53 protein-coding genes (2 of these 53 only partly in view) are annotated in these 57,671 nt (G+C 38.5%); 33 read left to right on the top strand and 20 right to left on the bottom strand.

Going from position 1 to position 57,671, the window contains the following annotated elements; genetic code table 11:
- From LZF87_RS08450 to LZF87_RS08440, 3 genes are all read left to right on the top strand, one after another.
- Positions 1-76 carry the 3' end of a 3-hydroxyacyl-CoA dehydrogenase/enoyl-CoA hydratase family protein gene (locus LZF87_RS08450; RefSeq protein ID WP_244338475.1) on the top strand. It extends 2,315 nt beyond the left edge of the window, so only the last 76 of its 2,391 coding nucleotides appear in the window; its start codon lies beyond the left edge, outside the window; its stop codon occupies positions 74-76.
- Positions 77-168: 92 nt separating this feature from the next.
- Positions 169-1,350, top strand: coding sequence for an acetyl-CoA C-acyltransferase (locus LZF87_RS08445; protein ID WP_244338473.1), 1,182 nt, complete (start codon positions 169-171; stop codon positions 1,348-1,350).
- 151 nt (positions 1,351-1,501) lie between these two features.
- The gene (locus LZF87_RS08440; protein WP_244343808.1) at positions 1,502-3,298 is read left to right on the top strand and encodes an acyl-CoA dehydrogenase family protein; all 1,797 of its coding nucleotides are present in this window, start codon (positions 1,502-1,504) and stop codon (positions 3,296-3,298) included.
- Positions 3,299-3,521: 223 nt separating this feature from the next.
- Here the strand turns inward: LZF87_RS08440 and LZF87_RS08435 are convergent, their stop codons facing one another.
- A complete protein-coding gene (locus LZF87_RS08435; protein WP_244338471.1) occupies positions 3,522-3,872 on the bottom strand; it encodes a 4Fe-4S binding protein in 351 nt (116 codons plus the stop codon).
- A 68-nt stretch (positions 3,873-3,940) separates the two neighbouring features.
- On the opposite strand from LZF87_RS08435, the gene LZF87_RS08430 reads away from it, so the two are divergent.
- From LZF87_RS08430 to LZF87_RS08400, 7 genes are all read left to right on the top strand, one after another.
- Positions 3,941-4,999, top strand: a complete 1,059-nt coding sequence (locus tag LZF87_RS08430) for an acyl-CoA reductase (RefSeq protein WP_244338469.1) — start codon at positions 3,941-3,943, stop codon at positions 4,997-4,999.
- 101 nt (positions 5,000-5,100) lie between these two features.
- Positions 5,101-5,502: an LNS2 domain-containing protein gene (locus LZF87_RS08425; RefSeq protein WP_244338467.1), complete on the top strand. Its 402-nt coding sequence runs from the start codon at positions 5,101-5,103 to the stop codon at positions 5,500-5,502.
- Between the two features lie 3 nt (positions 5,503-5,505).
- Positions 5,506-6,579, top strand: a complete 1,074-nt coding sequence (gene serC, locus LZF87_RS08420) for a 3-phosphoserine/phosphohydroxythreonine transaminase (protein ID WP_244338465.1) — start codon at positions 5,506-5,508, stop codon at positions 6,577-6,579.
- A gap of 116 nt (positions 6,580-6,695) precedes the next feature.
- Positions 6,696-7,652 (top strand): D-2-hydroxyacid dehydrogenase, encoded by a 957-nt coding sequence (locus LZF87_RS08415; RefSeq protein WP_244338463.1) that lies wholly within the window; start codon positions 6,696-6,698, stop codon positions 7,650-7,652.
- 58 nt (positions 7,653-7,710) lie between these two features.
- Positions 7,711-8,262, top strand: a complete 552-nt coding sequence (locus LZF87_RS08410; protein ID WP_244338461.1) for a hypothetical protein — start codon at positions 7,711-7,713, stop codon at positions 8,260-8,262.
- A gap of 103 nt (positions 8,263-8,365) precedes the next feature.
- The gene (locus LZF87_RS08405) at positions 8,366-8,833 is read left to right on the top strand and encodes a DUF6146 family protein (RefSeq protein ID WP_244338459.1); all 468 of its coding nucleotides are present in this window, start codon (positions 8,366-8,368) and stop codon (positions 8,831-8,833) included.
- Between the two features lie 28 nt (positions 8,834-8,861).
- The gene (locus LZF87_RS08400) at positions 8,862-9,191 is read left to right on the top strand and encodes a DUF6787 family protein (RefSeq protein WP_244338457.1); all 330 of its coding nucleotides are present in this window, start codon (positions 8,862-8,864) and stop codon (positions 9,189-9,191) included.
- Positions 9,192-9,203: 12 nt separating this feature from the next.
- On the opposite strand, the gene LZF87_RS08395 is transcribed toward LZF87_RS08400, so the two are convergent.
- On the bottom strand, positions 9,204-9,503 hold the full coding sequence (locus LZF87_RS08395) for a hypothetical protein (RefSeq protein WP_244338455.1): 300 nt from the start codon (positions 9,501-9,503) through the stop codon (positions 9,204-9,206).
- A 97-nt stretch (positions 9,504-9,600) separates the two neighbouring features.
- A complete protein-coding gene (msrA, locus tag LZF87_RS08390; protein ID WP_244343807.1) occupies positions 9,601-10,143 on the bottom strand; it encodes a peptide-methionine (S)-S-oxide reductase MsrA in 543 nt (180 codons plus the stop codon).
- Between the two features lie 251 nt (positions 10,144-10,394).
- Between msrA and LZF87_RS08385 the strand changes: the two genes are divergently transcribed.
- From LZF87_RS08385 to LZF87_RS08355, 7 genes are all read left to right on the top strand, one after another.
- Positions 10,395-11,078 (top strand): ABC transporter ATP-binding protein, encoded by a 684-nt coding sequence (locus LZF87_RS08385; protein WP_244343806.1) that lies wholly within the window; start codon positions 10,395-10,397, stop codon positions 11,076-11,078.
- Positions 11,079-11,155: 77 nt separating this feature from the next.
- Entirely contained in the window at positions 11,156-11,920 is a 765-nt protein-coding gene (locus tag LZF87_RS08380) for a TIGR02757 family protein (RefSeq protein ID WP_244338453.1), read from the top strand.
- Between the two features lie 116 nt (positions 11,921-12,036).
- Entirely contained in the window at positions 12,037-13,383 is a 1,347-nt protein-coding gene (locus LZF87_RS08375; RefSeq protein ID WP_244338451.1) for a DEAD/DEAH box helicase, read from the top strand.
- A gap of 140 nt (positions 13,384-13,523) precedes the next feature.
- On the top strand, positions 13,524-15,452 hold the full coding sequence (locus LZF87_RS08370; protein WP_244338449.1) for a vWA domain-containing protein: 1,929 nt from the start codon (positions 13,524-13,526) through the stop codon (positions 15,450-15,452).
- Positions 15,449-16,702 (top strand): dihydroorotase, encoded by a 1,254-nt coding sequence (locus LZF87_RS08365; protein ID WP_244338447.1) that lies wholly within the window; start codon positions 15,449-15,451, stop codon positions 16,700-16,702. The genes LZF87_RS08370 and LZF87_RS08365 overlap by 4 nt, the downstream gene beginning before the upstream one ends.
- A 5-nt stretch (positions 16,703-16,707) precedes the next feature.
- On the top strand, positions 16,708-17,037 hold the full coding sequence (locus LZF87_RS08360; protein ID WP_244338445.1) for a DUF4870 domain-containing protein: 330 nt from the start codon (positions 16,708-16,710) through the stop codon (positions 17,035-17,037).
- Between the two features lies 1 nt (position 17,038).
- A complete protein-coding gene (locus tag LZF87_RS08355; protein ID WP_244338443.1) occupies positions 17,039-17,689 on the top strand; it encodes an alpha/beta hydrolase in 651 nt (216 codons plus the stop codon).
- Between the two features lie 24 nt (positions 17,690-17,713).
- Here the strand turns inward: LZF87_RS08355 and LZF87_RS08350 are convergent, their stop codons facing one another.
- The 3 genes from LZF87_RS08350 to LZF87_RS08340 are packed head-to-tail and all read right to left on the bottom strand — an operon-like array spanning position 17,714 to position 19,528.
- A complete protein-coding gene (locus tag LZF87_RS08350) occupies positions 17,714-18,217 on the bottom strand; it encodes a hypothetical protein (protein WP_244338441.1) in 504 nt (167 codons plus the stop codon).
- 40 nt (positions 18,218-18,257) lie between these two features.
- Complete coding sequence (locus tag LZF87_RS08345) at positions 18,258-18,761, bottom strand: hydrolase (protein ID WP_244338439.1); 504 nt, start codon at positions 18,759-18,761, stop codon at positions 18,258-18,260.
- 2 nt (positions 18,762-18,763) lie between these two features.
- Complete coding sequence (locus tag LZF87_RS08340; RefSeq protein ID WP_244338437.1) at positions 18,764-19,528, bottom strand: MBL fold metallo-hydrolase; 765 nt, start codon at positions 19,526-19,528, stop codon at positions 18,764-18,766.
- Positions 19,529-19,617: 89 nt separating this feature from the next.
- Here LZF87_RS08340 and LZF87_RS08335 point away from each other — a divergent pair, with 89 nt between their 5' ends.
- Entirely contained in the window at positions 19,618-21,090 is a 1,473-nt protein-coding gene (locus tag LZF87_RS08335) for a TonB-dependent receptor (RefSeq protein WP_244338435.1), read from the top strand.
- Positions 21,091-21,144: 54 nt separating this feature from the next.
- On the opposite strand, the gene bcp is transcribed toward LZF87_RS08335, so the two are convergent.
- Positions 21,145-21,597 carry a thioredoxin-dependent thiol peroxidase gene (gene bcp / locus LZF87_RS08330; protein WP_244338433.1) on the bottom strand — a complete coding sequence of 151 codons (453 nt, stop codon included), beginning with the start codon at positions 21,595-21,597 and terminating at the stop codon, positions 21,145-21,147.
- A gap of 34 nt (positions 21,598-21,631) precedes the next feature.
- On the opposite strand from bcp, the gene LZF87_RS08325 reads away from it, so the two are divergent.
- Positions 21,632-22,285 (top strand): endonuclease III domain-containing protein, encoded by a 654-nt coding sequence (locus LZF87_RS08325; protein ID WP_244338431.1) that lies wholly within the window; start codon positions 21,632-21,634, stop codon positions 22,283-22,285.
- A 36-nt stretch (positions 22,286-22,321) separates the two neighbouring features.
- On the opposite strand, the gene LZF87_RS08320 is transcribed toward LZF87_RS08325, so the two are convergent.
- Together LZF87_RS08320 and LZF87_RS08315 are read right to left on the bottom strand one after the other, a co-directional pair.
- Positions 22,322-22,465 carry a hypothetical protein gene (locus LZF87_RS08320; RefSeq protein WP_023572132.1) on the bottom strand — a complete coding sequence of 48 codons (144 nt, stop codon included), beginning with the start codon at positions 22,463-22,465 and terminating at the stop codon, positions 22,322-22,324.
- Positions 22,466-22,516: 51 nt separating this feature from the next.
- The gene (locus LZF87_RS08315; RefSeq protein WP_244338429.1) at positions 22,517-23,104 is read right to left on the bottom strand and encodes an RNA polymerase sigma factor; all 588 of its coding nucleotides are present in this window, start codon (positions 23,102-23,104) and stop codon (positions 22,517-22,519) included.
- 303 nt (positions 23,105-23,407) lie between these two features.
- Between LZF87_RS08315 and uvrA the strand changes: the two genes are divergently transcribed.
- Complete coding sequence (gene uvrA, locus LZF87_RS08310; protein WP_244338427.1) at positions 23,408-26,194, top strand: excinuclease ABC subunit UvrA; 2,787 nt, start codon at positions 23,408-23,410, stop codon at positions 26,192-26,194.
- Between the two features lie 30 nt (positions 26,195-26,224).
- Here uvrA and LZF87_RS08305 read toward each other — a convergent pair whose 3' ends face one another.
- Positions 26,225-27,412: a M28 family peptidase gene (locus LZF87_RS08305; RefSeq protein ID WP_244338425.1), complete on the bottom strand. Its 1,188-nt coding sequence runs from the start codon at positions 27,410-27,412 to the stop codon at positions 26,225-26,227.
- Positions 27,413-27,756: 344 nt separating this feature from the next.
- On the opposite strand from LZF87_RS08305, the gene LZF87_RS08300 reads away from it, so the two are divergent.
- Complete coding sequence (locus LZF87_RS08300) at positions 27,757-28,461, top strand: hypothetical protein (protein WP_244338423.1); 705 nt, start codon at positions 27,757-27,759, stop codon at positions 28,459-28,461.
- A gap of 67 nt (positions 28,462-28,528) precedes the next feature.
- Here LZF87_RS08300 and LZF87_RS08295 read toward each other — a convergent pair whose 3' ends face one another.
- The 4 genes from LZF87_RS08295 to LZF87_RS08280 form a co-directional block, all read right to left on the bottom strand.
- Positions 28,529-29,806 carry a glycosyltransferase family 4 protein gene (locus LZF87_RS08295; RefSeq protein WP_244338421.1) on the bottom strand — a complete coding sequence of 426 codons (1,278 nt, stop codon included), beginning with the start codon at positions 29,804-29,806 and terminating at the stop codon, positions 28,529-28,531.
- A gap of 1 nt (position 29,807) precedes the next feature.
- A complete protein-coding gene (crcB, locus tag LZF87_RS08290) occupies positions 29,808-30,179 on the bottom strand; it encodes a fluoride efflux transporter CrcB (protein WP_244338419.1) in 372 nt (123 codons plus the stop codon).
- Positions 30,180-30,196: 17 nt separating this feature from the next.
- Positions 30,197-32,626: a YfhO family protein gene (locus LZF87_RS08285; protein WP_244338417.1), complete on the bottom strand. Its 2,430-nt coding sequence runs from the start codon at positions 32,624-32,626 to the stop codon at positions 30,197-30,199.
- 102 nt (positions 32,627-32,728) lie between these two features.
- The gene (locus LZF87_RS08280; protein WP_244338415.1) at positions 32,729-32,992 is read right to left on the bottom strand and encodes a DUF4834 family protein; all 264 of its coding nucleotides are present in this window, start codon (positions 32,990-32,992) and stop codon (positions 32,729-32,731) included.
- Between the two features lie 127 nt (positions 32,993-33,119).
- On the opposite strand from LZF87_RS08280, the gene LZF87_RS08275 reads away from it, so the two are divergent.
- Both LZF87_RS08275 and LZF87_RS08270 read left to right on the top strand, forming a co-directional pair.
- Entirely contained in the window at positions 33,120-34,070 is a 951-nt protein-coding gene (locus tag LZF87_RS08275) for a transporter (protein ID WP_244338413.1), read from the top strand.
- 3 nt (positions 34,071-34,073) lie between these two features.
- Positions 34,074-35,192, top strand: a complete 1,119-nt coding sequence (locus LZF87_RS08270; RefSeq protein ID WP_244338411.1) for a GTP cyclohydrolase — start codon at positions 34,074-34,076, stop codon at positions 35,190-35,192.
- Positions 35,193-35,513: 321 nt separating this feature from the next.
- Here LZF87_RS08270 and LZF87_RS08265 read toward each other — a convergent pair whose 3' ends face one another.
- The 3 genes from LZF87_RS08265 to LZF87_RS08255 all read right to left on the bottom strand — a co-directional run bounded on the left by LZF87_RS08265 (position 35,514) and on the right by LZF87_RS08255 (position 38,524).
- Positions 35,514-36,773 (bottom strand): aminotransferase class I/II-fold pyridoxal phosphate-dependent enzyme, encoded by a 1,260-nt coding sequence (locus tag LZF87_RS08265; protein WP_244338409.1) that lies wholly within the window; start codon positions 36,771-36,773, stop codon positions 35,514-35,516.
- Positions 36,774-37,132: 359 nt separating this feature from the next.
- Positions 37,133-37,804 carry a hypothetical protein gene (locus LZF87_RS08260; protein ID WP_244338407.1) on the bottom strand — a complete coding sequence of 224 codons (672 nt, stop codon included), beginning with the start codon at positions 37,802-37,804 and terminating at the stop codon, positions 37,133-37,135.
- Between the two features lie 57 nt (positions 37,805-37,861).
- Positions 37,862-38,524 (bottom strand): hypothetical protein, encoded by a 663-nt coding sequence (locus LZF87_RS08255; RefSeq protein WP_244338405.1) that lies wholly within the window; start codon positions 38,522-38,524, stop codon positions 37,862-37,864.
- Between the two features lie 118 nt (positions 38,525-38,642).
- Here LZF87_RS08255 and LZF87_RS08250 point away from each other — a divergent pair, with 118 nt between their 5' ends.
- The 3 genes from LZF87_RS08250 to LZF87_RS08240 all read left to right on the top strand — a co-directional run bounded on the left by LZF87_RS08250 (position 38,643) and on the right by LZF87_RS08240 (position 42,062).
- Complete coding sequence (locus LZF87_RS08250; RefSeq protein WP_244343805.1) at positions 38,643-39,215, top strand: non-canonical purine NTP diphosphatase; 573 nt, start codon at positions 38,643-38,645, stop codon at positions 39,213-39,215.
- A gap of 99 nt (positions 39,216-39,314) precedes the next feature.
- Positions 39,315-41,213, top strand: coding sequence for a DEAD/DEAH box helicase (locus tag LZF87_RS08245; protein ID WP_244338403.1), 1,899 nt, complete (start codon positions 39,315-39,317; stop codon positions 41,211-41,213).
- A 78-nt stretch (positions 41,214-41,291) separates the two neighbouring features.
- Positions 41,292-42,062: a carboxypeptidase-like regulatory domain-containing protein gene (locus LZF87_RS08240; RefSeq protein ID WP_244338401.1), complete on the top strand. Its 771-nt coding sequence runs from the start codon at positions 41,292-41,294 to the stop codon at positions 42,060-42,062.
- Between the two features lie 125 nt (positions 42,063-42,187).
- Here the strand turns inward: LZF87_RS08240 and LZF87_RS08235 are convergent, their stop codons facing one another.
- Positions 42,188-42,856, bottom strand: a complete 669-nt coding sequence (locus LZF87_RS08235) for a TrmH family RNA methyltransferase (RefSeq protein ID WP_244338399.1) — start codon at positions 42,854-42,856, stop codon at positions 42,188-42,190.
- A 57-nt stretch (positions 42,857-42,913) separates the two neighbouring features.
- Here LZF87_RS08235 and LZF87_RS08230 point away from each other — a divergent pair, with 57 nt between their 5' ends.
- The 7 genes from LZF87_RS08230 to LZF87_RS08200 all read left to right on the top strand — a co-directional run bounded on the left by LZF87_RS08230 (position 42,914) and on the right by LZF87_RS08200 (position 55,371).
- Positions 42,914-43,444: an RNA polymerase sigma factor gene (locus LZF87_RS08230; RefSeq protein ID WP_244338397.1), complete on the top strand. Its 531-nt coding sequence runs from the start codon at positions 42,914-42,916 to the stop codon at positions 43,442-43,444.
- Positions 43,444-44,244, top strand: coding sequence for an anti-sigma factor (locus tag LZF87_RS08225; RefSeq protein ID WP_244338395.1), 801 nt, complete (start codon positions 43,444-43,446; stop codon positions 44,242-44,244). The genes LZF87_RS08230 and LZF87_RS08225 overlap by 1 nt, the downstream gene beginning before the upstream one ends.
- 174 nt (positions 44,245-44,418) lie before the next feature.
- A complete protein-coding gene (locus LZF87_RS08220) occupies positions 44,419-45,111 on the top strand; it encodes an SIR2 family NAD-dependent protein deacylase (RefSeq protein WP_244338393.1) in 693 nt (230 codons plus the stop codon).
- A gap of 147 nt (positions 45,112-45,258) precedes the next feature.
- Positions 45,259-46,602 (top strand): adenylosuccinate lyase, encoded by a 1,344-nt coding sequence (purB, locus tag LZF87_RS08215; protein WP_244338391.1) that lies wholly within the window; start codon positions 45,259-45,261, stop codon positions 46,600-46,602.
- A gap of 362 nt (positions 46,603-46,964) precedes the next feature.
- On the top strand, positions 46,965-47,498 hold the full coding sequence (locus LZF87_RS08210; protein ID WP_244338389.1) for a YybH family protein: 534 nt from the start codon (positions 46,965-46,967) through the stop codon (positions 47,496-47,498).
- A 141-nt stretch (positions 47,499-47,639) separates the two neighbouring features.
- The gene (locus LZF87_RS08205; RefSeq protein ID WP_244338387.1) at positions 47,640-49,892 is read left to right on the top strand and encodes a cation:proton antiporter; all 2,253 of its coding nucleotides are present in this window, start codon (positions 47,640-47,642) and stop codon (positions 49,890-49,892) included.
- Positions 49,893-50,565: 673 nt separating this feature from the next.
- Complete coding sequence (locus LZF87_RS08200) at positions 50,566-55,371, top strand: PKD-like domain-containing protein (RefSeq protein ID WP_244338385.1); 4,806 nt, start codon at positions 50,566-50,568, stop codon at positions 55,369-55,371.
- 331 nt (positions 55,372-55,702) lie between these two features.
- Here the strand turns inward: LZF87_RS08200 and guaB are convergent, their stop codons facing one another.
- Together guaB and LZF87_RS08190 are read right to left on the bottom strand one after the other, a co-directional pair.
- Positions 55,703-57,175: an IMP dehydrogenase gene (gene guaB, locus LZF87_RS08195; protein WP_244338383.1), complete on the bottom strand. Its 1,473-nt coding sequence runs from the start codon at positions 57,173-57,175 to the stop codon at positions 55,703-55,705.
- A gap of 74 nt (positions 57,176-57,249) precedes the next feature.
- Positions 57,250-57,671: the final stretch of a TonB-dependent receptor domain-containing protein gene (locus tag LZF87_RS08190; protein ID WP_413614270.1), read on the bottom strand. Its footprint extends 2,065 nt past the window's final position; only the last 422 of its 2,487 coding nucleotides appear in the window; its start codon lies off the right edge, out of view; it ends in the stop codon at positions 57,250-57,252.

The following is a 57,671-nucleotide window of genomic DNA, read 5'->3' as shown; positions in this document are numbered from 1 at the left end:
ATCACTTTGTACCGAAAGAAAAACATTGGAAAGAATCCAATTTATGTTAACCAAAGGAAAACCACTTCGCAATTAATTACGTATATTACAGTTTGGACTATTCGTATTGATTTTTAATTAAAAAGCTAAAAATCAATGCAAATGATTTAAAATTTAAAATCTAAAATAATGAAAACAGCATATATAGTAAAAGCATACAGAACCGCCGTTGGTAAAGCGCCAAAAGGAGTGTTCCGCTTTAAAAGACCTGATGAACTGGCAGCCGAAACCATCGAGCACATGATGAACGAACTGCCGGATTTCGACAAAACCCGAATCGATGATGTGATGGTTGGAAACGCCATGCCGGAAGCCGAACAAGGTTTAAACATGGCCCGATTAATCTCTTTGATGGGACTAAAAATCGATGATGTCCCGGGAGTGACCATAAACCGTTATTGTGCTTCGGGAATTGAAACAATCGGGATGGCGACTGCTAAAATCCAGGCCGGAATGGCGCACTGTATCATTGCCGGTGGTGCCGAAAGCATGAGTTATATTCCGATGGGAGGTTACAAACCCACTCCGGATTACAAAGCCGCAGCTGCCGGACATGAAGATTATTACTGGGGAATGGGACTGACAGCCGAAGCTGTCGCCAAACAATTCAATGTTTCCCGTGAAGATCAGGATGAGTTTGCATACAACTCACACCAGAAAGCCTTAAAAGCACAGGCAGAAGGTAAGTTCGACAAGCAAATCGTACCGATTACCATTGAACAGATTTATATCGACGACAATGGCAAAAAAGCAGCCAAATCTTATGTTGTTACTAAAGATGAAGGCCCGAGAGCAGATACAAATAACGATGCATTAGCGAAATTAAAACCTGTTTTTGCTGCCGAGGGTTCGGTCACAGCAGGAAACTCTTCACAAATGAGTGACGGTGCGGCATTCGTACTGGTAATGTCGGAAGAATTGGTAAAAGAATTAAACCTCGAACCGATTGCACGCTTGGTAAATTTCGCTTCTTCGGGTGTTGAGCCAAGAATTATGGGAATCGGTCCTGTAAAAGCCATTCCGAAAGCCGTAAAACAAGCCGGTATGCAATTAAAAGACATCGAATTAATCGAATTGAACGAAGCATTTGCATCGCAATCTTTAGCCGTTATCCGTGAATTGGGATTAAATCCCGATATCGTAAACGTAAATGGTGGCGCTATTGCTTTGGGTCACCCACTGGGTTGTACCGGTGCTAAACTTTCTGTTCAGTTGTTCGACGAAATGAAACGTCGTGGGAACAAATACGGAATGGTGACCATGTGTGTGGGAACTGGCCAGGGAACCGCAGGAATTTACGAGTTATTATAATAAACACTTCTCCTTTCTGTCTTTCTGACGAAGGAGGAACTTCATAAAGTAAAAACATTGTATAACGTGATTTCTCTTTCGTCGAAATGACAAGTTTGAGAAAAAAAATTTAAAAACTATGGAAGATATTCTAATACAAAACAAAAAAACCATGGAAGATATCACCAGAGGAGGTCAATTCCTTGTCAAAGAAACCAAATGTGAAACTGTTTTCACGCCGGAAGATTTCACAGAAGATCAGATTATGATGCGCGACTCAGTAAAAGAGTTTGTCGATAAAGAACTTTGGGCTCATAAAGATAAATTTGAACAAAAAAATTACGCCTATACCGAAGAGTGTATGAAGAAAGCCGGAGAACTTGGTTTTCTAAGCGTAGCCGTTCCGGAAGAATATGGCGGATTAGGTATGGGATTCTCCAATACAGTGTTGGTTTGTGATTATATCTCGGGTGCGACCGGTTCGTTCTCGACCGCTTTTGGAGCACATACCGGGATTGGTACATTGCCTATCACCTTATACGGAACCGAAGAACAGAAACAAAAATACGTTCCGAAATTAGCCACCGGAGAATGGTTTGGTTCCTACTGTCTGACAGAGCCGGATGCCGGTTCGGATGCTAATTCCGGAAAAACGAGAGCAGAACTTTCAGCCGACGGAAAAACCTATAAAATCAACGGACAGAAAATGTGGATTTCCAATGCCGGTTTCTGTCGCCTGATGATTGTTTTTGCACGTATCGAACACGATAAAAATATTACCGGATTCATCGTGGAATATGATCCTGCCAATCCAAACGGAATCACTCTTGGCGAGGAAGAACACAAATTAGGAATTCGCTCCTCTTCTACCCGTCAGGTATTTTTCAGCGATACAGTAGTTCCTGCTGAAAATATGCTGGCCGGTCGCGGAGAAGGTTTCAAAATTGCCATGAATGCTTTAAACGTTGGCCGTATCAAATTGGCTGCCGCCTGCTTAGATGCGCAACGCCGAACTATTTCCGGAGCTGTAAAATACGCTAACGAAAGAATGCAGTTTAACACGCCTATAGCCAATTTCGGGGCAATTCGTTCTAAAATTGCAGAGATGTCTGCTTCATGTTATGCCGGCGAAAGTGCAACATACCGTGCCACTGGCAGTATCGAAGAAAGAATCAATGCGCGTGAAGCTGAAGGAAATTCCCATCAGGAAGCCGAATTAAAAGGAGTTGAAGAGTTTGCCATAGAATGTTCCATCCTTAAAGTTGCTGTTTCTGAAGACTTACAAAACTGTACCGATGAAGGCATCCAGGTCTTTGGAGGTATGGGATTCTCTGAAGACACGCCTATGGAAGCTGCCTGGAGAGATTCGCGTATTGCACGTATTTATGAAGGCACCAACGAAATAAACCGTATGCTTTCCGTGGGGATGTTAATTAAAAAAGCAATGAAAGGACATGTTGATTTGCTCGGACCTGCAATGAAAGTTGCTGAGGAATTAATGGGAATCCCTTCTTTTGATATGCCGGATCATTCCGAATTGTTTGCCGAAGAAAAAGAAATGATTGGAAAGCTGAAAAAAGCCTTTTTAATGGTTGCAGGTTCTGCGGTTCAGAAATATGGTCCTGATTTAGAAGCACACCAACAACTGCTACTGGCTGCTGCTGATATGCTGATCGAAATTTACATGGCAGAAAGTACCATCCTGAGAACCGAAAAGTTAGCAAAATCAAAAGGAGCTGAAAATGTAAAAGAACAAATTGCAATGGCACAATTGTATTTATACCATGCTGTAGACATCATCACTCAAAAAGGGAAAGAAGGTATCGTCTCTTTTGCCGAAGGCGATGAACAACGAATGATGTTAATGGGATTACGCCGATTCACAAAATACACAAACATGCCAAACGTAGCGGCTTTAAGAGAAACTATCGCTGCCAAAGTTGTGGCTAAAAACGCTTACTGCTTTTAATCCGAAGGGTTAACTGACTTGAAAATTGGTTTAGTTTGTTTAAAAAACCGCTTTTTGCATTTTGCAGGGCGGTTTTTTTTTGTTTTTCATATCAATGGAATTTTGAAAATACTGGAATGTTATTCCGGTAAATTCAAATGAAAAATAGTTTAAAAAAAATCAACAAAAAAGCCTAAAAAGTCATCCAACTATTCAGGCTATTAAGTAATCTCTAAAAAGAAACTTATTCGTTATGCAAAAATGCTTGTCTGTTTAACAACGTTTCTTCGTCTTCCACATGATTATCGTCCGGCACACAACAATCTACCGGACAAACGGCAGCACATTGCGGCTCTTCATGGAATCCTTTACATTCCGTACATTTTCCTGGAACAATGAAGTAAATGTCATCCGAAATAGGCGTTTGTGGAGCGTCTGCATCCACTTCTGTTCCGTCTGGAAGTACGATTTTACCTCTTAAAGTTGTTCCGTCTTTGTATCGCCAATCGTCTGCTCCTTCATATATTGCAGTATTTGGACACTCCGGTTCACAGGCCCCGCAGTTGATACATTCGTCTGTTATTATGATTGCCATAGCGTATATTAATTATTAAGCGTAAATTTGCACAAAATTACAATCAAAACCTATCATAAACAAATTATATGGACCTTAATCAGAAAAAATCAGCTTTCATAGAATTAGGCAAATTTTTAAGCCAGTTTTCATTGGATAACTCTGCTAAAAAAGAAGGTGTTTTATACAATGATTTGTTTTTTGATAAGTTTATCGACCTGATTGCATTATCACAAAGTCACAATGGTTGGTTTACACCGGAACAGGTACATTATGCTATCGATTCATGGGCAGAAGCATTAACAGAAGAGAGCCTTAACGAATGGTTATCGCCCTATGATCTTTCAAATGTTCAGCCAAAAACTGTCGGGTTAATTCTAGCCGGCAACATTCCGCTAGTTGGTTTTCATGATTTTTTAAGCGTATTGATTTCTGGTCATAACGTATTGATAAAAACATCTTCCAACGATCAGAAGTTACTTCCTTTTTTAGCCGATTATCTCATCGCCGTAGCTCCTGAAATGGCTGACAGCATCACTTTTGTTGAAGGGAAATTGGAAAATTTTGACGCAGTAATTGCTACCGGAAGCAACAATACGGCACGTTATTTCGAGTACTATTTCAAAGATGTGCCGAGCATTATCCGTAAAAACCGAAATTCTGTCGCAGTTCTAAACGGAAAAGAATCCAAAGAAGATTTAGAAGCATTGGGAGAAGATATTTTCAGGTATTTTGGTTTAGGATGCCGAAATGTTTCCAAGCTTTTTGTCCCCAGAGGATACGATTTCAAAATGTTTTTTGAATCTATATATAAATACGGAGACATTATTCATTATGAAAAGTATGCCAACAATTACGATTACAACAAAGCAGTATTCTTAATGAGTCTTTTTAAACTTTTGGATAACGAATTTTTGACTTTAAAAGAAGATCCGGGTTATGCTTCCCCTATTTCTTCTGTCTTTTATGAATATTACGACGATTTGGAAGCCATAAAAAGCAGACTTTTAGAAGATTCTGAAAAAATCCAATGTATTGTGTCAAATAATTTGACAAATCACAGTATTTCCTTCGGAAAATCACAAAAACCAAAATTATGTGATTATGCTGATAATATCGATACCATTTCATTTTTATTAAAAATATAGCATTTTAGCCCCGAAAATGATAATAATTATCCCATTTGTGTTTTTTCATAAATAATTTCGGTTTATTTTTTAAATTTGCTTGCATTAAACACACAACTCTAATGCAACTACAACACAAAGACAACATTAGTCCTGTTTTACCAGACGGGATTAAGAACTACCTCATTGACATTGACGGTACAATTACGGAAGACGTTCCCAACGAACAACCCGAAAGAATGGCAACCTGCGAGCCATTTCCCGATGCCCTGGAAACCATCAACAAATGGTATGATGAAGGCCATAGGATTTGTTTCTTTACCTCAAGAACAGAAGAACACCGCGAAGTAACCACGCAATGGCTGAACAAACACGGATTCCGATTCCACAGTATTTTATTTGGTAAACCAAGAGGCGGAAATTATCACTGGATTGACAACCACCTGGTGAAAGCAACCCGTTTTAATGGTAAGTTTACCGAATTGATAGAAAAAGAAGCAGTAATCCAGGTTTTTAACGACTAAATAATGAAAAAACATAATTTCAGCGCCGGGCCGTGTATTCTGCCTCAGGAAGTATTTGAAAAAGCATCACAAGCAGTATTGGATTTCAATGGTATGGGATTGTCCATTTTGGAAATTTCCCATAGAGACAAAGCTTTCGTTGCCGTAATGGAGGAAGCCAGGGCATTGGCTTTGGAACTGTTAGGGTTAACAGGAAAAGGTTATCAGGCCTTGTTTTTACAAGGAGGTGCAAGTATGGAATTTTTACGGATACCTTACAACTTAATGAAAGTTAACGGAAAAGCAGCCTATCTTGACACCGGAACCTGGGCCAACAACGCTATTAAAGAAGCGAAACCGTTCGGCGAAACAGTAGTAGTAGCTTCTTCTAAACCGGACAATTACGTTTATATTCCAAAAGAATATTCCATTCCAGCGGATGCTGATTATTTCCACTGCACCAGCAACAACACTATTTTCGGAACACAAATGAAAAGTTTTCCGGAGACTAATGTCCCAATGGTTTGTGACATGAGTTCGGATATTTTTTCAAGAACTTTAGATTTTTCAAAATTCGATTTGATTTATGCCGGAGCACAGAAAAACATGGGCCCTGCCGGTACAACGTTGATTGTCGTAAAAGAAGACCTTCTTGGCAAAACCGGAAGAGCCATTCCGAATATCATGAACTATCAGCAGCATATTGAAAAGGAAAGTATGTACAATACCCCAGCTGTTTTTGCAGTATACACATCACTTCTTACCTTACAATGGCTAAAAAACCTTGGCGGAATACCCGCAATTGAAAAAGTCAATGAAGCTAAAGCCAAACTTCTTTACGAAGAAATAGACAGAAACCCACTTTTCAGAGGAACTACCGTAAAGGAAGACCGCTCAAACATGAATGCGACCTTCGTATTGAACGATGAAAATCATAAGGAACTTTTCGATTCAATGTGGAAAGCAGCCGGTATTTCAGGAATCCCCGGGCATCGTTCTGTAGGTGGTTACAGGGCTTCGATGTACAACGCATTGCCGATTGAAAGCGTTCAGGTTTTGGTTGATGTGATGAAAGAATTAGAAAAAAGTATTCAGTAATCAGATAACAGAAAGCAAACATCGGAAGGAAGGGAGGAAGAAGAAGCTTTATTTGAAAGTTTTCTTTTCCCTTATCCCTTTTCCCTTCCTCTTTCCTTAATTAACAAAATAAAAAAATGAAAATATTAGCAAACGACGGTCTATCAGAAAGCGGTGTCATCGCTCTTGAAAAAGCTGGATTTGAAGTTATAACAACCAAAGTGGCACAAGAACAAGTTGCCAATTATATCAACAACAATAACATTTCGGTACTTTTAGTTCGCAGCGCAACCAAAGTACGCAAAGATATTATAGATAACTGTCCTTCTTTAAAAATAATCGGGCGCGGTGGTGTTGGAATGGACAATATCGACGTGGATCATGCAGTAGAAAAAGGGATTCACGTAATCAATACACCGGCTTCTTCTTCGGAATCGGTGGCTGAATTGGTTTTCGCTCACTTATTCTCCGGAGTCCGTTTTTTACATGATGCCAACAGAAACATGCCTTTGGAAGGTGATTCTCAATTCAATAATCTGAAAAAAGCCTATGCAAACGGAATTGAACTTCGCGGAAAAACAATCGGAATCATTGGTTTTGGCCGTATCGGACGTGAAGTGGCTAGAATGGCGCTTGGCTTGGGAATGAAAGTTCTGGCAACAGACAAACACGTGGACGAAGCAGTAATCAAAGTAGATTTCTATAACGGTCAGTTCATCAATGTAAACATCGAAACAGAACCTTTGGAAGATATCTTCAAACATTCTGATTTCATAACTGTTCACACACCTGCCGTAGGTGATCACTTAATCGGACGTGAAGAATTTGCAATGATGAAAAACGGCGTTGGTATCGTTAATTGTGCAAGAGGTGGTGTAATTGATGAAGTAGCTTTAATTGATGCCCTTGACGAAGAAAAGGTACTTTTCGCAGGTTTGGATGTTTTTGAAGAAGAACCAGCCCCTGCCATCCAGGTTTTAATGCATCCTAAGATTTCCCTGACTCCGCATATTGGTGCCGCTACGTTGGAAGCCCAAGATCGAATCGGAACAGAACTGGCAATGCAGATTATCAGTTTATTAAAGAACGATTAACTCAAATTTGTAAATATTTTTTGCTAAATTTGATATCCAACCTTTAAAATTTATTTCAATGTTAGATCAGATATCAGAATTAGTAAAACAATTTGGTGGAGATGCCATTGTTAGAAATCCGTCAGTTCCAAACGAGCATAACGAGGCCGTGATGAACGAAACCGGGAACAGTATTTTGTTAGGGCTCCAAAATATGGCAGCTCAAGGCAATGTAGGCGATATTGCAGGATTATTAAATGGAGGAAATATCGACGCTTCAAATCCTGTTGTAAAACAGTTGACCGACCAACTTTCGGGCAATTTGGGACAGAAATTCGGTTTAAGTTCTGATGCTGCATCTGATGTCGCCGGGAATATGATCCCGAACGTATTAGGTTCTTTAATAGGCAAGGCCAATGATCCTAATCAGCCTGGATTTAATGTTTCCGATATTGTTAACTCTATTGGAGGCGGACAGGGATTAATGGATGCCATCACTAAATACGGCGGCCAGTTTGGATTGGATCAAAACAGGGACGGAAAAGTAGACATCAGTGATGCCTCTGCAGCCGTTTCCGGAAAAAGTGGCGGTTTTTTAAGCGGAATTCTCAGCAAACTGTTCGGAAAATAAAATCAAGTATACAGCTAGAAGCCAGACGTTAACGTCTGGCTTTTTGTTAATTAGATATTTCTTTTGCCTGAGTTTTAGTAACTTTATAATAAATTCCGAAGTGATGAAAACCTTGATTTACATATTTGTCGTAACCTTGGTTACTATAATGTTCGGATGTAATTCGACATCGAAGCCCGTGGCTGAAAATAACCCGAATGCGAAGACTGTTGCTGAAAACAAATCTAATAATACCGCAAGCGACTCCCTTTGGATTAAAAACCCAGAAATTAAGTATGAGATATTAATTATCGACGGCGGTTTTAATCCCTGGTTGCAATCAACTGCTAAACCGCGCGGGGTTTATACACAAAAACAACTGGAAAGCCGTAATGCTCCCTGGATAATCGAATGGAACAATAGAGTACGTTCACCAAAAACGAACCTAGATTCACAATTGTTCAATCTGCATATTGATTATGATACCGGAACGGATTACGGTTACGAAGTAAATTATCTGCTTTATAATTATCTGGTTTATTTTCAGTTAAAAAATAATATTCGCTTAGGAGGTTTTACTCCTCGACCATAATTTGTATTTTTGGGCATATTTTTGAAAAATGTCTAATTTAAAACAACGTTGGGGTATAAAAAGTAATTGGCAGATGACGATTATATTTATCGTTTTTGCTATTACCGGAACCACTGCTTCCTTTCTTTCGAAGCCCATTCTTACATGGTTAGGTATTACCAGAGATAATTTGCATCCGATATTTTACTGGACGCTTTATATCCTGATAATTTTACCTGTGTATAAAGTTTTGCTTGTTCTTATCGGAACAATATTTGGGCAACATACTTTCTTTAAAAATTTTGTTTTCAAAATGTTACGCGGAATGAAACTTGGGTTTATTGCCGACGCGTTCGAAAATAAAAAAGGAGACCAATAAGCCTCCTTCTGTTTACTTTTCCTCTTTCTTTATCAGATAAGTATATATCCATGTTAACGTAAATGTCGGTATGAAATCCGTTCCCGGAATTAACTCTTCCACGAATTCTAAAACACCCCCTACTCTTCCCACAGTTCCTTTATACATACGCGACAATACAAATCCAGCTATCGGAGCCCAGACCACATCGGTAATTTCAGCTAAAAACGGAACCCCATAAGAAGCATATCCAATCAAATCGAAAATAACACCTAAAATCAGGTTTCGGTTTCGCGAACTCTTTTCTGTTTTTACTATATCTGTATCTGTCATTTAGATGTTTTTACAATGCATGCAAAAATCCGATGCCAAAATTCAAACCACACTTCTTTCACTGCTTTTCAAATAAACCTAACAAATCGGTTTGGCTTTATTTCAGTTTCGATTTGTAGTTTTTTTTCAGTTTGTCCAATTTCGGACTGATAACTGCCACACAATATCCCTGATTTTTATTTCGGTTGTAATAATTCTGATGATAATCTTCCGCCGGATAAAATTCCTTTTCAGCGGAAACTTTTGTCACCACTTTTTTACCATAGAAATTTTGATCGTTCAACAACTGAATAAAATTCTCAGCCGCTTTTTGCTGTGCTTCCGAATGGTAAAATACTTCACTTCTGTATTGCGTACCAATATCAGCTCCTTGGCGGTTTAACGTTGTAGGATCATGTGTCCCGAAAAAAACCTCCAATAAATCTTCGTAAGAAATCAAATCCGGGTTATAAATAATTTGAATAGCTTCAGCATGACCGGTAGTTCCTGTACACACTTCTTCATAAGATGGATTTTTAATCGTTCCTCCAGTATATCCCGGCATCACTTTCTCCACTCCTTTTAATTCCAAAAAAAGTGCTTCCGTACACCAGAAACATCCGCCTGCAAATGTTGCTTTTTCATGCTTTTGATTATCCATAACCACAATTTCTTTTTCTTTACTGACACTACCAACCTTGTCTTTGTCTTTACCTTCGCAAGACATAAAAACAAGCGCAAAACAACTAAAAAATAAACTTTTCATAGTCTCAATTTTGTTTATCAAATATACCTATATAACTAAACATCAAAGTCTCTTTAACTAAACTTTATAAACACACTTACGAATTTTATGGACGGTTGGATTTAATAGTTTGCCAAATCTTCGTTTCTTTGTACAAATTGAGAATGATGATCAAGGTAAAAAACATCCATAAATATTTCGACAAACTGCATGTCCTTAAAGGGGTAAATCTTCATATCAAAAAAGGAGAAGTCGTATCAATCGTTGGAGCTTCAGGGGCTGGAAAAACTACCTTGCTACAAATTATGGGTACACTCGACAAGCCGACTGCAGAGAAAGAAACCGAATTGTTCATCAACGGTGAAAATCTTCTGAAGATGAGCGATAGGGCCATCTCCAAATTCCGAAATTTACAATTGGGATTCATTTTCCAGTTTCATCAACTTTTACCTGAATTTACGGCACTTGAGAACGTTTGTATTCCAGCTTTCATCGCAGGAAAAGACAAAAAAGAAATCGAAGAGGAAGCAAAACGTTTATTGGATTATTTAGGCTTATCACACCGATACGACCATAAACCGGGCGAACTTTCAGGCGGGGAACAACAACGTGTTGCTGTTGCCAGAGCTTTAATTAACAAACCGGCAGTTATTTTTGCCGACGAACCTTCAGGAAATTTAGATACACATTCAGCCGAAAATCTGCATCAGTTGTTTTTCAAACTTAGAGACGAATTCGGGCAAACTTTCGTAATTGTGACGCATAACGAGGAATTGGCAAATATGGCCGACAGAAAACTGATAATGGTCGATGGTAATATCCGAAATGAAGTAATCCGACCTTTACATTAGTTATGAGTTTTGGGATGGATTTTCTCCAATCTTCTCTATAAACTTATTGTCTATTGCCTCTTTTATTCTATCAAACTTTGGATCACTCTGAATTAAAATCTTTCCTCGACGAGAAAGTCGAACTGTACAATAATCCGAATTTTATCGAAAGTGATCCGATACAGATTCCGCATTCCTATACTTTGAAAGAAGATATTGAAATTGCCGGTTTTCTGGCTTCGGTCATTGCCTGGGGCAACCGTAAGATGATTATCAGAAATGCCCAAAAGAAAATGGATCTGATGGGAAATTCGCCTTTTGATTTCGTGATGAGCCATACCGAAAAAGACTTGGAGCGTCTTGAAAATTTTGTACATCGAACATTCAATGGACAAGATTTTATCGGATTCATCAAAAGTCTGCAAAACATTTACAAAAATCACGGCGGACTGGAAACCGCTTTTGCCTTGCATCAGGAAGAAAACTCTATGCAGAAAAGCATATCCGAGTTCAAAAAAACATTCTTCGAAATCAATCACTTAACCCGAACCGAAAAACATTTACCGAATCCTCTGAGTGGTTCTGCCGCCAAAAGAATCAACATGTATCTGCGCTGGATGTGCCGGAAAGACAACAAGGGTGTCGACTTCGGGATCTGGAAAAGCATCGCTCCTTCCAAACTTTCATGTCCTTTGGATGTGCATTCGGGAAATGTTGCCCGAAAACTGGAATTGCTTACACGAAAACAAAATGATGCCAAGGCACTTTTAGAGCTAGACACAAATCTGAGGCAGCTCGACCCTATAGATCCTGTAAAATATGATTTCGCTTTATTTGGATTAGGCGTTTTTGAAGGTTTTTAAGAACCATAAAATAATCTTATCTTTTCTTACCCTGAATAATGCCCAATTCACGACATTAACAACCAATTGGCAATAACTGACTCAGAAATCGTATCTTTGCACAAAATATACGTTTTATGAGTACTTTCGAGCAATTCAATCTTCCAAAATCCCTACAAAAAGCAATAGACGACTTAGGCATAACTACGCCTACGCCTATTCAGGTAAAATCTTTTCCGGTAATTATGTCGGGAAGGGATGTAATGGGAATTGCGCAAACCGGTACCGGTAAAACGTATGCTTATTTACTTCCCATTCTAAAACAATGGAAATTTACTCCGACGCATACGCCTAAAGTTGTTATTATCGTTCCCACACGTGAACTGGTAGTTCAGGTTGCGGAAGAAGTGGAAAAACTAACCAAATACATGTCGGTTCGTGTATTGGGAGTTTATGGGGGTGTAAACATCAATACACAAAAAACATCAGTATATCAAGGAGTTGACATTTTAGTGGGAACACCAGGACGTATGATGGACTTGGCCCTTGACAATGTGGTTCGTTTCGATGAAATGCAGAAATTGGTAATTGACGAGTTCGATGAAATCCTGAATTTAGGTTTCCGTTTCCAGATTACTTCCATCCTTGCAATGATGCGTCCAAAACGCCAAAACATTCTTTTTTCGGCAACCATGACCGATGAAGTTGATGAGATTTTGGAAGAGTTTTTTGATTTTCCTGAAGAAGTATCCCTGGCACAATCGGGAACACCATTGGAGAAAATCCAGCAATTCGCTTATAACGTTCCCAATTTCCTTACGAAAATCAACTTGCTGAAACATTTGTTAACGCAGGACGAATCCTTGGAACGCATCCTTCTTTTCATCAATAACAAAAGAGTTGCCGATATTTTAATGGAGCATCTCGAAGAAGATTTTCCTGGACAGTTTGGAGTAATCCATTCCAATAAATCTCAAAATTACCGTTTGAACACGATGGCCAGCTTTCAGGCGGGTGAAATTCGTGGAATCGTAACTACCGATATCATGGCGCGTGGTTTGGATATTTCAGATATTACACATGTAATCAACATGCAGTTTTCGGAAGTCCCCGAGCAATACATACACCGTATTGGACGTACCGGTCGTGCCGATAAAGAAGGTATCGCGATAAGTATGATTGCGCCGACAGAGGAAGAATTCCAGGTGGAAGCCGAACTTTTGATGGAAAAAGAACTGCAAATCCTACCGATTCCGGAAGAGGTAAAAATCGAAGAAAAACGATTGGAATTTGAAAAAGACAAGAAGAAAGTCAAATTCCTGATGAAAAAAGTAAAACTGGAAGGTGGCGCTGCATTTCATGAGAAATCGGATAAGAATAAACAGGTCAATCTTGGCGGACCCGGAAAAGTAAAACCAAGAAAAACAAAACCAACCAATCGTGCTGTGGAACGAAAACGTGCGGCGAAGAGAAAAAAGAAATAGTCTCAGATTTCAGTCTAAGTAAACAGTTATAGCAAGTAGTAAAAACCTAAAAACTACGACTGCGACTGTGACTGAAAACTTAAATATGACTGCGAGTGATTACTAAAAAATAGTTATCTTTGAAAAATCTTTAAAAATAAATGCAATTCAAACATCCCGAAATTCTGTATTTCCTTTTTTTATTGGTAATACCAATTTTGGTGCATTTGTTTCAATTACGACGCTTTAAAACCGAATATTTTACCAATGTTCGCTTCCTGAAAGAACTTAGCATTCAAACGCGAAAAAGTTCGAAAATCAAAAAATGGCTTTTATTGGCAACCCGTTTGCTCCTGCTGGCATGTTTGATTATTGCTTTCGCCCAACCGTTTTTTAAAGCAAAAGACAGTCAGCATTCCGGGAACGAAATGATTATCATCCTGGACAACTCCTTTTCCATGCAGGCCAAAGGAAGCCGTGGCGAATTATTAAAACGTTCTATTCAGGAGTTATTGGAAGACACCCCCGGCGACCAACGTTTTTCATTGGTAACCAACACCGAAACTTTTTGGGATACCGATATCAAATCAATCCAGAAAGACCTGCAAAACCTTCAATACAGCTCTACTCCTTTTCAACTGGATTTCCTGTTGACCAAAATCGAAACCAAAAAGCACAATGTGCCTAAGGATATTTTCGTCATTACCGATGCCGTTAACGTGCAATCAAAGAATCTTGAAAAACTTAGTGAGAACTCACCGGTTTATTATTGGATTCCATCTGCAGAACACAAAAACAATGCGAGTATTGACGGGGTTTCCATATCAGGCCAATCGGAAACGTTTTATGAAATAAAGGTTGACGTAAAAGGATTTGGCGAACTGGAAAAGGATATTCCGATGTCGGTTTACAACGGAAAAAACCTGGTGGCCAAAACAGTGGTAAAACTGGAAGACAATAAGAAATCAGTTCAATTTAATTTACCCAAAAAGGACTTCCATGGATATGTAGCCATTGAGGACAATAGCCTGAATTACGACAATTCCTACTATTTCAGCATATCTAAGCCTGAAAAATCAAACGTTATTGTCATCGGCGAAAGCCAGAAAAACAATTTCCTTTCCCGAATTTATACTCCTGATGAATTCAATCTCATAACAACAGAACTCAACGGACTGGATTACAACGCAATTGAAAAACAAGATATTATTATCTTGAATGAAATCAAAGACATTCCGCAGGCATTAACCACTACGCTAAAAGCTTTTTATGAAAAAGGCGGTAACGTGGTTTTGATTCCGTCCGCAGAAAGTACAACTCAAAACCTGAACGCTTTTTTAGGTAATTTCAGTGGTATTCAATTCGGCTCTCTTCAAAATCAGGAAAAACAGATTACGAAAATTGCATTCACTCATCCGTTATACCAAACCGTATTCGAAAAAAGAACTGATAATTTTCAGTATCCGAAAGTAAACGCAGCATTTAGCGTAAACAGCAAAGCTTCTCCCGTTTTAAGTTATGCTGACCAATCATTTTTCCTGGGTTCGGCAACCAATAAAATAGGAAACTTATACGTTTTCTCGGCTCCGATAAACAAAACAAACAGTAATTTCCGGAATTCGCCATTGATCGTTCCTACTTTCTTTAATATGGGACAAAACGACCAGAAAACAGGTATTTCAGCATTTACCATTGGTGAAAACCAAAATTTAGTTCTAGACGCATTATTATCTAAAGACGAAGTTGTTACCATTGCAAATGACAACTCCGATTTCATCCCGATGCAGCAAATCCTAAACAACAAAATCAAATTGACTTTTGGTGATTATCCGGAGCAATCGGGTAATTTCTCTGTGATGAAGGGCAAAGATGTGATGAAAAAAATCAGTTTCAACCATCCCAGAACCGAAAGCAACCTGAGTTTGACAAACGACAATATATTTGATAATTTTACTTCCGTTACTTCTGTGGAAGCCGTTTTTAACGACATCCATTCGGCCCGAACCGGCAACGAAGTATGGAACTATTTTATACTGGCAACACTACTATTTTTAGTACTCGAACTACTGATACAAAAATTCGTAAAATGAACGTAATTTTAAAAAACACAACCATTATCGATAAAGAAAGTGCTTTTCACAATCAGAAAGCCGACATCAAAATTATCGACGGAATCATAGTAAAAATAGGTCAAAACCTTTCCAACGAAGATAACCTTGAAGAAATTGAATTAGATGACCTTCACGTTTCTCAAGGTTGGTTTGATGCATCGGTTTCCTTTGGCGAACCTGGATTTGAAGACCGAGAAACTATTGCGAACGGACTTTCAACAGCAGCAAAAAGCGGTTTTACCAATATCGCTTTACAGCCTAATTCTTTTCCTGTGATCGACAATCAATCGCAGGTGAGTTTCGTACTCAATAAAGCGAACGGATTCGCCACAAAATTACACCCTATCGGAGCTTTTACCAAAAACAGCGAAGGCACCGATTTGGCTGAAATGTTTGATATGAAAAATGCAGGAGCCGTTGCTTTTGGAGACTATAACAAGAATTCTGATAATGCTAATATATTGAAGATTGGCTTACAGTATGTTCAGGATTTCGATGGATTGGTACTGGCTTACTGTCAGGATAAAACCACCAGAGGAAACGGAGTGGTTCATGAAGGTTTGGTAAGCACACGCTTAGGACTAAAAGGAATTCCGGCTTTGGCAGAAGAACTTGAAATTGCCAGAAACTTGTTTTTATTGGAATATACGGGCGGAAAAATGCATATTCCAACTATATCATCAGCTCAATCAGTAGCAATGATTAAGGCTGCAAAAGCTAAAGGATTGAATGTTTCCTGCAGCGTTGCGGTTCATAATTTAGTCTTGACTGATGAAGTTTTAACCGGATTTGACACAAGATATAAAGTTACACCGCCTCTACGTGATGAAAACCACAGAAAAGCATTAATTGAAGGTGTTTTAGACGGCACAGTTGATATGATTACTTCTGACCATAATCCGTTGGATATCGAGCACAAAAAAATGGAATTTGACAATGCCAAAAACGGAACCATCGGATTGGAAAGTGCTTTCGGAGCGCTGCAAACCGTGTTACCTTTGGAAATCATTATTGATAAATTAACCAGCGGGAAAAACGTTTTCGGAATTGAAAAAATCGCAGTAAAAGAAGGAAACAAAGCCTCACTTTCATTATTCACTCCAAACGGAAATTGGGAATTCGGTAAAGAAAATATCCTTTCAAAATCAAAAAACTCGGCATTTTTAGGACAATCTATGAAAGGAAAAGCATTCGGAATCTACAATAACAGCCAATTAATTTTAAACTAGTCGCCATGGAAAACAATTCTGTAAAAGAAGGAAAAACTACCGCTATAATAAGTTACATCACTATTTTGGGAAGCATTATTGCTATTTTCATGAATATGGAACCCAAAAATCCGTTTGCCGGTTTTCATATCCGTCAAGCTTTCGGAATTAATATCACCTTCTACGTATTGGGTTATTTTGTAGGCAATTTTGACAGTTGGATGGTTTCCGGAGCATTTTATATTTTCTTTTCCGTACTTTGGATTTACGGCTTAGTAGGAGCAATTCAGGGGGAAATGAAAGTCATCCCGTTATTAGGCGAGTATTTCCAGAAATGGTTTAAAAATTTAGCATAACATGAATTTATCATTATATCATCTCGTTAGAGAACCAAAAGTTAAAAAAGAAAAAAATCCTTTACTGTTATTACTACATGGTTATGGAAGTAATGAAGAAGATCTGTTCTCCTTCGCGCAGGAATTACCGGAAGAGTACTTTGTGATTTCGGCAAGGGCGCCCTACCCACTTCCGCCTTATGGGAATGCATGGTATGCGATTCATTTTGATGCGGATGAAAACAAATTTTCCGACAATGATGAAGCCAGAGCTTCCCGTGACTTAATTGCCGGATTCATAGACGAATTAGTAGCTAACTACCCTATAGATGCGGAAAATGTAACTTTGATTGGATTCAGTCAGGGTACCATTTTAAGTTATTCGGTAGCGCTTTCCTATCCAGAAAAAGTACAACGAGTGGTAGGCTTGAGCGGCTATCTAAATTTTGATATCCTTCAGGAAAACTATCTAAACAACAATATCGGAAAGCTGAAATTCTTCATTTCACACGGAACAGCCGATCAAGTAATCCCTGTAGACTGGGCCAGAAAAGCACCAGAATATTTAAAAAGCCTGGGAATGGATGTCGTATATAAAGAATATCCTGTTGGTCATGGCGTGGCTCCTCAGAATTTTTATGACTTTAAAAATTGGTTAGAAAACAATAAATAAAAAAAGCTCCATACGGAGCTTTTTTTATTCACCGGTATCACTGCCGGTTATTTTCTTCTCTATAGCAGCAGCCGAAACATATTCTATCTGATTGCCTTTTTTAAGAACATAGCCTTTTTGGGCTTCCAGTTTCCAATCATCTTTAACATAAGGATCTGCTTCATTTTCCCGTTGTAACAAAATGGATTTTTTAGAATCCGGTAAAAACAATTCGGCGACAGATTTTTCTTCATTAAAGATAACATAGGCGTTTAATGTCGCCTGTTCTCCATCAACATCTATTGTGTCTGCAGAGGAATGGTAGGGAGTCAATCGAAAACCTTCTTCAAAAACACGAATGCAACCGTTTTTGGTTTGCGACCAAACATACCCAGCCGAAGTCACACATCCTTTTTCATCTTTATCAGTCCCTAGCACTACAGGCTTTGGCTCCAGTAAAATTTCACCATCTTTAGAATGATCCTTAAGAATAAGATCGCAGGAAGTAAACAGCATAACTGCAAAGATTATTGATAAAGCTGATTTCATATCAAAAAAATAATTAAGTAATGACTAATTTACTACAAATTTATTGGACAGGAGCGGTATTGGCATGTAAAATCGTTTCGACAGTTTCAAAATCGGTTGGTTTATTTTCGTTTACGAAATATTTGATTAAAATTTCGCCACGAAGCTTTCCGCAATAAAAATCTGCAATAATCCATCGGTGATTCAATAATTTGATTTTATTGATAATGAATTTATTACCATCAATCGGATCATAAGGAATCAAAGGATTACCGTTTGGTTTCTCGTTTAATGCCAGCACTTCGTTTTTAATTTTTTCTGTCAGTTCCGGAATGCTGTAATTCTCAAAATAATTAATCGATTCATCGTCCATTTCCAGAGAGAAATAATTAGCATCAACCATCTGATTGTAAAGGATATTGGATGAATCCCTTACCATTTTGGTTTTTGCCTTTGCATTTTCAATTTCTTTGCTTTGTGTTTTAAGTATTTTTGTTGAATTCATGTACTGAAACACATTGAACAACAAGGATAAAATAAATAAATATAAAACTGCTCTTTTCATTTTTAAATAGTAATTTCTAAATTATCGTAGGCCAAAAACACATTTTTAGGCAATTTTTTCTCCACTTCCGCATGGAAACCTAACAGGTGGCTTATGTGTGTTAAATAAGCGCGTTCCGGCCGTATCAAATCTATAAAATCCAAGGCTTCCTGCAAATTAAAATGTGTCGCGTGCGGTTCTTCCCTAAGCGCATTGATTACCAATACCTTAACCCCTTTCAGCTTTTCAATTTCGGGTTCATCGATGGTTTTCACATCCGTCAAATAGGCGAAATCTTCTATTCTAAATCCAAAAACCTGTAAACTTCCATGCCAGACCGAAATTGGCTCTGCCATTTTATTTCCAATCAAGAAGGGTTTATTATTTTCAATTTCATTTACAATAACAGACGGAGCTCCTGGATAACGATTTTCGGTTTCAAAAATATAATCGAAGCGCTTTTTTAGACTTACAAGAACTCTATTCTGCGCAAAAATAGGCAAGGCTCCTTTTCGGAAATTAAACGGGCGGATATCATCCAGACCCGCTGTATGATCAGCATGCTCATGGGTGAACAGTATTCCGTCAATCGAAAGGCATTTTGAAGCCAGCATCTGTTGTCTGAAATCAGGTCCGCAATCAATCACATAAGAGTAATCCTCCCAATGAATCCACACTGATACGCGCAATCGTTTATCTTTAAAATCGTCGCTCAGACACACCGAATGATGACTGCCGATTACGGGAATACCCTGCGAAGTTCCGGTTCCTAAAAAATATACTTTCAAAATTGTATGGTTTTTTACAAAAATAGGATTATTTATCTTTTGTAAAAATAGCTATTTTACTAACTTTGTCAATATAACATGGAATCATTATGAATTTAAGCGGCGAAATTAAATTAAAAGGAGATCGCGAAATTGAAGTTATACCCGCTAGTGCAGATAAAGCACTACGAATAAACCTCAACAAAAACATCTACGGGACCTTTGCTGAAATTGGAGCCGGACAGGAAACAGTGAGACACTTTTTCCGTGCCGGGGGATCTTCCGGTACTATTGCGAAAGCCATGTCCGCCTATGATAAAGATTTTAGTGATGCCATTTACGGCGTGGAAGACGATGGTCGTTATGTTACTGAAAGCCGTCTGCGCAAAATGCTTTCGCATGAAACTCGTCTAATTGAAGAACGTTTGAATCGTGAAAAGCATCCGGACAAAATGTTTTTCAGTTATGCGAATACCGTAACAACCATCGACTTTGCAAAACAATTTAAAGGCCATGGTTGGGTTGGTATCAAATTCCAGGTTGAACCCAATGAAGAATACAACGAAATTATTCTTCATATTCGATTTAAAGAAAACGATTCCAAATTACAACAGGAAACCCTTGGTATCTTAGGAGTAAACCTTATTTATGGGGCATTTTACAAATATAACGACCCAAGAAAGTTATTGCGTTATTTATATGACCATTTGGATAAAGACCAATTGGAAATCGACACCATCAATTTCTCCGGCCCTCGTTTTAAAGATGTAGACAACCGAATAATGAGTCTGCAATTGGTCAAAAACGGAATGACTGATGCAGTTATGTTTGGCCCTGACGGAAATAACGTACTGCCGGCTGCTGTACTATACAAGAAAAACATTTTGGCACTTCGAGGAAGTTTCCGACCGGTTACCAAGGTAAACATGGACATGTATGAGAAATCATTGGAAATGTTCCTTCAGGAGAAAAAAGTGGAAAAAGAAAATGCTTTAGTAGTTTTTGAAATCACTTTGTCTAATTTACGTTCTGAAGGGGAAATTGACGAACTAGATTTTATGGACAGAGCCGAATTACTTTGTTCCTTAGGTCAAACCGTAATGATTTCAAACTTCCAGGAATATTATAAAGTGGTTGAATACTTCTCAGAATACACAAAAGCCCGTATGGGATTAACCATGGGAGTAAGTAATCTGATTGACATTTTCGACGAAAAATATTACCGTCATTTAAGCGGGGGGATTTTGGAAGCTTTTGGTAAATTGTTCTACCGCGATTTAAAAGTGTTCTTATATCCGATGGAATCTGAAGATGGTGAAATCCTCACCTCCCAAAATCTGAAAGTTCATCCGCGTATGAAAGAATTGTACAAATTCTTTGCCTACAACGGAAAGGTACTTGACATTACCGATTTCGACAAGGATCACCTTAAAATCTTCTCTCGTGAAGTACTGAAAATGATAAGCAAAGGAAAAAAAGGATGGGAAGACATGCTGCCGGAAGGTATTGCCGAACTCATCAAGAAAAAAAATCTTTTCGGTTACAACGAAGAAACCATTTTAGAAGAAAACACAACAAAATAAAAAAAGAAAAGAGGAAGCATATTTACTTCCTCTTTTTTATATGATGCAATTTGATTAACCTAAAATCTGAGCAGTATGCGCCTTAGTTTTAACATTTGAAATAACATCTTCTATTATTCCGTTTTCATCAATAATAAATGTAGTTCGGTGAATGCCGTCAAACTCTCTTCCCATAAATTTCTTTGGCCCCCAAACCCCAAATGCTTCAATTACTTTTTTATCTTCATCAGCCAAAAGCGGAAATGGAAAATCGAATTTATTCTTAAATTTCCCCTGAGCCTTCTGACTATCAGCGCTAACTCCTAAAAGCACATAATTATTTGAGATAAAACGGTCATAATTATCCCTTAAATCGCAGGCTTCAGCAATACAGCCCGGTGTATTCGCTCTTGGATAGAAAAAAACCACCAATTTCTTTCCGGTATAATCGGCTAATGAATGCGATATACCGTCCTGATCTAACCCTGAAAAATTTGGTGCCTTATCTCCTTTTTTTAATGTTGTCATAAATGTATCTTTGTTGGCCGTAAAAGTAATCAAAATGACTAAAGAAGAAAAGGTAGCCTTCGTTATAGAAACATTAAACGAAATTTATCCTGAAATCCCTATTCCTCTTGACCATAAAGACCCTTATACACTGCTTATTGCTGTTTTACTTTCGGCACAATGCACCGATGTTCGGGTAAACCAAATTACGCCTCTTTTATTTGCAAAAGCAGACAATCCTTATGACATGGTTAAACTTTCGGTGGAAGAAATTAAGGAAATCATTAAACCTTGCGGACTTTCGCCAATGAAATCAAAAGGAATCTATGGCTTGTCGCAAATATTGATCGAAAAGCACAATGGAGAAGTTCCGCAGAGTTTTGAAGACCTGGAAGCTTTACCGGCGGTCGGACACAAAACGGCAAGCGTGGTGATGAGCCAGGCTTTCGGCGTACCTGCTTTTCCGGTCGACACACATATCCACCGATTGATGTACCGCTGGAATCTGACCAATGGTAAAAATGTACAGCAAACGGAAAAAGATGCTAAACGCATTTTCCCACGTGAACTGTGGAACGATCTACATCTTCAGATTATTTGGTACGGAAGGGAATATTCACCGGCACGCGGTTGGAACTTAGAAAAAGACATCATCACTAAAAGCATCGGCAGAAAATCGGTCCTGGACGAATACTACAAGAATAAATAAAAAATGTCCCGAAATTTTCAATTCCGGGACATTTTCCTAATTAGCAATATTCTCAAAAGTTAAATCACCCACCTTTGTAATACTCAATGCCTTAGAATAGTTGAGCAAAAAATTAACAGTTTCCTTTTTAGGTGACATTTTTGGATTTGCTTTTTTCTTTTTAGAGTAGAGTTTTGCCATTGCTTCAGTATGAATTATAAAAGAATAACGCAACTCACCTATAAATATTGTTTAATTGGTTAAAATTATTTGATTTTTCTCAATCACTTTTCTCAAGTTCATTAAGGCATAACGCATTCTTCCTAAGGCAGTATTAATACTTACCCCAGTCAAATCTGCTATTTCCTTAAAACTTAAATCGTCATAAATACGCATTACCAAAACTTCACGCTGATCGTCTGGTAATTCACTGATTAAACGCTGTAAATCAACCTCAACCTGCTCCGTGATTATTTTGCTTTCAATATTCGGACTGTTGTCTGTCATAAGAGAGAAAACTGAAAACTCCTCTGTATCTCTATTGAAAGGCATTTTCTTTGTCTTTCTGAAATAATCCACGATCAGATTGTGGGAAATACGCATCACCCACGGTAAAAACTTACCTTCTTCATTGTAGTTTTTTGTCTTTAAAGTCTTGATGACCTTAATAAAAGTGTCCTGGAAAATATCTTCGGTAACATCTCTGTCCATTACCTTAGAATAGATAAATCCGTAAATTTTTGATTGGTGTCTCTCAATTAATGTAGCTAAAGCATTTTCATCTCCGCCTACATAATTTTTTACGAGGACTGCGTCCGGAAGTACAACATTGGCCGTCATAATACTTTTTAGTTTTTGGTTTGGGAATTAATTCTAAAAAAGTATTTTTATACGATAGGCAAATGCTTTATAAATTATTGTTAACCAAATATAGTAATAAATGTTTTTATCCTACAAATAATAATTTAAAATTTAACATTTGGCAACACAATAATTTTAAAAAAATAAATGCACAGATTCAAACAATAATTTTCAAAATCAATACATAAATAAAACCCATATCGTTTTTAATACTAATAATACCGAAACAAATTCCTCAAAATTTGGTTTTTAGCTATCTTTGCATTTCACCCACATTTTTCTATGAAAACTGACATCACAACATTAGAGCCAAAGAAAAATATTATCATAAAAGGAGCGCAACTTCACAACCTTAAAAATGTGGATGTTGCGATTCCGAGAAACAAACTTGTGGTTATTACTGGACTTTCAGGTTCCGGAAAATCAAGTTTGGCTTTCGACACTCTTTATGCTGAAGGACAGCGTCGTTATGTTGAAAGTTTGTCTTCCTACGCCCGTCAGTTTTTAGGACGACTTGACAAGCCAAAAGTTGATTATATAAAAGGAATCGCACCGGCCATTGCCATCGAACAGAAAGTAAACACAACTAATGCGCGTTCGACCGTTGGAACTTCAACCGAAATTTACGATTACCTTAAATTGTTATACGCCAGAATAGGCAAAACCTTTTCCCCTGTTTCAGGCAACGAGGTTAAAAAACAGACGGTCAGCGATGTTATTGCCGAAGTTCAAAATTTCGATTTGGAAAGTAAATGGCTGCTGCTCGCCCCTATCCATTTAGAGGAAGGAAGAGCACTGGAAGACAAGTTAAAAGTATTACTGCAACAAGGTTTTGCACGTATTTTGGTCGACAATGAAATGGTTCGTCTGGATGAAATCGACCAGCATTCGCTTGATAACAAAGATGTGCTTTTAATCATTGACCGAATCATCGTAAAAGAAGAAGAGGAATTTTACAACCGATTGGCAGATGCCGTGCAGACAGCATTTTATGAAGGAAAAGGCGAATGTTACCTGCAGGAATTAAATTCAGAAAGACGATTTGTTTTCAGCAATAATTTTGAATTGGACGGAATCACATTTCTGGAACCAAACATCCACTTGTTCAGTTTTAACAATCCGTATGGTGCCTGTCCGAAATGCGAAGGCTATGGAAACGTTATAGGCATCGATGAAGAATTGGTAATTCCTAATACAGCACTTTCCGTTTATGAGAATGCCATTTACCCTTGGCGTGGTGAAAGCATGGGCTGGTACAGAGATCAATTGGTAAACAACAGCCATCATTTCGATTTCCCGATTCATAAACCTTTTTTCGAATTATCAAGCGAACAGAAGGCTTTAATCTGGCACGGGAACAGCTATTTTGTAGGATTGGATGCTTTCTTTCATGAACTGGAAGAGAAAAACTACAAGATTCAAAACCGTGTGATGTTATCGCGTTACCGCGGAAAAACCAAATGCAATGTCTGTAAAGGTAAACGATTGCGTCCGGAAGCAAATTACATACAAGTAGACGGAAAAACCATTTCTGATTTGGTGGATTTACCAATTAAAAACCTGATTGAATTCTTTAAGAGATTGACTTTGTCCGAATACGATGAAAAAGTTGCCAAACGTCTTTTAATTGAAATCAATAACCGTTTGCGCTTTTTGGACGAAGTCGGATTAAATTATCTGACGTTAAATCGAAATTCGGCAACGCTTTCAGGTGGTGAATCACAGCGAATCAATCTGGCCACCTCATTAGGAAGCAGTTTGGTGGGATCCATGTATATTTTGGACGAACCGAGTATTGGATTGCATCCGAAAGACACGGAAAGACTAATAAAGGTCTTAGAAGATTTACGCAATTTGGGTAACACCGTAATTGTGGTGGAGCACGACGAAGACATAATGAAAGCGGCCGACATGATTATTGACATTGGTCCGGAAGCAGGAACTTTTGGGGGTGAATTGGTCGCACAGGGAACTTACGACGAAATCCTGAAAGCCGACACACTTACCGGAAAATACCTTAGCGGAAAAATGGAGATTGAAGTTCCGAAAAAACGCCGACAATTCAAAAATCATGTGGATGTAATCGGAGCACGCGAAAACAACTTAAAAAACATCAATGTTACTTTTCCTTTAGAATGCTTAACGGTAATTACCGGAGTTTCAGGAAGCGGAAAAAGTACGCTGGTTAAAAAAATATTATTCCCGGCCATCCAGAAAAAACTGGAAGGTGTTGGAGAAAAAGCAGGTCAGTTTACAGAATTGGCAGGAAGTTTTTCCCAGTTAAAACACATCGAATACGTAGATCAGAACCCGATTGGAAGAAGTTCGCGTTCCAATCCGGTAACGTATATCAAAGCTTATGATGACATTCGGGATTTATTCTCAAAACAGCAATTATCAAAAATGCGTGGCTATCTTCCAAAACATTTTTCCTTTAATGTGGAAGGCGGCCGCTGTGAAACCTGTAAAGGTGATGGTGAGGTAACCATCGAAATGCAATTTATGGCCGACGTACATCTGGAATGTGAAACCTGTGGCGGAAAACGTTTCAAAAAAGAAATTCTGGAAGTTAATTATGAAAACAAAAACATCGATGACATCCTTACGATGACCATTGATGATGCGATTGCGTTTTTCAGTGAGCATAAACAAACCAAAATCACTCAAAAGTTGCAACCGCTTCAGGATGTTGGTTTGGGATATGTACAATTGGGCCAATCCTCTTCTACGCTTTCCGGCGGAGAGGCACAGCGTATCAAATTGGCATCGTTTTTAGTTAAGGGAGCAACTAAAGAAAAAGCCTTATTTGTATTCGACGAACCAACAACCGGATTGCATTTTCACGACATCAAAAAATTATTGGCTTCGTTTGACGCATTAATTGAGAAAGGACATTCTATAATCGTGATCGAACACAATCTGGATTTAATCAAATGTGCTGATTACATCATAGACATCGGTCCGGAAGGCGGTGAAAACGGCGGAAATCTGATTGCTTTCGGAACACCTGAGGAAATTGTCAAAAATTCCAAATCCATAACAGGAAAATACCTAAAAGAAAAACTATAAGAAAAGACCTCTAAATTGAGGTCTTTTCTATTATTCAATAACTATTTTTCTCGCAATCCTTTTTTGATCAGTTTCCAGTACTCCTAAATACACTCCTTTACTGAAATGTGAAACATCTATGGTTTCTATTTGTTTCGCATCCAAAATAGAATCTTTATAAACTTCTTTACCCTGAATATCAGTCAACGAAAATGTATAATTGTTTTTCGGTAGTGTACCCAGATTAATATTCAGCTTTCCTTTTGTGGGGTTCGGAAAGAAACTGATTTGAAAATCGGCATTGTACTCATTAGTGGAAAGCGTCGTGCCTGCTTTTGCAAAATGCATCATGGCACCTGCTGCTGCTTTTGAAATATTGTACACATAAAGTGGATCCATGTTAACGAGTAAATCAGTAGTCGTATGCCTATGTGAGCTTTCATTCTTTTCAAAGAAACCGGTAATCACTTCATCATTATTCTCAAACGGCATATAATCGGAGGCGTAAGCGTAATTTAAAAACGTATTTAACGGGGAATACAACCCAACACACATAATTAGTTCGCTAGTAATAGTATTAGATGCTGCATTGTTAGATGTTGGGCTTCCTGTATCCCGTTCACAGGTAACGGTGTTGTTCACCATACCCGCTACACCCCCTACTTCATCAATATTGAACACTAATTTAATATCCATTTTAGGAGTGGTCCCATTAACGACAGAAGACACATAATGCTGACTTCCGTATAATCCATCTTCTTCCCCGCTGAAATTGATAAATTTAATAGAATATTCTGTCGGAATACTTTGCAGTAAACGTGCAACTTCAAGAAGAACAACTGTACCACTGCCATTGTCGTTTGTACCGGTCCCGGTAATCGAGTCATAATGCCCGCAAATAATTACATAAGTATTCGGATAAACGGTTCCTACTTTTGTCAGCACTAGGTTTTTACAAGTAACTCCAGAATACGAATAGGAGTCTTCCACCATTTGTCCAGCGGCGTAGCCATAACTTAAATACTTGTTCTTTAACCAATCTAAGGTATTTTGCAGTGCAGAGGTTCCTTTTTGCTTCACACCAAGGGCTTCATATTGGATCAGATTATTGGTAATATTGGCCTGTGATGCCTGATTGGAAACATCGGCATATCTTTGAATGAAAGTCTGTGCAGCGGTGGTTTGCAGACTGCCAATCACAAATAAAACTAATGCGATTTTTCGTTTAAAAAATTTCATTTATCTATCAACTCCAGTTAAGTTAGTTAGCTTTGGTTTACGAATTTATCAAACTATAACAATTCACTTTTTTTCATATTTTTTCATTTCATCCCTAAAACCTCTAAAAAAGCATACCGTTTAATTCACGAATTTCTTCCATATTCAAGAAAAATAATATTTTTTACAAAGCGCACAAATCTAACAATCAACAACTTACAAAACAACTTTTCATCATTAAAAATACCGACTCCTTTTTTGGCACGCAAATTGGTCTTCGCTTATCAAATAAAAATCTGAATAAAATCAGAAACGTGGAAACCGAAAAACGTTACGAGTAGGTAAACTATTAAAATTATTGTATTATGAAAAAAATTACTCTTTTAGTAGCCAGTGTATTTCTGGTAGGAAGTATGGCTCATGCGTCAGAAAACCCTGTTTTTTCTGATACAAACGGAAAAGGTCCTCGCCACACTGCAGATTACAGAAATGCAGAACCAATCGTGTTTATGGAGCGTGGAATCGAGTTTTATGTTTTCCCTGACGGACAATTTGATTTCAACACACGTCCATCCAGACCAAAACATGCAACCGCAAACACAACCTATGGAGCACCCGGTGCACGCACCTCAAGTCGTTATGGCCCGGCAAACTATGGTGTCCGAGTAGAGCATGACAACTTCGGCAGGGTAAGACGTATCGGAAACGTATTTATCAATTACGATGGGGTCAATAGGGTAAAACGTGTAGGTTCCGTATATATGAGATATAACAGTTTTGCCCTTTCTCAAGTTGGAGGTCTGCGAATCCTATACAACAGAAGAGGTCACATCATCGATGTAATCGGTTTTGTAAACGGATGGAGCCATGGATATGCTTATAATCCCTACACATACAGCGGAAATGATTATAACGATACAGATTATGGATACGACAGTGGTTCAGGATATAATGAGGACGATTATTATTACTACAAAGCAGATGGCACAAAAGCCAAAATGACTGAAGAAGAAAGCGATGACGTTAAAAAAGACGAACAGTCCGTAATGGAAAAAAACAAGAGAATATAGTTGAATAAATTTGGTTGGTTAAGTTTGGTTAAATTTCCCGCTGAGCAGCAATGTGAAGCGGGATTTTTTATTGCAGTAAACTAGCCAATTCTTTTGTCAGGTTCTTGCGGCTGTATTGTTGCAGCCCCACAGGATAAACTTTTAAATTAGTCTCCAAAAACAAATTAAAATAACTCAAAATGGTTTCTTTTACTTTTTCTTTTTCATCATACAGAACAAAAACACCTGTATTGGTTTGTTTGAGAATTACAGAGAAATCGGCATCTTCCGGTCCAATAGCCAGGATTGGCCTTTCAGAAACCATATACTCAAAAAGTTTTCCGGGAATGATACTTTTTGTTTCTTCCGAATTAATTTCTACAAGCAATAGAACCTGGGATTTTCGTTGATGTTCCAAAGCTTCCTGATGGGAAACATAGCCAAGATTATTTACATAACCGGCCAACTGAAATTCAGCGATGGCATCCAAAACTTCTTGGCTCACAGCTCCGATTAACTTTAGTTCGAAGTACTCCCTGAACTTGTCATTTTCATGAATCAATTCATGAAGTGCTTTCCATAAAATTCTCGGGTTCCGATCGGATAAAAACGAACCGATATGCGCTAAAGTGAACTTTTCATCCAAAGTTTGCCTACCCACATTCTCAACATCATATCCATTGGTGATAACATGAATCGGTTTTGCGGTGATGGACTCAAACTCTTTTTTGGTGGTTGGACTCGTCACTAAAAGAAAATCGGCTCGATTCATAACTTCAGATTCCAGCATTTTATGTTTTTTTGCAGATGAAGCTGATAATTTCAATGCTTTATGATAACCAATGGTTGTCCACGGATCACGAAAATCAGCAATCCATTTTACATTTAGCTTTTCTTTTAATTCTAAACCAATTAAATGCAAACTATGAGGCGGCCCCGTAGTAATTATAGTCTCAATTCCGTTTTCTTGAATATATTTTGACAAATAGGCTACTGACGGTTTTACCCACAAAACCCTAGCGTCAGGAATAAACAGATTTCCTCTTACCCAGAGCAGCATTTTTTGAAGAAAGGATTGCTTTTTTTGATTTGGAATGATTCCCGAACTGATTTTTTTAGTGCTTTTTTTAGAGAATAACGAAGCCCAAGCGTAAGGCTCTACAATTTTGTTTTTAAGAATCGTTACATTTTCAGGAACGTCAGCCAATAGTTTTTCGTCCAATAACGGATAGGTTGGATTCTCCGGAATGTAAACAATGGGTTCGATGCCAAAATCGGGTAAATACTTCACAAACTTTAACCAACGCTGTACGCCGGGTCCACCCGCAGGCGGCCAATAATACGTTATGATGAGTACTTTTTTCATATTATAGTTTTGAAATCATCAAGCCTCCCCAAGTTGCTGCTAATCCTAAAAACAAACTTAAGCCTATGTACAAAAAAGCAGTTCCGTACTGATTTGCATTAAGTAACTGTATGTTTTCATTTGAAAACGTTGAGAAAGTTGTATAACCTCCGCAAAAACCCGTTACCATAAAGAATTTCAAATCAGGATTGGTTACATTATTTTTTTCCATCCAACCCAAAAACAACCCGATGAGAAAACATCCTAAGACATTGGTTACAAAAGTTGCATATGGAAAAAACAATTGAGTATATTTATTAATCCATTGTGCTGTCAGGTAACGAAAAACACTACCTAAACCACCTCCTATCGCTATTAATAAAATAGTTCTCAATTTATTTTCGAAACTAATTAAGCGTCATTTTTCTTCTTCATTTTCGTAAAAATTCCGAAACCTACAAACACTAACATTCCAATGAAACTGAACAGTGAAATCATACTTCCCGTTTGTACCACTTTCGGTTGGAATTTGAATTCAATCGTATGTTTTCCTGCTGGTACATTTATTGCTCTCAATACATAATCAGCGCAGAAAATATCGGTTTCTTTACCGTCAATAGTAGCAATCCAACCTTTAGGATAATAGATTTCAGAGAAAACCGCTACCCCATTGTTTGTATTGCTTGAGGTATATTTTAAGTAATTCGGTTTATAAACATTCAATTTAATTGTAGCCAGACTGTCTTTTACAAATGAAGTTGTCTTTACCGCCCCGGCAAAATCCTTCTGATTTACAATAGCAGCATTCTTCGTATCCAGCTTATCCAAAGCCTTCATTTCCTCATCGGCTGAATTTACCAGTTTTACTTCGCTTACAAACCATGCATTTCCATTTACATTCGGATTCTGCATTGGAACATCCTGTCCTTGTTCGTCTTTCTGAATGATGTATTTTACATTCAGCATGTTCAATACACCGATATTATTTTTGGCAATCTGATAATCAAACAACTGCTGCATTTTTCTTGGTTTGGCCGCATGATAGCCTCCAATCGATTTATGAAAATAAGAAGCCCTTGCGCTCGACATATTCCCATCTACTTCAAACACTCTGAAATGAGTTGTGTCACTCAAAATCTGTTGATCTGCCGGAGTCGCTTCGAACGGAATATCCGCTTGACGGGCAGAAACAAAACTATCGTTGTTTACATAATTTTTATCTACAAAGAACAAATCTCCTACCATTAAAACCCCAACAATAATCACTGTTGTCAGTTCCGATACTTTATTTTTGATGAAGAACCATAACGTTCCAACTGTCAAAATAATCAATATTGCCGAACGCATTAAATCGGAAGAATACATTTCCTGACGCTGCTCTTTCAACGCATTGATAAATGGTGGCCCCATCTCTCCGTACATTTGCAGGTACATACTGTCACTTCCCCCTGTAAAGCTGAACATTCCTTTACATATAAACAGTAAAACAACAATTCCCAACACAGTTGCTGCCGACATCCAAAGTGCCTTGAAACGGGCTTTTTCTTCTGCATTGAAGAAAGCCTGCATTCCTAAAATTGCCATAATCGGCATACACAATTCCAAAATTACCTGAATGGAAGAAACTGCTCGGAATTTGTTGTACATTGGCACAAAATCGATGAAGAAATCGGTTAAAGCCGGGAAGTATTTTCCCCAAGACAATAGCAATGAAAGTACAGCTCCCGCTAAAAAGGCATATTTAATTTTTCGTTTGTCGATGAACATTCCCAAAACAAACAGGAAGAACACTATCGCTCCAATATAGGCCGGTGCAGCAACAATTGGCTGATCACCCCAATAAGTTGGTACTGCAGAAGCGAAATCTTTAGCTTCAGTTGGAGATGCTCCCTGTCCTAATACAAATTCGTACATAGGAGAACCTTCCCCAACGTTTTCATGATTGGAACCTCCAAATAAACGCGGTGCGATTAAATTCAAGCTTTCAGCGATTCCGTAACTGTATTCTGTAATGTACTCATAAGACATCGCATTGTTGTTTTCTGCCTTTTTTCCGTCGGCAGAAAATGTTAACTCACTGTCGTTACGGGTTGAATATTTTGCATATTCTGAAGTTGTCATTATGTTAGTTGCATTAGCACCAACTGCCAGAATTCCGGCGATAATGAAAATACCGAAAGCTTTCCAAAGTCCTTTAAAGTCCTTTTCTCTTAAATATTTAATTTTATAATATACAGTAATCACCAACAACAAAAACAACAGATAATAAGTCATCTGGAAGTGATTCGCATTGATTTCAAAAGCGGCGGCTATCATAGTAAGCAAACCTCCGGCAATATATCGCTTCTGATAAACCATAATGACGCCCGCAACTACCATAGGCATATAAGCGATCGCATGGGCTTTGGCATTATGTCCTACACCCAAAATAATTATCATATATGTTGAAAAACCAAATGCGAGGGCGCCGAAAAAGGCTTTGAGATTATCAACCTTTAAAGCTTTGAGCAAAATGAAAAATCCGATAAAATACAAGAAGAGATAATCAGCCGGACGCGGCAGAAAACGAATCAGATTATCCAGTTGTTTGATATAATTGTGTGGGTAATTTGCCCCCAGCTGATAAGTTGGCATTCCACCGAATGCACTGTTGGTCCAGTAAGGTTCTTCCCCGGTTTCTTTTCTGAAATCGTTTTGCTCTTTTGCCATTCCGGTGTATTGAGCGATATCACTCTGAAACACTTTTTTACCTTGCATCACAGGATAAAAATAAAGAACGGAAATTACTGTAAAGCCGATTACGACTAATAAATAAGGGTAAATCTTGCTTAGGTTTTTCATGTTATTTTGCTTCAATTGGCTTAAAAATCAGGCTAAAATAACAATAAAAACCCTTTTAAAAAAAGAAAACGAATAACTCGGTGTTATTCGTTCTGCTTTAAACTATTCAATTTCTTCAAAATCAATATACTCGCCTACTTTCTTCCTCTCTTTGGGCATTTCGGCCTGAGAAGACGACTGCGTATTCGCTTGCGAATATTGCTGCTGATAATTTTGCTGTTGTTGTTTGAAATTCTCCTCAGCTTTTTTAACTACCTGCTGTAAAAAATAAGGAGCTAGCAATCGCATAACGAATTTTAATGCATAGTATATGAAAAGTATCCAAAATAATGCTTTTATCAAACCTGTAAATGATGCTGTTTCCATCGTCAAATAAATTTTGTCAAATTTAAGCAAAGCTACATTTAAAAATAAGATCTGTTTCTTAAAATAATAATAAAATACTATTTTTGGAGGACTGATATACGTTCAAACTTAAACAAAATAAGCAATCATGCTCCAATTAAAAACGAAACTTCTTGGTCTATTACTGATTACGTCGGGAATAGCAATCGCGCAACATACCGACGAAATTAATTCCAATCGCCCCGGAAAATCTTTTGGCGCCTTTTCGATAGGAAAAAAGGTCATTCAGGCAGAATCCGGAATTTATTACACCAAAGAAAAACACGATTTACAGGAATGGGAAGCCAAAGGTTTCGGATTGGACCTGGTGGTTCGTTATGGTGCTTTTTTGGAACAGCTTGAATTCATAGGTGAAATGCAATACCAGACCGACAAATACACATCACCTGTTTTAGACGAAAACAGAAACGGATTCAGGCAACTGACTGTTGGTGCCAAATATTTATTTTACGACCCATGGAAAAATTATAAGGAGAAAGTAAACGTATACAGCTGGAAGGCCAACCACAAATTCAAATGGAGAAAGTTATTGCCTGCGATTGGCGGATATGTGGGTGCAAATTTCAATGTTGGGGACAATCCTTACACATTCCCTACTGATCCCACTGTTAGCCCAAAAGTAATGTTGCTGCTGCAAAACCACTTTGGTAGCCGAACCGTGTTAACCACAAACCTTATCGCCGACAAAATCGCAACCGATTACCCTAGCTACGGTTATATTTTAACGCTAAGCCGAGGTATCAATGAAAACTGGTCTGTGTTTTTAGAAAACCAAGGATATAAAAGCGATTGGTATGCGGATTGTATTTTCCGTGGAGGAGCTGCATACTTAATAAAGAAAAACATGCAGGTAGATGCCTCTGTAGGAGCAAGTATTAAAGATACTCCTTCCATTTTTACCGGAGCTGTAGGGTTCTCATGGCGTTTTGACAAAAGCTACAAACCAATCGAAATCAAAGATGGGAAAGAAGTAAAAGGCGACACAAAAAACAAAAAAGTAGAAGAAGAGAAGAAAAAACGTTCCGACGAAGTACAATAATTTATGATTACAATAAAAGAAGTCAGTTCCCAAAAAGAACTAAAAGAGTTTGTTTTATTTTCTTTTGAAATTTTTAAAAACAACCCATATTGGATTCCGCCCATCATTGCTGATGAAATGGAAGGCTTTGACCGCACTAAAAACCCTGCTTTCAAAAATGCCGATGTACACTTTTATCTGGCCTACAAAGACAGCAAAATTGCAGGTAAAATAGCAGTCATCATTAATTGGGATGAAGTAAATCAATTAGGAAAAAAGAAAGTCCGTTTTGGTTGGTTTGATGTTATTGACGATATCGAAGTTACCAAAGCCTTGCTCGAAAAAGCCCGCGAACTGGGACAAAAACATAATATGGACCACATCGAAGGCCCTATGGGATTTTCAAATCTGGACAAAGTTGGCGTTCTGACCGAAGGCTTTAATGAATTAGGAACCATGATTTCCTGGTACAGCATGCCTTATTACAAGGAACATTTCGAAAAACTCGGAATGGTTACCGAAAAGGAATTCTACGAAAGCTGGTTTACCATGGATGCCATCAACCCAGAACCTTTCCAACGCGCAAGCAAAATGATTAAGGAACGCTACGGATTAAAAACACTTCATTTCAAAAAAAACTCAGATATCTTTCCTTATGTGGATCAGATGTTCGACTTATTTAATGAAGCTTATGCAAGTTTACAATCATTCGTTGCCATAAATGATGAAACCAAAGAATATTTCAAGAAAAAATATGTAAACTTCATTAATCCGGAATACATAAAATTCATTGTCGACAGCAACAATAAGATGATTGCCTTTACTATTGTAATGCCTTCGTATGAAGCAGCTTTACAAAAAGCCAAAGGCAAATTGTTCCCATTCGGTTTTCTACATTTATTAAATGCGAAAAAGAATTCCAGAGAAGTGGTTTTCTATTTAATCGGCGTACACCCAGAGTATCAAAACAAAGGAGTAACTGCTATCATTTTTGATGATTTTTATAAAGTCTTCAAAGAGAAAAAAATCCGAAAGTTTATCAGAACACCTGAATTGCTCGAAAATAACGCAATGCATAATCTTTGGAAAAACTTTGATCCAAAAATTCACAAAAGAAGAAAAACTTACAAGATGGATATTTAATCCCTTGTAATGATAAAAGAGTGGTTAAAACAATGACACCAAGACTGAAAAAATAACTATTGCATAAACTACAAGTAACATGGTTTCGGTACGGTCTTTTTTGAAAAGGGCTTTCATAGTAGGTAGATTTGTTCACCAAAAGTAAAACAATACACATTGTTATTTTTTGCGAACTTCTGAACAGTAACTTTAAGTTTACGAAACATAACATTCAGTTAACATAAAAAATCACTCATTGTTAAAAAACCATCCATTTGTTTAAAAATAAAAACCCATCCGCTGCCGGATGGGTTTTTATTTATTTATCTAACTAAGAAACAATTACGACACGTCTACCGTTGTTTCCTGAGCAATCTGCTTATAAATTCCGTTTACAAGTTTTTCACGGATTGCTTCGAAAGCTGATAATGTTTCCTCTATATCCTGCAGAGTATGAGATGCTGTTGGAATCATACGCAACAAAATAATACCTTTCGGAATTACCGGATATACCACAATCGAAAGGAAAATCCCGTAGTTTTCACGTAGGTCATTTACCATTACCATTGCTTCCGGAATAGAACCCTCAAGGTACACTGGCGTGATACAAGTATTAGTATCTCCGATATTGAAACCTCTCTCTTTTAATCCGTTTTGCAACGCATTTACGTTTTCCCAAAGTTTATCTTTGATTTCAGATGAATTACGCAACAACTCCAAACGTTTTAACGAACCGATTGTCTGGATCATTGGCAATGCTTTAGCAAACATTTGCGAACGTAAGTTGTATTTTAGATAATCGATAACATCCTTGTCTGCAGCTACGAAAGCTCCGATGTTAGCCATTGATTTTGCAAATGTTGAAAAATAAACGTCAATTCCTTCCTGACAGCCTTGCTCCTCACCTGCTCCCGCTCCTGTTTTACCAAGTGTTCCAAAACCATGTGCATCGTCAACCAACAAACGGAAATTATATTTCTCTTTCAATGCAACAATTTCTTTCAGTTTCCCTTGCTGACCACGCATTCCGAAAACACCTTCTGTGATGAATAAGATCCCACCACCAGTTTCTTCAGCCATTTTGGTAGCACGCTGAAGATTTTTCTCCATGCTTTCCAAATCGTTGTGCTTGTATGTAAAACGCTTACCCATGTGCAAACGAACACCATCAATGATACAAGCATGCGAATCAACATCATAAACAATGATATCATTTTTAGATACCAACGCATCAATGATAGACACCATTCCCTGGTAACCGAAGTTCAGCAAATAAGCCGATTCTTTCATTACAAAAGCAGCCAATTCGTTTTCCAGTTGCTCGTGATAATTTGTATGACCCGACATCATTCGGGCACCCATAGGGTAAGCCGCTCCGAATTGCATCGCTGCCTCAGTATCGGCTTTGCGCACTTCAGGATGGTTTGCCAATCCTAAATAATCGTTTATAGACCAGTTTAAAATTTCTCTTCCGTGAAATTTCATTCTTGGCCCTAATTCACCTTCCAATTTCGGAAACACGTAGTAACCTTCTGCCTGTGAAGCCCATTTTCCTAATGGACCCTTATTATTTTGTATTCTTTCAAATAAATCCTTAACCATAATTCAAAAGTGTATATTTCTGATTTTTAATCGCACCAAAAGTAATTATTTCTAGTTTTCTTTCATAAATAATTTTAAAAAAGATACCCTTGAAAATGTTTAATTTGTGAAAAAGCCGTAATTAAAATCTTCCGTTTGCCATTTATCTCCCAACAAGTATCAATACTCCTCATATTTAGCATAAACACCAAAGATTATTTCATGACATTCACTTTCAAAAACAATACTTATAAATTCTTCAGAACATTTCCGGCTTCATAAATCACAATACTGACAATCACCGATTTTAAAATTGATTTTTCATTCATCACTACTAACAATCAAACCAATTTATTTTATTCAAAAACAACACATCATAGTTATTTGGATATTGTATCCTTCTTTTTATAATTTTTAATTTCATTGAGACCTACCCTATGAAAACAAACCTTTTTATCTGGAATTACAGCATCAACCAAGAAAACAGGAGGTACTATAAGACATGCAAAAAAACCGAAACCGGTACCAAACAATCCCCACATATTACTGTAAAATTCTTTTGCTTCTGAATAGTAATGAGGCACAAGAAATAAATCCCCTTCTTTAATGACTGCTTTTTGAAACCTTCTCCCTACAACGGCTTTTTTGGAAGTTGAATTCTTTTTTTCATAAGATCCCATTTGAACTACAATAAACTCCATCTTTATTTTATTTTTTTTCAGTTTATACCTGCCATAGTTAGCAACCGCAGTATCCTTAACTGTGGAATCGACCGGGTCGCCACTTAAAACAACTTCATAAACCACACCATCAGGCATAAAACGGTAATAAAGATCAGAAACTTCCGGCTTCATCCTCCTGAAAGCCGAATTAATATAAATCGCATTCGTATCAATAACTAAACTGACATTTGCCATTGATTTGTTTTTATCCACTTTAAATTTGAACTGAGAGGTTGGTCTTGGCTTAGAATGAGTATTCAACACATAATGTTTTGTTCCGCAGGAAAGTACAAGAACATAAACCACCAACAAAAGGAAAACTTTTTTCATAAATCAATCTTTAAAAACAGTCGTCATGCATCTTACTCTATGCAAAAGATAAAAGGCTCACTTTTCCCTATAATCTTTAACATCTTCAAGATTTACCCTGTAAAAACAAACCTTTTCATCAGGAACTACCAAATCCACCAAGTAAACAGGAGTTACTACCATAACTGTAAATAGCAATAGGAAAGGGTTACCTCCTATTTCCCCTGCTTTTTTATAAAATCCTTTTGGCTCTACATAATAACTATCAGGTACCATAAATAAATTTCCTTCTTTAATTATTGCCTTGCTAAATTTCTTCCCTACAACTGATGGCCTATAAAGTGAATCTTTTGGTGTACCGGACTCAACTGTAACAACCATAAATTCCATTTTAATCCTATTTTTTTCAACCCTATATTTTCCATAATCTCCCATTGCAGTATCCTTTACAACAGCTTCTATAGGCTCACCTTTCAAAGCCACTTCATAAACTACTCCATTTGGCATAAAACGATAGCAAATACCAGTAATTCCAGGTGTCATTCTCTTGAAATTGGAACTAAGATAAATCACATTTGTATCAATAACAGAATTGATATTGGCGGTGGATTTCTTTTTATCAATCTTAAACTTATATTGTGAAGTTGGCCTTGGGTTATAATGCTTATTTAACACATAATATTTTGTCCCGCATGAAAATAAAAAAAGGGAAAACAACAACAAAAGGAAAGCTTTTTTCATACCAAATAATTTATTCGTTTAAAACCAAACGGTATTTTTCATTACTTAAAGTTACGAAAATTCAACTTTGCATTTATTTACTACCTTTGAAATTCGAATAAAACACAACAATCTAATGCTGCAACTCGTTTTCGCCTCCAACAACAAGAATAAAATAAAAGAAATCCAGCAATTACTTCCGGATAGCATTTCCATTTTATCCCTGGAGGATATTGGCTGCAATGTAGACATCCCTGAAACTGCCGATACCATTGAAGGCAACGCCATACTGAAAGCCAATTACGTTACCGAACACTATGGATATCCTTGCTTTGCTGACGACAGTGGCCTTGAAATTGAAGTCTTAAACGGAGCTCCCGGTGTTTATTCCGCACGATTTGCGGGTCCACAGCGAAGTGATGATGACAATATCAATAAAGTGTTGGATCTTCTGAAAAACGAAACCAATCGCAAAGCAAATTTCAAAACCGTTATCGCTCTAAATCTTAATGGTGAACAGCATCTTTTTACAGGAATCATCAACGGAAAAATAACAAATGAACCACTTGGAGCCAATGGTTTCGGTTATGACCCTATTTTTATTGCAGAAGGTTTTTCTGATACTTTTGCCCAAATTTCACTCGAAGAAAAGTCCGCCATAAGCCATCGCGGCAGGGCTACAACCCAGTTAATCGCCTTTTTAAAACAGTAACTTATTGATTTTCAATTCATAATAAATTTTTAATATTGAATTTTGTATTAGTTTATTCCATTAATAAACAATACCTTTGCACCCAATTTAAAATATTTTATGAATAAATTTGAACAATTAGGATTGAATGAGTCGCTACTGCTGGCGATTAAAGATCTAGGATTTGAGAATCCGTCAGAAGTGCAAGAAAAAGCGATTCCAGTACTATTGGAACAAAACACAGATTTAGTTGCCTTAGCGCAAACAGGGACAGGGAAAACAGCCGCTTTTGGTTTCCCACTGATTCAAAAAATTGATGCTGAAAACAGAAATACACAAGCATTAATTTTGTCGCCAACGCGTGAGTTATGCTTACAAATCACCAACGAGATAAAATTATACTCAAAGTACATAAAGGGGTTACATACTGTGGCTGTTTATGGTGGTGCAAGCATTACAGAACAAGCTAGAGAGGTAAAACGTGGCGCACAGATTATTGTGGCTACCCCAGGTAGAATGCAGGACATGATTAACAGAGGTCTTGTAAACATTAAAAACATCGATTTTTGCGTCTTGGATGAGGCAGATGAGATGTTAAACATGGGATTCTACGACGACATTTGTTCCATATTATCGGACACACCAGAAGAGAAAAACACTTGGTTATTCTCTGCAACCATGCCTGCTGAAGTAGCACGCATCGGAAAACAATTCATGTCAGAACCGGTAGAAATTACGGTAGGACATAAGAACTCAGGTTCAGCAACGGTATCACACGAATTTTACTTAGTAAATGCACGTGACCGTTACGAAGCTTTAAAACGTTTGGCGGATGCTAACCCGGATATTTTCTCGGTGGTTTTCTGTCGTACAAAAAGAGACACTCAGGCTGTTGCCGAAAAATTAATCGAAGACGGGTACAACGCTGCGGCTTTACACGGCGATTTATCTCAGGCACAACGTGACGGGGTAATGAAATCGTTCCGTGGTCGTCAGATTCAGATGTTGGTTGCTACAGACGTAGCGGCTCGTGGAATCGACGTAGACAACGTAACACACGTAGTAAACTATCAGTTGCCGGATGAAATCGAAACCTACAACCACCGTTCAGGTCGTACAGGTCGTGCAGGAAAATTAGGTACTTCCATCGTAATTATTACGAAAAGTGAATTGCGTAAAATTTCAGCTATCGAAAGAATCATCAAACAGAAATTCGAAGAGAAAACGATTCCAAACGGAATTGAAATCTGCGAAATTCAGTTGTTACACTTAGCGAACAAGATTAAAGATACTGAAGTTGATCACGAAATAGACAACTACTTACCGGCAATTAACGAAGTTTTAGATGGCTTATCTAAAGAAGAGTTAATCAAGAAAATGGTATCTGTTGAGTTTAACCGATTCATCAGCTACTACAAAAAGAAAAGAGATTTATCAAGCCAGTCAGGTGGCGAAAGAAGTTCTGAAGGCAGAGCCCCTCAAGAGGGTGATGCGGTTCGTTACTTCATCAACATCGGTTCGAGAGACAATTTCGATTGGATGTCATTGAAAGACTACTTAAAAGAAACATTAGACTTAGGTCGTGATGACGTATTCAAAGTAGACGTTAAAGAAGGATTCTCTTTCTTCAACACCGATGCTGAGCATTCTGACAAAGTAATGGAAATCCTAAACAACGTTCAATTGGAAGGAAGACGTATCAACGTTGAAATTTCTAAAAACGACGGTGGCGGAAGACGTGATCATAACGGAAGAAATTCAGGCGGAGAAAGAAGAGGCGGCTTTGGCGGTGAACGCAGAGGCGGTTTCGGCGGAGAGCGTAAAAGCTTTGGCGGCGACCGTGACAGAGGATCTCGAAGCGAAAGCCGTGGTGGTTTTGGCGGAAGAAGTTCTGACCGTTCAGAAAGAAGAAGCGATTCATCCTCATCGGACAGAGCACCTCGCAACGAAAGACGTTCCGGAGGTACTTCGCCGAGACGTTCTGACAGTCCGGCACCAAGAAGACCAAGAAGAAGCTAATTCTTTTTGTTAATTTTCTTCAAATAAAAATTAAAAGCTACAAAATATCTAGTACATTTAGACCTTTCTAAAAGCAGTATGAAATATTTTGTAGTTTTTTTATTAGCCTTATTTTCTCTTACAGGTTTTGCACAGGAGGGTGAGTATACTAAAATCTCGGGAGTAGTTGTCAATGAAGCCAATTTACTGCCTAAGAGCGACGTCAATGTCATCAACCTAAACACCGTAAAGGGAACAACAACCAACGGAAGAGGAGAATTTGAAATTGAAGCTAAGGCAAACGACACACTGCACTTTTCATACATTGGTTTCCAATCGATAAAAATCCGTGTTTCGGCCGACTGGGTTAAAAACAAAACCGGCTTCAAAGTAAAACTTACCGAAAAAGCTCATGCCCTTGAAGAACTCTTCATCCCAAGATACTTACTTACAGGACACATTGAAGTAGACACGAAGCTGATCGCGCTTAATGATGCGCATCGTTACAGCATTTCCGGATTGCCATATGGTTATGAATCCGGCGGAAGTTCTTCATCACAAATTGGAAAAGTTATGCAATCGCTTTCAAATCCTGCCGATGCCTTGTATAATATCTTCGGTAAGAAATCGAAGGAAATGAAAAAACTCAAAGAGTTCAAAAAAGATGAAACCATCAGAAATGTACTGGCCTCCAAATACGACCGCGAAACTGTAGCCGCCATTTTGGGTATCGACAAAAAAGAAATCAAAGAGATTTTAAACCGATGCAATTACTCAGACACGTTTATAGAAACCGCCAACGATCTTCAGATCATGGATGCCATCAAAGGGTGTTATGAGGATTACAAGTTGCTGAAGAAGAATCAGTAATTAAGTTATTAGTTGTTTCTACTTACTTTTCAAGACACTTACATACCTAATCAATAATTACAGAATACCGCAAACTGCAACTTTTTCACTGCGACTAAGACTGTCCACTGCGACTACCAGCTCCACTAAACTCTCTCCAAATACTTTTTCGTAATAAAATCAATATCCTTGATTGATTTTTGGGTCCAATCAATGCGTTTTGCCAGTAATTCCGATTCCGTAAGCTGCCAGTCAATTTCCGAATGACGCAAACGCGTGGATATATTCTGAAGGATTATTGCAGCGGATACTGATATGTTCAGACTCTCCGTAAAACCCACCATCGGTATTTTCAAAAAGCCATCTGCCTGCTGAAGCACCTCATCCGAAAGTCCGTGCCTTTCTGTACCAAAAAAGATAGCGCAAGGTTTTGAAATATCAAAATCCTCCAACATGCAATCATTTTCATGTGGTGTAGTAGCAATAATCTGATACCCTCTAGCCTTCAGATTATCGATACAGTCCTGATTGTTGCTGAAACGATGGATATCAACCCATTTTTCTGCACCCATTGCAATTTCCTTATCGATTTTTTTTCCAAACCGCTGCTCCACCACATTCAGCTCCTGAATACCAAAAACTTCACAACTGCGCATTACCGCACTGGTATTATGCAGTTGATACACATCTTCCAAAGCCACAGTGAAATGCTTGGTCCGGTTTTGAAGTACTTTTAAAAAACCTTCTTTTCGGTTTGGTGTGATAAATTCTTCGAGATAATTCAAATAATCAGGATCTGACAAAAGGTTTTCCATTAAAAATGCGGATTTTTAAATATTGTTTATTAATTTAGATGGAGTTAATTCTTACGTATGACTCAAGACGAATTATTGCCGCTAATTTATAAAAAAGACGACAAAGCTTTCACTCTTTTATACGACATGTATGCAAAGAGTCTTTTTGGCGTAATTTATAATCTTATAAAGGATAAGGAAGAAGCAGAAGACGTACTTCAGGATGTTTTTGTAAAAATCTGGAAAAACATTGAGACGTATAACGAAAACAAAGGACGCTTTTACACCTGGATTCTCAATATCGCACGCAACAGTGCCATTGACAAATTGCGCTCCAAAAACTTTATCAATAATCAGAAAAACCTATCGGCCGACAATTTCGTACATATACTGGATGACCCAGCTAAAGCGAGCAATAAAATTGACGCCATTGGTCTTCATGAATTTGTCAAAAAATTAAAACCGAGATGTATCCAGTTAATCGATTTACTGTTCTTTAAAGGCTATACACAGCAAGAGGCCGCCGACGAACTTGAAATTCCGCTTGGCACCGTAAAAACACAAAACCGAAACTGCATCAACGAATTAAGAAACCTATTGAAAGCATAATGAACAGTAAAGAATATATAGAGAGCGGTATTTTAGAACTTTATGTTTTCGGAAAACTTTCTGAAGAAGAAGCCCGTGACGTGCAGCAAATGGCAGCCGACAATCCCGCAGTCCGAACTGAAATTGCAGCTATCGAATATGCAGTAATAAACCTTTCCCATAGTGTTTCTCCAAACATTTCATCGGAAACCTACGATAAAATCCGTAAGGAACTACTCGGAGACACCCCTCAGGTAGTTCATAAGAAATCCAAGACCAACTGGTCGCAATATATGGGTTGGGCCGCAGCTGTAGTTATTCTTTTGGGAGCTGCTTCCATGTACCTGCTGATGAACAGTCAGATGAATGACACCATCAATTCGGAAATCGAAAAAAACAACTCCGAATTCAAAACCATGCAAAAAACCATCATCTCCCTTGAAGACAAAAACAAATCCTCCCAAAAACTATTAAAAATCATTCGCGACAAAAACAATATGGTCGTAACATTGGAAGGACAACCTGCTATGCCTGGCGCAAAAGCTAAAATCTACTGGAACAAGGCCACACAGGCGGTTTACGTAGACGTACAGGGGTTACCGGCACCCCCACAGGGAATGGTTTATCAGGTTTGGTCTTTAAAAATGAATCCATTAACTCCAACAAGTATCGGCATATTAAATAAAATGAAGATTGACACCTCCAAAATATACCAGGTTGAAAGCACCTTAGAAGCCGAAGCCTTCGGAATCACCCTTGAACCGGAAGGAGGAAGTGCCATGCCAACCATGGATCAATTGTATGCTTTAGGAAAAATGTAATTTTTTTTGGTGCATCCCGATAGCTATCTGGAGGCTTGGGCTTACTTATAAAACCATGTTCCCACTGTCCGTTCCTCCCGATGAAAAATCGGAATCCACTCCCATCGGGGCTAGTAAGCTATCCATTTTTGTATCTGCAAACTTATTTTTAAACACCTTTATTAGTCCATAAAGATGAAAAAGAAACTCGTAATCCTCTCCGGAGCCGGAATGAGTGCCGAAAGCGGTATCAAAACCTTTCGCGATGCCGATGGGCTTTGGGAAGGCCATGACATCATGGATGTAGCCTCTCCTATCGGCTGGAACAAAAATCCTGAATTGGTTTTGGATTTCTACAACAAACGCCGCGCACAACTTTTGGAAGTGCAGCCTAACCGCGGACACGAAATCATAGCCGAACTTGAAAATCAGTTCGATGTTCATGTCATTACTCAAAATGTAGATGACTTACACGAACGCGCGGGCAGCTCAAAAGTTTTACACCTTCACGGCGAATTGCTTAAAGTATGCAGCATTGCCAACGAAAATCACATCCTCGACTGGAAAACCGATTTACATTTAGGCGATACCGATAAACAGGGCTACCAACTCCGTCCTCATATCGTCTGGTTCGGAGAGGCCGTTCCCGCCATAGATGAAGCCATCGAAATTGTGCAAGATGCCGATATTTTAATTGTAATTGGTACATCATTACAAGTATATCCCGCCGCCGGACTGATGAATTATGCCCCACAACACATTCCTGTATATTACATCGATATCAAACCTGCCACTATTTATGACTTACCAAATCTGTTGGAAGTAATACCAATGTCAGCCAGCGATGGAATGGAAAGATTTAAGGACATTATGAGTTGTAAATTGTGAATTATAAATAGACTTAGCTACATTATTCATAGCAAAACAACGTGATAACTGCAACTGAAAACTGTGACTAAAAAAAATACAATTCATAATTTATAACTCACAACTTATAACTATTTTTGCCTTTTCTTAAAAACAACACGAAAAAACATGCAACTAACTGAATTGAATGCTATTTCGCCAATCGATGGACGTTATAGAAATAAAACTGTTTCCTTATCACAATATTTTTCTGAAGAAGCACTGATCCGTTACCGTGTTTTAGTGGAAGTGGAGTATTTCATCGCTCTTTGCGAATTGCCTTTACCGCAACTTGCCGGCGTGGATAAAAACCTTTATCCGGAGTTACGTAAAATGTATGAGAACTTCTCAACGGAAGACGCTCTTTGGATAAAAGAAACTGAAAAAACGACCAATCACGATGTGAAAGCTGTGGAGTATTTCATCAAAGCAGCATTCGACAAGTTAGGGTTACAACAATATAAAGAGTTCATCCATTTCGGATTGACTTCTCAGGATATCAACAATACTGCTATTCCGCTTTCTACGAAAGAAGCTTTCAAAAAAGTATACATGCCTAGCTTAATCAGTGTAATTTCCAAACTGAAAGAATTAAGCATCGAATGGGCAGCCATTCCGATGTTGGCCCGTACTCATGGACAACCGGCTTCCCCTACCCGTTTGGGCAAAGAAATCCAGGTTTTCGTGGAGCGTTTGGAAGAACAAATGCGTTTGTTGTTCAATGTGCCATTTGCAGCTAAATTCGGTGGTGCCACAGGAAACTACAATGCTCATGCGATAGCCTATCCTAACAACGATTGGAAAAAATTCGGAAATAAATTTGTGGAAGATATTTTAGGTTTACACCACTCTTTCCCAACAACACAAATCGAGCATTACGATCATTTTGCTGCATTTTTTGATGCTTTGAAACGTATCAATACCATCTTAATTGATTTAGACCGCGATATTTGGACGTATGTCTCCATGGATTATTTCAAACAGAAAATCAAAGCAGGAGAAATCGGTTCTTCCGCTATGCCACATAAAGTAAACCCGATTGATTTCGAAAACTCAGAAGGAAATTTAGGGATTGCCAATGCGATTTTCGAACATTTATCAGCTAAATTACCAATATCAAGATTACAGCGTGACTTAACTGACAGTACGGTTTTACGTAACATCGGAGTACCGATGGGTCACACCATAATCGCTTTTGAAGCTACTTTGAAAGGGTTGAACAAATTGCTTCTAAACGAAGAAAAATTCGCAGAAGATTTAGAGAAAAACTGGGCTGTTGTTGCTGAAGCTATTCAAACAATCTTGCGTCGTGAAGCGTATCCGAATCCTTACGAAGCATTAAAAGAATTAACCCGTACCAATACGGTTATCAACAAGGAAGCGATCCATAACTTCATCGGAACTCTAAACGTTTCTGATGATATCAAAGCCGAGTTGTTGAAAATAACGCCTAGCAACTATTTAGGAATTTAAATTTCGACAGTGAGACCTGAAAAGGTCCAAAAATAACAATCCGTGACTTGAATGAGTTGCGGATTTTTTTTGCTTAAAACTTTGGTTTGTTTCCAAAAGTAATCTTTATTTCATAACGATAAAAGGGAGCAAAAGCAACTTTAAACAACTCGGATAAAACGAGTTATAAAGACAATAAAGTACAAAACGATTTTTTAAAACTACCTGTTCATTTTCAAAAAATCAACCAAAATCATTTTAACGAGAATATTATATCGTTCAAAGAATAAAAAACATTCGACTAAAAAAAGAGGTTAACTTTATTCCCCTGCTCAAAAAATGAGTCAGATAAAAAAGAGATATTAACCTAAAACCAAAAGATTATGTTGAGAAGAAAATTACTTTTAGTCTACCTCATTTTACTTGCTACCCTTGTGGTTATTATCGGTTGTGACAAAATGAAGGACAAACCCATGGGAGATGCTCCAAAAGCAGAAGCTTCCTTTGATCCCGAGTCTGCTCGTGCTGCCATTGATGCCAGCAATGCCGAATTCTGTAAAGCTATGATGGCCAGTGACAGCATTGGCTTGATAGCTCGCTATGATGACAATTCAAAAGTATTTCCGCCCAATATGGAACCGGTTGTAGGGACAAAGGAAATTAAAAAGTTTATGATGCATCCTATGGATATGAAAATGACCGATTTCAAAATTGAAGCTGTTTCGCTTTCAGGTACCGAAGACAATCTCATTGAAATCGGAAACTATTCTATTACTGGAGAGAAAGGAGCCATGGACAAAGGAAAATTTATCGCTATTTGGAAAAAAGCCGGCGACTCCTGGAAAATCCAGACAGAAATTTGGAACAGCAACATGCCGCCACTTCCACCTCCACCTGCTCCAGCTGAAAAAAAATAAGATGCTGTTTTTACAATACGTTAGAATCAAAGTAAAAAACAGTTCCAAGAAGCCCGAATTCAATCAAAAAACTTGAAGATTCGGGCTTTTTTCACTATTTTCCCCTGAATATTTTTCAGAACAACAAATAGTTACCCGCCCATGTTTTTAACCGCTGCCGCACCATCCGTTACACCTCACCTTCAGCCCTTAATCAGCGATTTGGGACTGATTCTTATAACTGCTGGATTCGCGGTACTTCTGTTTAAAAAAATAAAACAACCTTTGGTTTTGGGCTATCTTATTGCCGGATTTCTTGCCGGGAATCATTTCGATTTCTTTCCTTCAGTAAAAGACACCCACAGCGTAGAAATCTGGGCTCAAATTGGCGTTATTTTTTTACTGTTTAGTCTCGGACTTGAATTCAGTTTCAAAAAACTGGTAAAAGTTGGTGGTACTGCTTCCATAACTGCGATTACACAAATTGTCACCATGGTTGCTTTGGGTTTTATCGTTGGAAAATTAATGGGCTGGAAAAATATGGATTGCCTCTTTTTAGGTGTCATATTATCCATATCTTCAACAACAATCATCCTTAAAGCCTTTGATGAATTAGGCGTAAAAGCGCAGAAATTTGCCGGAAATGTTATTGGAGCACTCATCGTTCAGGATATTTTGGCAATCTTAATGATGGTTCTATTATCTACTATTGCCGTTAGTCAGCAGGTATCCGGAAGCGAATTATTTTATTCCGTATTAAAATTGGTTTTCTTCCTGACCATTTGGTTTGTGGGAGGGATCTTCTTCGTTCCAACCTTACTTAAAAACGCGAAGCATCTGTTAAGCGATGAAATGCTTTTGATACTTTCCATTGCCTTATGTCTGGTCATGGTAACATTAGCAGCCAAAGTAGGATTTTCACCGGCATTAGGAGCTTTTATCATGGGTTCTATCATAGCCGAAACTACTCAGGCGGAACATATTGAAAACCTTGTAAAACCTGTCAAAGACTTATTTGGCGCCGTTTTTTTCGTGTCGGTGGGTATGATGATCAATCCTGATACACTTGTAGATTATGCTTTCCCGGTTGTTATTTTAACCCTTGTTGTTATTTTGGGGCAATCAACAAGTGCAGCAATAGGGTCGTTACTTTCAGGACAACCTTTAAAACAAGCGGTGCAGGCTGGAGTAAGTTTGTCGCAAATCGGCGAATTTTCATTCATCATAGCCACATTAGGGTTGTCATTGGGAGTAACCAGTGATTTCTTATATCCTACAATAGTTGCAGTTTCGGCCATAACCACCTTTACCACTCCATACATGGTAAAATTGGGAACACCGCTTTCTTTGTTACTGGAAAAAAAATTACCCCGAAAATGGATCAAGGCCATTCAAAACTATAGTGCAAATGCCGAAGCTATTAAAACCGTAAGTACCTGGCAGATCGTTTTACAAAGCTTCCTGTTTCAGATTATATTGCATTCAATCATTATCATCGGTATAATTGTACTTTCAACGCGTTACATTTTACCTTTGGTGGAAGGCTCGAAATTTGGTCACGCTGTGGGTGCATTAATCACTCTTGTAATCGTTTCACCATTCTTATGGGCACTATCACTTCGAAAAATTGCAGTTGAGGAAGTCAGCGAATTGTTTGAAAGACGAAAACAACGTGGACCGATTGTTGTGTTGATTTTCTTCAGAATGGTATTGGGATTGTTTTTCGTCGGATTTATCCTGAACAACTTTTTCTCTCCCGGAATTGCATTTCTTGCCCTGATTGCAGCATTACTTGCCTATTTTATCTTCCCAAAACAACTGCACGCACGTTATCACAAGATTGAACGTCATTTCTTAAGTAATCTCAATGATCGCGAAATTGCCAAAGAAAAGAAAACACGTCACGATTTAACCCCATGGGACGGACACATGGCGACATTTGATATTGCAGATGCTTCCAATCTTGCAGGTAAAACACTGGAAGAACTACAAATGCGTGAAAAAATAGGGATTAATATAGCCTTTATTAAACGAGGTGAAATTACAATTAATGTGCCTAGCCGTAATGAACGCTTATTTCCAGGCGATGAAATTTGTGTAATCGGAACCGATTTCCAGGTAAAAAAATTCAAAAAGTATCTGGATCAGAACGAAATTGAAGCTCCGGAATCCGTTGAGGAAAGCGATATAGTGCTACAGCATCTGGAATTAAAAAATGAATCATTCATCGGGAAAAGTATCCGCGAATCCCAAATAAGGGAAAAAACAAGCGGACTGGTTGTGGGTATCGAACGTGAAGGACGCCGAATGCTCAACCCCGATTCACATTTGATTTTAGAACAAGGCGATATTCTTTGGGTCGTAGGTGATAAAAAACTACTGGCGAGCCTGGCTAAAGGAAAACTTAAAGAATAATTTTCTCATTACCGGCCAATTTTCCGATTTGCCGTAAACCTTACCAAAACAGGACGACTTCCCGGAAGACTCACTTTTACAAGTACTCTTACCTTCTTTCCATTGCTTCATCCATATTCCTTTGAAGATTCTGACACACAAATTCTTATTAAAAATAGTGCATCTATAAATCCTTGTGTCAAATTTTACAAAATTTACGAATTACATAGGTTTTTTCTTTCAATAATATTAACAGCTTTTTGGTTTTTTGTTTAATACAGCATATGTACAATAACTAAAATCCCCCACACGAAAATTAGCTAAAATCTAAACAAAAACCTGATAATAAGCGAATTACAAACACACGTATTTGAACTCACAATCTCAAATACGTTACATTTAACAAGTAAAAGGCTACTATAACAACAAAAGACCTTTTTTGTCATTATCGATAGTTTTATATTTTTGGCTTAACACATATTTAACGTTTTAACAAAATATATCATTTTATCCTAATTATTAAAACTTTACTAATAAGGAAATATACTGTCAAATATCAAACTTAAAGTTCCTTGATTGAGACAAAAAAATTAACTAATCAATGCAATTATTATGGATAATAGAAATAGTAATGATAAAATGAAAAAGAGTGCAACCATATAAAAACTGATTCCCTAAAAACCGAATGATAATTATGAATTTGAAAACTTTGAAAGTCAAAAGCTCCACAATCCTGTGCAGTGCCGTTTTAGCATTAACAGGATTGACTTCTTTTTCGCAATCTCCTGGCGGTGTATCTGCCAACTTAACATTATGGCTAAAGGCTGACAATCCAGCGACCATAACTGGCAGTCCTGTACAGGCATGGTCAACCAGTGGTGGTAGTGCTGCGGGTTATAGTGTTACACAAGGAACGGTAGCAAACAGACCCACACTCATCAACGGAGCAACAAACTATACCAAATACAATTATAACCCAAATATTAAATTCACTTCGGGATCGAGTACCAGATTATTTAAAACCGGAGGTTCCCCGGATTTATTGGGAAATAACGGGACTGCAATAATCGTTACCACGCAAGCAGGAATAACCGGTTTTAGCTTTTACTCAGGTACTACCGGACGCTATCAGTTAAAACCTGATTTCCGCTTCCAAACGGGACTTTCAGGAACGGGATATACCTTTGATTGGGGAGCACCAACAGAGTATTCCACAACTTCTGCCGCTATGATTGCCAGTTACGGATGTGCTTCAAATGCAGCCTTACGAAAAAATTCCGTGCAAGTTACAACTCCTAATAACACGGCAACTCTATACAATCCTTCTATTACAACAGGATTGTACTTGGGAGCCAATAATACTTCTGAATATTGCAACAGCTCCATAGCTGAAGTAATTTTATTCAATGCCAAGCCAACCATTGCCGACATGGACAGAATCGAAAGTTATCTGGCAATAAAATATGGAATTACCCGAGGCGGTAATACAAATACCGCAGGAACATACAATTATATAGCTTCTGATGGAATTACCATCTTATGGAGTAAGGTTTTAAATACTGGATTTAACAATGATATTGCTGTTATAGGAAGAGACGACAACAGCGGATTAGCCCAAAAACAATCTATTAGTGTGAATAACGGTGAAGCTTTAACCATTTCGTTAGGCAATGGAGCAATACCAACAGAAAATGCTACCAATTCAGCTGCTTTTTCCAGCAACCTTTCTTTCTTAGCATGGGGAAATAACGGATTAACAAAAGCATTTAATACAGGAGCCAGTAAACCTACAGGTGTATTGGAGCGTTTAAACCGTATATGGAAAACAAATGCGACCAACTTTAGTCAGCAAACCACTTTCGGATTCGAAAATGCTCAAATTACCGGTTTAGGAACAACGGGTAATTTATGCTTGTTGTTTGATGAAGATGGTACCGATTTTTCGAATGCTGTTGTTGTCGCTGCCTGTTCAGCAGTCAATACGGGAACCCGTACTGAATTTAGAGGAATAAATATTCCGGCAGGGAAACCTTATTTTACTTTAGCAAGAATGGTAACGCCAACGCTAATTACAAATAATGGTCCAATTTGCGAAGGAACCACTTTGAATTTAACTGCAGAAACTATGACTCCGTCAACCACTTATTCGTGGACCGGACCTAACGGTTTTACTTCAACAGACCAAAACCCGTCAATCCCTTCAATAACTGCAGCTGGAAGCGGTACTTATTCTGTAACTATTACAACATCAACCTGTACCACGGTTTTAAGCACGCCTGTTACCGTTACACCGGCTCCAGCTCCAACCTTTACACCGGTTGGTCCTATTTGTTCAGGAGACACATTGGCTCCCCTGCCAACAACTTCTAATGAGGGAGTTACCGGGACATGGTCACCAGCTTTGGATAATACATTAACAACTACCTATACTTTTACCCCAACAACCGGACTGTGTTCGGGTCGGGCAACAATGATTATTACTGTGAACCCTGTTGTAACGCCTACATTTACGCAGGTTGCACCAATTTGCTCAGGCGGAACGCTAGCTGCCTTACCAACAACTTCTGATAATGGAATTACAGGGTCTTGGTCTCCGGCTTTGGATAATACAACAACAACTAATTATATTTTTACTCCTGATGCCTGGCAGTGCGCCTCAACAACACCTATGACCATTACGGTAAACCCAGTAGTTACACCTGCATTTACACAAGTTGCGCCAATTTGCTCAGGCGGAACGATGGCGGCGCTGCCAACAACTTCTGATAATGGGATTACGGGATCTTGGTCTCCGGCTTTGGATAACACAACTACAACTAATTATATTTTTACTCCTGATGCCGGACAATGTGCTTCTACAGCACCTATGACTATTACAGTTAACCAATTACCAACAATTTCAGGGACTTCATCGGTGTGTAATGGCTCAAAAATACAATTAATAGGTTCGGGAACAGCTGCATCGACAAATGCGTGGACTTCTTCCGATAATTCAGTAGCCATCGTGGATGCAAACGGATGGGTAACAGGAGTTTCCGCAGGACCGGTTATCATAACATTTACAGATATCAACGGATGTTCAGCGACTGCAAACGTAGATGTATTAGTAACACCTACAGCAAACATTTCTGTAACGGGAGCGCCACTAATCTGTACCGGAACAGCTTCCGAAATCACCATCACGGGAACACCGGATGCAACGGTTAATTATACAATAAACGGAACTCCGGCTTCAGTTACCATACCAGCATCAGGTTTTGTGGCATTCTCAACCGGAGATTTATCGGCTCAGACGATTTATCAATTAGTAAATGTTACTACAACCTCAGGATGTACGTCAGCATTATTTCAATCAGCAGATGTAAATATTGCTCCGCAGCCTACTGCATCAATTTCTCCTGACACTACGGTTTGCAGTAATTCTTCGACTGACATTAAATTTGAAGGTACAGCCGGAGCAACTGTGAGCTACACCGTTAACTCGGGCGCTATCCAAACGGTTATCCTTGATACCGCAGGAACAGCGACTGTAAATACAGGAAACTTGACAGCAGACGCTACTTATACTTTGGTGAATGCAATTGCAGGAACTACACCAAACTGTATTCAGTCATTAACAGGATCTTCAACAGTAGCGGTAGTGCAACGTCCTGCCGTAACAGCAACACCAACTTCTCAAACATTATGTTCCGGACAGTCTACAGGAATTCGATTAGAAGATACTGTTCCGAATACTACTTTCACGTGGACCTATGCCCAAACAGGAGGCGTAACCGGAGCTTCTAACGGAAGCGGAAACATCATTTCGCAGGTGCTTACTGCAGGGACTACCACTGGAACGGTAACCTATACTATTACGCCTTCATCCTCCAGCAATTGTGCAGGAACACCAACTACAGTGACAGTTACAGTAAACCCTGTACCTGATGTAAATGTTATTAATGCAGCGCCATCTATTTGCACGGAAAACCCTACAAACATAACTATGTCAAGTACAATTCCAGGCGCTACTTTTAGCTGGAATGCTACTCAGACAGGTGGAGTAACGGGAGCAGCAAGCGGAACAGGAACATCAATCAACCAGGTTCTTACAGCTTTTGGCACCACTGTTGGTCAGGTTGTTTATACAATTATTCCAGATAACAGCGGTTGTATGGGAACACCAAAAACGGTTATCGTTACCGTTTACCCGAAACCTAAAATTACAGCCAGCCCATCATCGGCAATCTTATGTTCAGGCGAAAAAACCAATATCATGCTGAACAGCAATGTGCCCGGAACTGTATTTAATTGGTCCGTTATGCCAGATGGCGTATTAGGAGCCGTATCCGACAGCGGAAACACTATAAGTCAAACACTTACTACCGCTGGTTCAACCCCAGGTACGGTTATATATACCATCACTCCAACTGCTAACGGATGTACAGGTGAACCGATTACCGTAACGGTAACGGTTAATCCGACACCGGAGATATTTAGTGATGCGAACCCGCCAGCTATTTGCAGCGGCGACTCATCAGGTATTACTGTTACTCCGGCTTTTTCGGGAACATCCATTTCCTGGACCGTTGTTCAAAACGGAGTAAAAGGCGCATTTGACGGCAGCGGTTCTGAAACCTCTCCGGGATTGGGAATTGCAATCGATCAGATTTTAACCACTACAGGAAATGTACAAGGAACGGTAGTTTATACCATTACACCAATGTATAATGGTTGTGCCGGAGATCCTAAAACTGTTACTGTTCTCGTGAATCCTACACCAAAAATCAACATCCAAGAGGGATCGATTTGTATTGATGCAACTACCGGAGCCTTGATCTACGGATACACGATGGATACCGGTTTAAGCGAAGCCGATTATAGCTTCCAATGGTATTTTGAAAACAACATGAACAATGTTATTGCAACGACCAGTTCTTATGTAGCCACTGAAGCGGGTACATATACTGTTTCCATCATGAATTCTTCTACAGGCTGTTCGGATGTATTCATTATTAAAGTTGAAGCTTCTAATCCGGCGACAACCGCTACAGCAGTAGTTACGAATTACTTCGAGGACACTCAGGCCATCACTGTAACGGTAGCCGGAAACGGATCATATTTATACAGTTTAGATGGTGGAGCATTCCAGGAAAGCAATGTCTTTGTAAATGTACTTCCGGGAGAGCACACCGTAACGATTCAGGATGCTGCAGGATGTACGAATATTACTTTAGAGCATATCGTGACCATTGGTTATCCGCGTTTCTTTACACCGAACGGTGACGGATTTAACGATACCTGGAACATCTGGTCGTTGAGTAATGATCAGCCAAATGCTGAAATCCATATCTACGACCGTTATGGAAAACTGATCAAACAGATTGTTCCAAGCGGAACCGGATGGGACGGATTGTTCAACGGACAGACTTTACCTTCTACAGATTACTGGTTTACAGTTAAATATAAAGAGAACGGCGCTGAGAAACTATTCAAAGCACACTTCTCGATGAGACGATAATCCATTTGAATATCTATTACTGAAAAGAGCCACTCGCAAATCGAGTGGTTTTTTTTATGCTATCAAATGATAATTACAAAAAAGAAAATGGTTTACCGGAATAGTCCTGTCCCGATAACCATCGAGGAACGGCATCTTTTCAAACGGTCATTTCGAGAGCCTCAATGACCGTTTGAAAAATAAAGTGTTCCGATAGCTGTCGGAAAGCAGGAACAGGTCCCGATAACTATCGGGATCCAAAAAAACCAAGCCTCCCGATAGCTATCGGGACACTCCTAAAAACAAAAAAGCCTCCAGTCAGACTGAAGGCTTTCTTTTTGTTTTTATAAGCTTATCTCGAATAATTCGGAGCTTCTTTAGTAATTGTTACATTGTGCGGGTGGCTTTCGCTGATACCGCTTGATGTAATGCGTACAAAACGTCCTTTGGTTTGTAACTCTTCAATAGAAGAAGAACCACAGTATCCCATACCGGCTCTTAATCCTCCGATGAATTGTAACATGCTTTCATTCAATTCTCCTTTGTAAGGAACTCGCCCTACAATTCCTTCCGGAACCAGTTTCTTCACATCGTCTTCCACATCTTGGAAATAACGGTCTTTAGAACCTTCTTTCATGGCTTCAACAGAACCCATTCCTCGGTATGATTTGAATTTTCTTCCTTCGAAGATGATAGTCTCACCTGGAGATTCCATTGTTCCTGCTAATAATGAACCTAGCATTACACAGTCGGCACCTGCAGCGATTGCTTTCGGGATATCACCTGTATAACGGATTCCACCATCAGCAATAACCGGAACACCAGTACCACGTAAAGCAGCAGCAACTTCCAATACAGCTGAAAACTGAGGGAAACCAACACCGGCAACTACACGTGTTGTACAGATAGAACCAGGTCCGATTCCGACTTTTACAGCATCGGCACCACTTTCTGCCAAGTATAAAGCAGCCTCTGGAGTAGCGATGTTTCCAACAACCACATCCAATTCAGGGAATTTAGCTTTTACTTGTTTTAAAACGTCCACTACCCCTTTTGTATGTCCGTGAGCTGTATCAATGATAACTGCATCAACACCAGCGTTAACCAAAGCGGTAGCTCTTTCTACTGCATCAGCTGTAACACCAAGAGCAGCAGCTACGCGTAAACGTCCGAATTTATCTTTGTTCGCGTTAGGTTTCTGTGTAAGTTTTGTAATATCTCTGAAAGTAATTAAACCGATTAATTTGTTTTCCGCATTAACTACAGGTAATTTTTCGATTTTATTTTCCTGAAGAATTTCTTCTGCAGCAGCTAAAGTTGTTCCTTCCGGAGCAGTAACAAGGTTTTGAGCTGTCATTACTTCTGTAATGGCGCGGGCATTGTTTTTCTCAAAGCGTAAATCACGATTGGTAACAATTCCGTTTAAAACCTGATTGCCATTCACTACCGGAATTCCACCGATACCGAATTCGCGCATTGCCAATTTAGCATCACCAACTGTAGCGGTTAAAGGTAAAGTAACCGGATCGATAATCATTCCGCTTTCAGCACGTTTTACTTTGCGTACTTCAGCAGCCTGTTGTTCAATGGTCATATTCTTATGTAAAACACCAATTCCACCTTCACGAGCCATAGCGATTGCCATAGAACTTTCTGTAACGGTATCCATTGCTGCAGAAACAATTGGAACGTTAAGCGTAATATTTTTCGAGAATTTAGTTTTGATACTTACTTCGCGTGGAAGTACTTCAGAGTAATTTGGAACCAGAAGAACATCATCGTAGGTTAGACCTTCACCGATAATTTTAGCTGTATGTGCTTTCATGTTGCAATTTGTAGTTAAATTGCATGCAAATATAGTACATTTAAACTTCTTATAAAAACTCTTTTAACTTAACTTTAAAAAACAAATTCCAAAGTAGTATAAAACACTCTTGGTTCTGAAGGAATAATCCCAGGCCCAGGATATCCGGTAGCTCTTCTGGTGAAGTACCAGTTATCTGTTATGTTGTTTATTCCAGCCTCCAATTTGAATCGTTTCCACTTATATGCCGCTGATAAATCCATTACATAATAAGAAGGAATCTCCCCGAAAATACCATAAATATTATCATTCGGATCTGTCTGTAGGTTTTCCGCATCTGTGAATTGAGAAGAAACGTACGTTAATTGAAGACTCGACAAAAAGTTCTTGTATCCCATTCCCATACCCGTTTTCACATTATACAAGGGAACAAATTCAACTTTATTTCCTTTTATGTTTGGTTTGTCGGATTCAAGATATTCCGATCCTGTAACAGATACATTGGAGAACATATTCC

The organism is Flavobacterium enshiense (assembly GCF_022836875.1).
Lineage (GTDB): Bacteria > Bacteroidota > Bacteroidia > Flavobacteriales > Flavobacteriaceae > Flavobacterium > Flavobacterium enshiense_A.
Note: the sequence above shows the minus strand (reverse complement) of the source record. Positions and strands in the feature narration are given on the sequence as shown.

What these genes read in the sequence shown, in the direction of transcription:
- LZF87_RS08445 (WP_244338473.1), top strand. Translation starts at nt 169, where the DNA reads ATGAAAACAGCATATATAGTAAAAGCATACAGAACCGCCGTTGGTAAA.
- LZF87_RS08440 (WP_244343808.1), top strand. Translation starts at nt 1,502, where the DNA reads ATGGAAGATATCACCAGAGGAGGTCAATTCCTTGTCAAAGAAACCAAA.
- LZF87_RS08435 (WP_244338471.1), bottom strand. Translation starts at nt 3,872, where the DNA reads ATGGCAATCATAATAACAGACGAATGTATCAACTGCGGGGCCTGTGAA.
- LZF87_RS08430 (WP_244338469.1), top strand. Translation starts at nt 3,941, where the DNA reads ATGGACCTTAATCAGAAAAAATCAGCTTTCATAGAATTAGGCAAATTT.
- LZF87_RS08425 (WP_244338467.1), top strand. Translation starts at nt 5,101, where the DNA reads ATGCAACTACAACACAAAGACAACATTAGTCCTGTTTTACCAGACGGG.
- serC (WP_244338465.1), top strand. Translation starts at nt 5,506, where the DNA reads ATGAAAAAACATAATTTCAGCGCCGGGCCGTGTATTCTGCCTCAGGAA.
- LZF87_RS08415 (WP_244338463.1), top strand. Translation starts at nt 6,696, where the DNA reads ATGAAAATATTAGCAAACGACGGTCTATCAGAAAGCGGTGTCATCGCT.
- LZF87_RS08410 (WP_244338461.1), top strand. Translation starts at nt 7,711, where the DNA reads ATGTTAGATCAGATATCAGAATTAGTAAAACAATTTGGTGGAGATGCC.
- LZF87_RS08405 (WP_244338459.1), top strand. Translation starts at nt 8,366, where the DNA reads ATGAAAACCTTGATTTACATATTTGTCGTAACCTTGGTTACTATAATG.
- LZF87_RS08400 (WP_244338457.1), top strand. Translation starts at nt 8,862, where the DNA reads ATGTCTAATTTAAAACAACGTTGGGGTATAAAAAGTAATTGGCAGATG.
- LZF87_RS08395 (WP_244338455.1), bottom strand. Translation starts at nt 9,503, where the DNA reads ATGACAGATACAGATATAGTAAAAACAGAAAAGAGTTCGCGAAACCGA.
- msrA (WP_244343807.1), bottom strand. Translation starts at nt 10,143, where the DNA reads ATGGATAATCAAAAGCATGAAAAAGCAACATTTGCAGGCGGATGTTTC.
- LZF87_RS08385 (WP_244343806.1), top strand. Translation starts at nt 10,395, where the DNA reads ATGATCAAGGTAAAAAACATCCATAAATATTTCGACAAACTGCATGTC.
- LZF87_RS08375 (WP_244338451.1), top strand. Translation starts at nt 12,037, where the DNA reads ATGAGTACTTTCGAGCAATTCAATCTTCCAAAATCCCTACAAAAAGCA.
- LZF87_RS08370 (WP_244338449.1), top strand. Translation starts at nt 13,524, where the DNA reads ATGCAATTCAAACATCCCGAAATTCTGTATTTCCTTTTTTTATTGGTA.
- LZF87_RS08365 (WP_244338447.1), top strand. Translation starts at nt 15,449, where the DNA reads ATGAACGTAATTTTAAAAAACACAACCATTATCGATAAAGAAAGTGCT.
- LZF87_RS08360 (WP_244338445.1), top strand. Translation starts at nt 16,708, where the DNA reads ATGGAAAACAATTCTGTAAAAGAAGGAAAAACTACCGCTATAATAAGT.
- LZF87_RS08355 (WP_244338443.1), top strand. Translation starts at nt 17,039, where the DNA reads ATGAATTTATCATTATATCATCTCGTTAGAGAACCAAAAGTTAAAAAA.
- LZF87_RS08350 (WP_244338441.1), bottom strand. Translation starts at nt 18,217, where the DNA reads ATGAAATCAGCTTTATCAATAATCTTTGCAGTTATGCTGTTTACTTCC.
- LZF87_RS08345 (WP_244338439.1), bottom strand. Translation starts at nt 18,761, where the DNA reads ATGAAAAGAGCAGTTTTATATTTATTTATTTTATCCTTGTTGTTCAAT.
- LZF87_RS08335 (WP_244338435.1), top strand. Translation starts at nt 19,618, where the DNA reads ATGAATTTAAGCGGCGAAATTAAATTAAAAGGAGATCGCGAAATTGAA.
- bcp (WP_244338433.1), bottom strand. Translation starts at nt 21,597, where the DNA reads ATGACAACATTAAAAAAAGGAGATAAGGCACCAAATTTTTCAGGGTTA.
- LZF87_RS08325 (WP_244338431.1), top strand. Translation starts at nt 21,632, where the DNA reads ATGACTAAAGAAGAAAAGGTAGCCTTCGTTATAGAAACATTAAACGAA.
- LZF87_RS08320 (WP_023572132.1), bottom strand. Translation starts at nt 22,465, where the DNA reads ATGGCAAAACTCTACTCTAAAAAGAAAAAAGCAAATCCAAAAATGTCA.
- LZF87_RS08315 (WP_244338429.1), bottom strand. Translation starts at nt 23,104, where the DNA reads ATGACGGCCAATGTTGTACTTCCGGACGCAGTCCTCGTAAAAAATTAT.
- uvrA (WP_244338427.1), top strand. Translation starts at nt 23,408, where the DNA reads ATGAAAACTGACATCACAACATTAGAGCCAAAGAAAAATATTATCATA.
- LZF87_RS08305 (WP_244338425.1), bottom strand. Translation starts at nt 27,412, where the DNA reads ATGAAATTTTTTAAACGAAAAATCGCATTAGTTTTATTTGTGATTGGC.
- LZF87_RS08300 (WP_244338423.1), top strand. Translation starts at nt 27,757, where the DNA reads ATGAAAAAAATTACTCTTTTAGTAGCCAGTGTATTTCTGGTAGGAAGT.
- LZF87_RS08295 (WP_244338421.1), bottom strand. Translation starts at nt 29,806, where the DNA reads ATGAAAAAAGTACTCATCATAACGTATTATTGGCCGCCTGCGGGTGGA.
- LZF87_RS08285 (WP_244338417.1), bottom strand. Translation starts at nt 32,626, where the DNA reads ATGAAAAACCTAAGCAAGATTTACCCTTATTTATTAGTCGTAATCGGC.
- LZF87_RS08280 (WP_244338415.1), bottom strand. Translation starts at nt 32,992, where the DNA reads ATGGAAACAGCATCATTTACAGGTTTGATAAAAGCATTATTTTGGATA.
- LZF87_RS08275 (WP_244338413.1), top strand. Translation starts at nt 33,120, where the DNA reads ATGCTCCAATTAAAAACGAAACTTCTTGGTCTATTACTGATTACGTCG.
- LZF87_RS08270 (WP_244338411.1), top strand. Translation starts at nt 34,074, where the DNA reads ATGATTACAATAAAAGAAGTCAGTTCCCAAAAAGAACTAAAAGAGTTT.
- LZF87_RS08265 (WP_244338409.1), bottom strand. Translation starts at nt 36,773, where the DNA reads ATGGTTAAGGATTTATTTGAAAGAATACAAAATAATAAGGGTCCATTA.
- LZF87_RS08260 (WP_244338407.1), bottom strand. Translation starts at nt 37,804, where the DNA reads ATGAAAAAAGTTTTCCTTTTGTTGGTGGTTTATGTTCTTGTACTTTCC.
- LZF87_RS08255 (WP_244338405.1), bottom strand. Translation starts at nt 38,524, where the DNA reads ATGAAAAAAGCTTTCCTTTTGTTGTTGTTTTCCCTTTTTTTATTTTCA.
- LZF87_RS08245 (WP_244338403.1), top strand. Translation starts at nt 39,315, where the DNA reads ATGAATAAATTTGAACAATTAGGATTGAATGAGTCGCTACTGCTGGCG.
- LZF87_RS08240 (WP_244338401.1), top strand. Translation starts at nt 41,292, where the DNA reads ATGAAATATTTTGTAGTTTTTTTATTAGCCTTATTTTCTCTTACAGGT.
- LZF87_RS08235 (WP_244338399.1), bottom strand. Translation starts at nt 42,856, where the DNA reads ATGGAAAACCTTTTGTCAGATCCTGATTATTTGAATTATCTCGAAGAA.
- LZF87_RS08230 (WP_244338397.1), top strand. Translation starts at nt 42,914, where the DNA reads ATGACTCAAGACGAATTATTGCCGCTAATTTATAAAAAAGACGACAAA.
- LZF87_RS08225 (WP_244338395.1), top strand. Translation starts at nt 43,444, where the DNA reads ATGAACAGTAAAGAATATATAGAGAGCGGTATTTTAGAACTTTATGTT.
- LZF87_RS08220 (WP_244338393.1), top strand. Translation starts at nt 44,419, where the DNA reads ATGAAAAAGAAACTCGTAATCCTCTCCGGAGCCGGAATGAGTGCCGAA.
- purB (WP_244338391.1), top strand. Translation starts at nt 45,259, where the DNA reads ATGCAACTAACTGAATTGAATGCTATTTCGCCAATCGATGGACGTTAT.
- LZF87_RS08210 (WP_244338389.1), top strand. Translation starts at nt 46,965, where the DNA reads ATGTTGAGAAGAAAATTACTTTTAGTCTACCTCATTTTACTTGCTACC.
- LZF87_RS08205 (WP_244338387.1), top strand. Translation starts at nt 47,640, where the DNA reads ATGTTTTTAACCGCTGCCGCACCATCCGTTACACCTCACCTTCAGCCC.
- LZF87_RS08200 (WP_244338385.1), top strand. Translation starts at nt 50,566, where the DNA reads ATGAATTTGAAAACTTTGAAAGTCAAAAGCTCCACAATCCTGTGCAGT.
- guaB (WP_244338383.1), bottom strand. Translation starts at nt 57,175, where the DNA reads ATGAAAGCACATACAGCTAAAATTATCGGTGAAGGTCTAACCTACGAT.